We start from the raw sequence: 56,150 nt of genomic DNA, 5'->3' as shown, positions 1-56,150 counted from the left end.
GCAGCTTCAACGTGAGGAACTGCCCGGGGCGGTACGCGAAGCGGTGCACGCTCTCCGGTGGCGGCTGGAGCACCAGGGAGTGCGCGTCGGCCGTCTCGGCGATGACCTCGACGACGCGCAGCCGGTGGGCGCGGGCCCCGGTCGTGGGCTCAGGCATCGACGGCCTCCGGGGTGTCGGCGCCCGGAGTGCCGAGTCCCTGGGTGCCGGCACGCGGGATGCCGAGCCCCTGGGCGCCGGCGCGCGGGTTGTCGGCTCCCTGAATGTCGTACCCCGGGGTGCCGACTCCCTGGACGCCGTGCCCCGGGCCCGGATTGGCGGCTCCCTGGGTGCCGTGTCCCGATGAGTCCTCCGAGGAGCCGGGGTCGAGGGTGCCGAGCGTGAGGGTCCCGTCCGCGACCGCGCGGTCGATGCTCGCGCGCAGGGCCCGGCAGGTGCGCATCCGGGCGGTGGTCACGCCGGGGCGCACCCGGTCGCGGAACTCCGCGCAGGCGACGGCCGCGTCGGCCGTCCACTGCACGGAGGTGTGGGCGACGCTGAACTTCTCGCACAGGACCTGGTTGCCGCAGGCCGCGCACTCCACCGCTCGCACGTCAGGCTCCGGCTTCCGTCTCCGCCGCGCGGCGCGCGAGGTTCTCCTCGACCTCGGCGCGCCATGCCGTGTTGGCGCGCAGGGTGTCGATCTCGAACTCGAAGCGGCGGGTCATCTCGTCCTTGACGTCGGCGACGTCGACGTAGAACTGCTCGTACCAACGGCGCAGTTGGTAGACCGGGCCGTCCTCCTCGGTGAGGAGGGGGTTGTCGATGCGGGTCTTGTTCCGCCAGATCTCCACGTCCTGCTCGAAGCCGACGGTGGCGCCCTCCGCGGTGAGGCGCGCGGCCTCCGCGGCCTGCTCGTCCGTCATCCCTGGCAGCCGCTTCACGATCGCCCCGTACTGGAGCAGGAAGCTGTTCTCGTCGATCGGGTAGTGGCAGTTGATGAGGACGATCTCCATCTCCGCGCCGCCGCCGACGTCGCTGTAGAGCCGGTCGATCATGTAGGAGGGGCCGAAGTAGGAGGCGTCGGAGCGCAGGCGGCCCGAGCTGAGGGTGCCGAGTTCCATGTCCCCGCGGGGGCTGCTCTCCATGTACTGGGTGGCGACGTGGCCGTCGAAGACGTTCTTGAAGTACTCCGGGAACGCGTAGTGGACGTAGTAGAAGTGCGCCATGTCGACGACGTTGTCCACGATCTCGCGGCAGTTGGCGCCCTCGACCCGGAGCGTCTTCCAGGTCCAGTCGCTCCACTGGTCGGCGTCGGGGCCGTGGACGCCCGCGATCTCGGGAACGGTCACCTCGGGGGGCGGCGGGTTGCCCTCCGGGTCGTGCCAGACGAAGAGCTGCCGGTTCCGCTCCAGGGAGATCCAGGCGCGGGTCCTGGCCCGCGGGGGGACCCGGCGGGCGTACGGGATGCCGGCGCAGCGGCCGTCGCCCGACCAGCGCCAGTCGTGGAAGGGGCAGGCGACGGCGTCGCCCTTGACCGTGCCCTGGGCGAGGTTGCCGCCCATGTGGGGGCAGTAGGCGTTCAGGACGTGGAGGGTCCCGTCGTCCTGCCCCTGGAAGACCACCAGCTTGGTGCCGAAGGCCTCGATCTCGTGCGGCTCTCCGTCCTTGAAGCCGTCGGCGAGGCCGAGGCAGTGCCAGCCCCGGGCGAAGCGCGCCGGCGGCCGGCCGGTCTCGATGACCCGGACCTCGTCGTTGAGAGCAGTCATCTCGTCCCTCCTGGATTCTGTCGGTTCAGTGCCGTGCGGCGAGTTCGACGGCGATGTCGATGAGCTGGTCCTCCTGGCCGCCGACCAGGCGGCGTTCGCCCGCGCGCAGGAGGATCTCGGCGCCGGAGACGCCGTAGCGCTCGGCCTGCCGGTAGGCGTGCTTGAGGAAGCTGGAGTAGACGCCGGCGTGGCCCATGAGCAGGGCGAGCCGGTCGAGCCGGCACTCGTCGTCCATGACGGGGCGGACCACGTCCTCGGCCGCGTCGATGATCCTCAGCACGTCGACGCCGGTACGGATGCCCATCTTGGCGCAGACGGCGACGAGCGCCTCGACGGCGGTGTTGCCCGCGCCCGCGCCGAGCCGGCGGGTCGATCCGTCGATCTGCAGGGCCCCGGCCCTGATCGCGGCGATGGAGTTGCCGGTGCCGAGGGCCAGGTTCTCGTGTCCGTGGAAGCCGACCTGCGCGTCGTCGCCGAGCTCGGACACCAGGGCCTCGACGCGGGCGGTGACGTCGTCCATGACCATGGCTCCGGCGGAGTCGACCACGTACACGCACTGGCAGCCCGCGTCGGCCATGACACGGCCCTGCCGCGCCAGCTCCTCGGGTGTCGTGGAGTGGGCCATCATCAGGAATCCGACGGTCTCAAGGCCCCTCTCCCGGGCGAGCCCGAAGTGCTGGTCCGCGATGTCCGCCTCGGTGCAGTGGGTGGCGATGCGGCAGATGCCCGCCCCGTTGTCGTGGGCGGCCCGGATGTCGTCCTTGACGCCGAGCCCGGGCAGCATCAGGAAGGCGATCCTCGCCCGCCGCGCGGTCTCCACCGCGACCTTGATCAGCTCCTGCTCCGGTGTCGCGGAGAAGCCGTAGTTGAACGAGGACCCACCGAGCCCGTCGCCGTGCGACACCTCGATCACCGGGACACCGGCGTCGTCGAGGGCCGCGACGACGGACCGTACGTCGTCCGTGGTGAACCGGTGCCGCTTGGCATGGGACCCGTCACGGAGCGACGAGTCGGTGATCCGGATGTCGAGCGTGTCCGAGTAGGGCATGGCAACGTGCTCCTTACGCGCCCGGGGCGAGGATCGCCTTGGCGAACTCCTCGCCGACCTTGGTGGCGGCGGCGGTCATGATGTCGAGGTTTCCGGCGTAGGGCGGCAGGTAGTCGCCCGCGCCCTCCACCTCCAGGAAGATCGCGACCCGCGCCATCCCGCCGTTCTCGGGGCTCGGGTCGTCGAACTGCGGCTCGGCGCGCAGTCGGTAGCCGGGCACGTACGCGGCGACCTGGTCCGCGACCTCCTTGACGGAGAGGGCGATGGCGGCCCGGTCGGCGTCTTCGGGGATCGCGCAGAACACGGTGTCCCGCATGATGACGGGCGGCTCGGCCGGGTTCAGGATGATGATGGCCTTGCCGCGTGCCGCGCCGCCGATGGTCTCGATGCCGCGCGAGGTGGTGCGGGTGAACTCGTCGATGTTCGCGCGGGTCCCGGGTCCGGCCGACACGGACGCCACCGAGGCGACGATCTCCGCGTACGCCACGGGGACGACCCGCGAGACCGCGTACACCATGGGGATGGTGGCCTGCCCGCCACAGGTGATCATGTTGACGTTGGGTCGGTCGAGGTGCTCGCGGAGATTCGCGGGCGGCACGACGGCGGGGCCCACGGCCGCCGGCGTCAGGTCGACCGCCTTGATGCCGAGTTCCGCGTAGCGCGGGGCGTTGGCCCGGTGGACGTACGCGCTGGTCGCCTCGAAGACGATGTCGGGCTTCTCGTCCTGGGCGAGCAGCCGGTCGACGCCTTCGTGACTGGCCTCCAGGCCCGCCCGGGAGGCGCGGGCGAGCCCTTCGCTCTCGGGGTCGACGCCGATCATCCAGCGGGGCTCGACGTGCTCGGAACGCAGCAGCTTGTACAGCAGGTCGGTGCCGATGTTTCCGGACCCGACGATCGCCGCGGTCGCCTTTGACTTCATGGTCATCATCACCTCAGATGAACGAGAGCGAGACCGGGCCCAGCCCGGTGAACTCGGCGGTGAACGTCCCCCCGGCCGCCACGTCGACGGCCCGCGTGCACGAACCCGGCAGCACCACATGGCCCTTCCTCAAAGCCACGCCGAACCGCGCGACCGTACGGGCCAGCCACGCCACGGAACGCGTCGGGTCACCGAGCACGGCGTCACTCCGGCCCTCCGCGAGAAGCTCCCCGCCACCACCGGTCAGCCGGGCGTCGATCGCCCTCAGGTCGAGCTCCCGCGGGTCCCGGCCCTCGCCGATCACGTATCCGGCGGACGACGCGTTGTCCGCGATCGTGTCGGCGATGCCGATCCGCCAGTCCCGGATCCTGCTGTCGATCAACTCCAGTGCCGGCACCACACGTTCCGTCGCCGCCAGCACGTCCGCCGGCGTACACCCCTCCCCCGGAAGATCCCCACCCAGCACGAACCCGACCTCGACCTCGACGCGCGGCTGACAGAACCGCGCAGCCCTGACCGGCACCTCCTGCCGCAGCTCCATGCCCCCGAGCAGATGCCCGTAGTCCGGCTCCCCCACCCCCATCAACCGCTGCATCACCACCGACGCCAGCCCGACCTTGTGCCCCCGCACCTCCTCCCCCGCCGCCACCCTGCGCCGGACATTCACCAGCTGTATCTCGTACGCGTCCTCCGCATCGATCCCGGGGAACACCTCGCTCAGCGGGGCGATCGGCCGCACGGCGTGCTCTGCGGAGCGCAGAAGCTCGGCCGCCTCTCCTCGTTGACGGTCGGTGAGCATGACGGTGCCTCCTGGGGTTGGGGTTGGGGGTTGGGGGTTGGGGGTTCGGGTTGTTCGGCGAGGCTAGGTGGGGGGCGGGGGTAGCCGGGAGCGCGCGTTCCCGGTGAGCGGGAAAGGGGGCGGTGCGGGGTGGCGAGTGGAGGTCGGGACCGCGGGCTCCGCCTGCCGGCGGGTGGGCCCGGCCCGCACCACCCGCCTCGTACGGGCCGCGCCCGCCACCGTCCCCGCCCACGCCTCGTGGGGGCTGTGCCTGCCGCCGCCCGCGCCCGCGTGTCTGGCGGCCGCCGCCCACCCCCGTGTGGGCAATCGTCCCGCAGGGCGGGACGGGTGGGCATACGGGACGGCGCCCTCGGCAGCGCCTCGCCCCCTTGCACCTACCCGCACCCATACGGCGTCGCACAACGGTGTGCGGGTTCAGGCGCGGAAGCCTAGGCCCGGCAGGGGGCGCCGTCCGTTGTGCCCACCCGTTCCGCCCCAGCGGAACGATTGCCCACAACGGGCGAGGCGCGGGCTCGCAACGCAGGGCGCGGGCGCCCAGGTGGGGTGCGGGCCCGCCAGGCAAGGCGCGCGGGCCGTAGGAGAGGGCGCGGGCCCGCAGGGTGGGGACGGGGGTGGGAGAGGGGTCAGTGGGTGCCGTAGGCGGGGTGGGGGGGTTCGGAGGCGGCGAGGAGTTCGAGGGTGGCTTCGCCGGCTTCGGTGGGGGTCCAGCGGGCGCCTTTGTCGGCGGTGGGGCCGGGGCGCCAGCCGTGCATGACGGTGATGCGGCCGGCTTCGGTCTCGAAGACGCGGCCGGTGACGCCGGCGGAGGCGGTGGAGCCGAGCCAGACGACGAGGGGGGAGACGTTCTCGGGGGCCATGGCGTCGAAGGCGTCGCCGGTGGGGGCGGCCATGGTGTCGGCGAAGGTGCGTTCGGTCATGCGGGTGCGGGCGGCGGGGGCGATGGCGTTGATCTGGACGCCGTAGCGGGCGGTTTCGGCGGCGGCGACGAGGGTGAGGCCGATGATGCCGGCTTTGGCGGCGGAGTAGTTGCCCTGGCCGACGCTGCCGAGGAGGCCGGCGCCGGAGCTGGTGTTGATCACGCGTGCCTCGGGGGTGCGTCCCGCTTTGGTTTCCGCGCGCCAGTGGGCGGTGGCGTGCTTGAGGGGGAGGAAGTGGCCTTTGAGGTGGACGCGCATGACGGCGTCCCAGTCGTCCTCGTCGAGGTTGACGAGCATGCGGTCGCGGAGGAAGCCGGCGTTGTTGACGAGGGTGTCGAGGCGGCCGAAGGTGTCGAGGGCCGTGGCGATGAGGGAGGCGGCGCCGTCGGTGGTGGCGATGTCGGCGCCGTGGGCGACGGCTTCGCCGCCGGAGGCGGTGATCTCGTCGACGACCTGCTGGGCGGGTCCCGTGCCGCTTCCGGTGCCGTCGAGGCCGACGCCGAGGTCGTTGACGACGACCTTGGCGCCCTCGGCGGCGAAGGCGAGGGCGTGTGCGCGGCCGAGTCCGCGGCCGGCTCCGGTGACGATGACGACGCGTCCGGTGCAGAGTCCTGTCATGGTGGGTGCCTTTCGGGCGGGTGGTGGGTTCGGTGGGTGGCGGGTTCAGCGGTTGACCGTTGCGGCGTCCAGGAAGGCGGGGCGTTCGCCGCCTCCGTGGACGAGCAGGCTGGCGCCGGTGATGTAGGCGGCGTGGTCGGAGGCGAGGAAGACGCAGGCGTCGCCGATGTCGGAGGGTTCGGCGAGCCGGTCGAGCGGCACGGTGCGGGCGACGGCGGCGATGCCGTCCTCGTCGCCGTAGTGGAGGTGGGACAGTTCGGTGCGGACCATGCCGAGGACGAGCGTGTTGACGCGTACGCGGGGCGCCCATTCCACGGCCATGGTGCGGGCGAGGTTGTCCAGGCCCGCTTTGGCGGCTCCGTAGGCGGCGCTGCCGGGTGAGGGGCGGGTGCCGCTGACGCTGCCGATCATGATGACGGCTCCTCCCCCGGGTTGATGCCGCATCACCTCGTACGCGGCGAGGGAGGCGGTGAGGGGGGCGACGAGGTTCAGTTCGACGACCCTGGCCTGTTGTGCGGCTCCGCCTTCGGCGAGCATGCGGAAGGGTGTTCCTCCGGCGTTGTTGACCAGGAGGTCCAGTCTTCCGTGGTCGTCGCGGACGCGGTCGAAGAAGTCGGCGACGGCGGCGGGGTCGCGGAGGTCGACGGGGAGGAAGCGGGCGGTGCGACCGGCTGCCTCGATGGGTTGGTCGGGGGGCCTTCGGGCGCAGGTGACGACCTCCGCGCCGGCTTCGAGCAGGGCTGTGGTGATCCCGGCGCCGACGCCCCGTGTGCCGCCGGTGACGACGGCGACGGATCCCGACAGATCGATGGTGACTGCCAATGGACACCTCCCGCAGCGCGCGAACCGCTGCTATCTTCCACCTAACAAACGTTTGGTGGAAAGGTAGCTGATCTGGTCATGGGTGTCTCCACCTCCGCCCCGGACAAGGGCATCGCCGTCGTCACCGTCGACTTCCCACCGGTCAACGCCCTGCCCGTACGGGGCTGGTACGACCTCGCCGCGGCGGTGCGCGCCGCGGGAGCCGATCCCGAGGTGCGCTGCGTCGTGCTCACCGCGGAGGGCCGCGGCTTCAACGCCGGGGTCGACATCAAGGAGATCCAGCGCACGGCCGGGCACGACGCCCTCCTGGGCGCCAACCGCGGCTGCTACGAGGCCTTCGCCGCCGTCTACGACTGCGAGGTGCCGGTGATCGCCGCCGTGCACGGCTTCTGCCTCGGCGGCGGCATCGGCCTGGTCGGCAACGCCGACGTGGTCGTCGCGTCCGACGACGCCACCTTCGGCCTGCCCGAGCTGGACCGCGGCGCGCTCGGCGCGGCCACGCACCTGGCCCGGCTGGTCCCCCAGCAGTTGATGCGGGCCCTGTACTACACCTCGCGCACGGTCACCGCCGAGGAACTGCACCGGCACGGCTCGGTCTGGCGGGTCGTCCCGCGCGAACGGCTGCTCGACGCGGCGCTGGAGCTGGCCCGGGAGATCGCCGCCAAGGACGGACAGCTGATCCGGCTCGCCAAGGCGGCGATCAACGGCATCGATCCGGTGGACGTCCGCCGCAGCTACCGCTTCGAGCAGGGCTTCACCTTCGAGGCCAACCTCAGCGGCGTCGCCGACCGGGTCCGCGACGCGTTCGGCAAGGACGGCGCGGTCGGAAAGGACGGTGCGGTCGGCAAGAGCGGCGAGAGCGGCACGGTCGACGGCAGCGGCGCGGTCGGCCGGAGCGGTTTCACGGCCCGCGAGGGCGTCACCTCCGACACGGACGAGGAGCAGCAGTCATGAGCAGGGACAAGACGATGACCGCCGAGGAGGTCGTGGGCCGGCTCCGGAGCGGGATGACGATCGGCATCGGCGGCTGGGGATCCCGGCGCAAGCCGATGGCACTGGTGCGGGCGCTGCTGCGGTCGGACGTCACCGATCTGACCGTGGTCTCGTACGGCGGCCCGGACGTCGGGCTCCTCGCCGCGGCCGGGAAGATCCGCAAGCTGGTCGCGGCGTTCGCCACGCTCGACTCCGTGCCCCTGGAGCCGCACTTCTGCGCGGCCCGGCAGCGCGGCGACTTCGAGCTGATGGAGCTGGACGAGGCCATGGTCATGTGGGGGCTCACCGCCGCCGTGCACCGGCTGCCCTTCATGCCCATCCGGGCCGGGATCGCCTCGGACGTGATGAGCGTCAACCCGTCGCTGCGGACGGTCACGTCTCCGTACGGGGACCGCGAGGAGCTCGTCGCCGTGCCCGCGCTGCGCCTGGACGCCGCGCTGGTCCACCTCAACCGCGCCGACGCGCACGGCAACGGCCAGTACCTGGGCCCCGACCCGTACTTCGACGACCTGTTCTGCGAGGCCGCCGACACCGCGTACGTCTCCTGCGAGCGGATCGTGGAGACCTCCGAACTGCTGAAGGACGCGGGACCGCAGTCGCTGCTGCTCAAGCGGGCGTTCGTCGACGGGGTCGTCGAGACGCCGAACGGCGCGCACTTCACCTCCTGCGCGCCCGACTACGCCCGCGACGAGGCCTTCCAGCGGGCGTACGCGAAGGCGGCCAAGGACCCGGAGGAGTGGCGGGCCTTCACCGCCCGGTTCCTGTCCGGCGACGAGGACGCCTACCAGGCCGCGGTCGCGGCGTTCCACGAGGAGGAAGCATGAGCGGCACCGGCACCGGCACCGGCACTGGCACTGGCACTGGCACGACGGCGACGCGGGCCGAGTACTGCGTCGTCGCCTGCGCCGAGGCGTGGCGCGCCGCGGGCGAGGTCCTGGCCAGCCCGATGGGCACCGTCCCGATGATCGGCGCCCGCCTCGCGAGGCTCACGTTCTCCCCCGATCTGCTGCTGACCGACGGCGAGGCGCTGCTCTGCGCCGACGTGCCCGCCGTCGGCGGCGCGCCCCGGGTCGTGGAGGGCTGGCTGCCGTACCGCCAGCACCTGGCCCTGGTCACCACCGGGCGCCGGCACGTGATGATGGGCGCGAGCCAGATCGACCGGTACGGCAACCAGAACATCAGCTGCGTGGGCGACTGGGAGCGGCCGACGCGACAGCTCCTCGGCGTGCGGGGAGCGCCGGTCAACACCCTGAACAACCCGACGAGTTACTGGGTCCCCAGGCACTCGGCGCGGGTCTTCGTCGAGCGGGTCGACATGGTGTCCGGCGTCGGTTACGACCGGGCCGCCGCGGCCGGCCCGACCTCGGCCCGCTACCACCGCGTCCCCGAAGTCATCAGCGACCTGGGGGTCTTCGACTTCGAGACCCCGGACCGCACCATGCGGCTGCGCTCGCTGCACCCCGGCGTCACCGTCGAGCAGGTCGCGGAGGCGACCGGATTCGCGCTGACCGTGCCCGCCGAGGTGCCGTACACCCGCGAGCCGACCGTCGAGGAACTGCGCCTGATCCGCGAGGAGATCGACCCGAAGGGGCTGCGCGACCGCGAGGTGCGCGCATGAGCGACGTCACGATCGCCACCCGTCTCACCGAACTCGTCGGGGTGCGGCACCCCGTCGTCCAGACCGGCATGGGGTGGGTGGCGGGCCCCCGCCTGGTCTCGGCGACCGCGAACGCCGGCGCGCTCGGCATCCTGGCGTCGGCGACGATGACCGTCGAACAGCTCCGGTCCGCGGTGCGCGAGGTCAAGTCCCGTACGGACGCGCCGTTCGGTGTGAATCTGCGGGCGGATGCCGGGGACGCGGCCGAACGCGTGCGCATCGTCGTCGACGAGGGCGTGCGGGTCGCCTCCTTCGCGCTCGCGCCGTCCCGCGAGCTGATCGCGCGGCTCAAGGACGCGGGGGTGGTCGTCATCCCCTCGGTCGGAGCCCGACGGCACGCCGAGAAGGTCGCGGCGTGGGGCGCCGACGCGGTGATCGTGCAGGGCGGGGAGGGCGGCGGCCACACCGGCAGCGTCGCCACCACCGTGCTGCTCCCGCAGGTCGTGGACGCCGTGGACATCCCGGTCGTCGCGGCCGGCGGCTTCCACGACGGGCGCGGCCTGGTAGCGGCACTGGCCTACGGCGCGGCCGGGATCGGGATGGGCACGCGTTTCCTGCTCACCTCCGACAGCACCGTCCCCGACGCGGTGAAGGCCCGCTATCTCGCGGCGACGGTGAAGGACGTCACCGTCACCACGAAGGTGGACGGTCTGCCGCACCGGATGCTGCGCACGGAGCTCGTCGACGCCCTGGAGCGATCGGGCCGGGCCTCCTCGCTGCTGCGGGCCGTCCGGCACGCGTCGGCCTTCCGGCGCGAGTCCGGCATGACCTGGGCGGCGATGGTCCGTGACGGGCTGGCGATGAAGCACGGCAAGGACCTCACGTGGAGCCAGGTCATCCTGGCCGCCAACACCCCCATGCTGCTCAAGGCGTCCATGGTGGACGGCCGGACGGACCTCGGCGTGATGGCCTCCGGGCAGGTCGCGGGGGTGATCGAGGACCTGCCGTCGTGCGCCGAACTCGTCGACCGCCTCATGGCCGAGGCGCGGGCCGCACTCGACGCCCTTCCCGCCGGCTGACCCCGCCCCGCTCCATCGACCGCGTCCCACGGTTCCGCCGGGGTGAAGGCACCCCGGCGGGCTTCTGCCATGCTCGCCTTGCCCTGCTCTCCGCCATGAAACGGACCCACGCCATGCCCATCCAGCGGCTGAACCACGCCGTGCTCTTCGTCTCCGACCTGGAGCGCAGCCTCGCCTTCTACCGCGACGTCCTCGGATTCCGTCCGCTGCCGCAGGCGTTCCCGGGGGCGGCCTTCCTCCAGGCGGCGGGGTCGGCCAACGACCACGACCTGGGGCTGTTCCAGTCCCCCGAGCCGGGTTCCGGGCAGCGCGCCGGGCGGGTCGGCCTGTACCACCTGGCGTGGGAGGTGGACACCCTGGCGGAGCTGGGGCGGATGCGGACGCGGCTCGCGGAGGCCGGGGCCCTGACGGGGGCGAGCAACCACGCCTCCACCAAAGCCCTCTACGCCCGCGACCCGGACGGCATCGAGTTCGAGGTCTGCTGGCTGGTGCCCGACGGCGCGGTGGTCGAGGAGCTGACGACGATGACCTCCCCCACGCTCCCCCTGGACATCGAGGCGGAGATCGAGCGGTACGGTGCGGAGACCCCGGGAGGCCCCCGCACCGATCACGCGGTGTGGCGGCGGCTCTTCGGCCCCCGGGGCGCGGACGGCGTCACAGGCGCTCGATGATCGTCACGTTGGCCTGGCCGCCGCCCTCGCACATGGTCTGGAGGCCGTAGCGGCCGCCGGTGCGCTCCAGTTCGTGGAGCAGGGTGGTGGTGAGCTTGGTGCCGGTCGCGCCGAGCGGATGGCCGAGGGCGATGGCGCCGCCGTTGACGTTGACCTTCTCGGGGTCGGCGCCCGTCTCCTTCAGCCAGGCCAGGACGACGGAGGCGAAGGCCTCGTTGATCTCCACGAGGTCGATGTCGTCGAGGGTCATCCCGGCCTTCTTCAGCGCGTACGCCGTCGCCGGGATCGGCGCCGACAGCATGCGGATCGGGTCCTCGCCGCGCACCGAGAGGTGGTGGACCCGGGCCCGCGGCGTCAGACCGTGCTCCCGGACGGCGCGCTCCGAGGCGATCAGCATGGCCGAGGCCCCGTCGGAGACCTGGGAGGAGACCGCGGCGGTCAGCCGGCCGCCCTCGACCAGCGGCTTCAGGCCGGCCATCTTCTCCAGGGTGGTGTCGCGGCGCGGGCCCTCGTCGGTGGTGACGTCCCCGTACGGAACGATCTCCCGGTCGAAGCGGCCCTCGTCGATGGCGCGGGCGGCCCGCCGGTGCGAGCGCAGGGCGAACTCCTCCATGTCGCTCCGGGAGATGCCCCACTTGGCGGCGATGAGTTCGGCGCCGTGGAACTGGTTGACCGGCTGGTCGCCGTAGCGGGCGCGCCAGCCCGCGGAGCCGGCGTACGGGCCTTCGGTCAGTCCGAGCGGGTCGGCGGCCTGTCGGCTGGCGAAGGCGATGGGGATCATCGACATGTTCTGCACGCCGCCCGCCACCACGAGGTCCTGGGTGCCGGAGAGGACGCCCTGTGCGGCGAAGTGCAGGGCCTGCTGGGAGGAGCCGCACTGCCGGTCGACGGTCGTGCCGGGCACCTCCTCGGGCAGTCCGGCGGCGAGCCAGGCGGTGCGGGCTATGTCGCCGGCCTGGGGGCCGACGGTGTCGAGGCAGCCGAAGACGACGTCCTCGACGGCGGCCGGGTCGGCACCCGCGCGCTCCATCAGCTCCTTCAGCACATGGGCGCCGAGGTCGGCCGGGTGGACGGCGGACAGTCCGCCGTTCCGTCGGCCGACCGGGGTGCGTACCGCTTCGACGATGTAGGCCTCGGCCATGGTCACTCCTTGTTCGTACGGCTTTCGTGCGTCCGATGTCCGTCACGGAGGGCGACGCCCTCCAGCACCATCGACAGGTACTGGCGGGCGATCTCCTCCGGGCTGTGCTGTCCGCCCGGCCGGTACCAGGACGCGGCGACCCAGACGGTGTCGCGCACGAAGCGGTAGGTGAGCCGGACGTCGAGGTCGGTGCGGAAGACCCCGGCGGCCACGCCGCGTTCCAGGGTCCTGAGCCAGGCTTCCTCGAACCTCCGCTGCGAGCCGGCGAGATAGCCGAAGCGCGGCTGCTCGCGCAGGTGCCCGGACTCCTTCTGGTAGATGGCGACGGCGGCGCGGTGCCGGTCGATCTCCCGGAACGATTCGGTGACGAGGGCTTCCAGGGTCTCGCGGGGGCCGAGCGCCGCGGCGAGCACGGCGTCGTAGCGGGCCCACAGTTCGTCCAGGAAGGCGCGGAGGATCTCGTCGAGCATCGACTCCTTGGAGTCGAAGTGGTAGTAGAGGCTGCCCGCGAGCAGGCCGGCCGCGTCGGCGACGCGGCGGACGGTGGTGGCGTCGTACCCCTGGGCGGCGAAGACCTCGGCCGCCGTGTCCAGGATCTCGCGGCGCCGTTCCGGCGCCGGTCTCACGGGTGCTGGCTGCTGACGGAGAGGACCTCTCCCGTGAGGTACGAGGAGTACCCGCTGGCCAGGAAGACGATCACGTTGGCCACCTCCCACGGCTCCGCGTAGCGTCCGAAGGCCTCCCGGGAGGTCAGTTCCTCCAGTAGTTCCGGGGTGGTGACCTTCACCAGGTGCGGGTGCATGGCGAGGCTCGGGGAGACGGCGTTGACCCGTACGCCGTACGCGGCTGCTTCGAGGGCGGCGCAGCGGGTGAGGGCCATCACGCCGGCCTTGGCGGCGGCGTAGTGGGCCTGTCCCTTCTGGGCGCGCCAGCCGACCACCGAGGCGTTGTTGACGACGACGCCTCCGGCGCCCGCGGCCCTCATGCGGCGCAGGGCGGCGCGGGTGCAGCGGAAGGTGCCGTTCAGGGTGACGTCGAGAACCTTGTCCCACTGCTCGTCGGCCATGTCGACCAGGTCGGCCGTGCCGCCGAGGCCCGCGTTGTTGACGACGATGTCGAGGCGCCCGTGGCGCTCGGCGACGAGGTCGAACAGCGCGCCGACCTGGGCCTCGTCGGTGACGTCGCAGGGCAGGGCGGCGACCCGGTCGGCGCCGAACTCCCGGGCCAGCTCGGTCTCGGACTCCTTGAGCCGGCGGGCGTGGGCGTCGGAGAGGACGACCCGGGCGCCTTCCTCCAGGAGTCGTCTCGCGGTCGCGCCGCCGATGCCGGCGCCGGCCGCGGCGGTGACGACGGCGCTGCGGCCGGCCAGCAGGCCGTGGCCCGGTACGTAGGGCGGAGGTGTGTGCGGGGTGGTCACGGGCGGACCTCCTTGGGCAGGCCGAGGACGCGCTCGGCGATGATGTTCCGCTGGATCTCGTTGGAACCGGCGTAGATGGTGTCGGAGCGGGAGAAGAGGTAGAGCCGCTGCCAGTCGGTGAGGTCGTAGGGCTCGCCGGCGGCGAGCATGCCGTCGGCGCCGCAGACGTCCATGGCGAGTTCGCCCAGTTCCCGGTGCCAGGTGGCCCAGAAGATCTTCCCGATGGACGCCTCGGGTCCCGGGGCGCCGACCGCGGCTCCGCCGAGCATGCGGAGGGCGTTGAAGCGGATGGTCTCCAGGCCGATCCAGGCGCGGGCGAGGCGGTCGCGGATCAGCGGGTCGGCGGCGGCGCCGTTGCGCTTGGCGAGCTCGATGACGGCCTCCAGTTCGCGGCGGAAGCCGACCTGCTGGCCGAGGGTGGAGACGCCCCTCTCGAAGCCGAGGGTGGCCATGGCCACCCGCCAGCCGTCGCCGGGGGCGCCGACGATGTGGGAGGCGTGGGTGCGGGCCCCGTCGAGGAACACCTCGTTGAACTCCGAGGTGCCGGTCAGCTGGACGATCGGCCTGATCTCCACACCGGCCTGGTCCAGGGGGACGAGGAGGTAGGACAGGCCTCGGTGGCGGGTCGATCCGGGTTCGGTGCGGGCGACGACGAAGCACCAGTCGGCCTCGTGCGCGAGTGAGGTCCACACCTTCTGTCCGGTGACCGTCCACTCCGTGCCGTCGCGCTCGGCGCGGGTCCTGACGTTGGCCAGGTCGGAGCCGGCGTCCGGTTCCGAGTAGCCCTGGCACCACAGTTCCTCGACGGCGACGATCGGCGGGAGGAACCGCTCGCGCTGTGCGGGGGTGCCGAAGGCGATGAGGGTGGGTCCGAGGAGCTGTTCGCCGATGTGGCCGACGCGGGCGGGGGCGTCGGCGAGGGCGTACTCCTCGTGGAAGGCGACCTGCTGTTCGAGGGTCGCGCCGCGTCCGCCGTACTCCTTGGGCCAGCCGACGCAGGTCCACCCTTCGGCGGCCATGTGCCGCTCCCAGGCGAGGCGTTCGGCGTGTGCCTCGTGTTCGCGTCCGGGGCCGCCGCGGCCGCGCAGGGCGGCGAACTCGCCCGTGAGGTGGGACCGCAGCCAGCCGCGGACCTCTCTGCGGAACTCCTCGACGTCGCTCATGGCCGTACGTTAACCTACCAAACACTTGTTAGGGAAGGAGGGCGGATGTCCGCTGCCCGCACCGCGTCCACGGAACCTGTCCGCTACGCACGCCAAGGCCCGGTGGCCGTGGTCACGATGGACCGGCCCGATTACCGCAACGCCCAGAACTCCGCGATGACGTACGCCCTCGACCGCGCCTTCTACCGCGCGGCCGACGACGACGAGGTGAAGGTCGTCGTGCTCGCCGGCGCGGGGAAGCACTTCTCCGCGGGCCACGACATCGGCACCCCCGAGCGCGACGCCCACCTCCCGTTCGACCGCAAGGCCGGACTCTGGTGGGACCACTCGGACAAGCGGGGCGCGGAGAGCCGCTTCGCCCGCGAGTCCGAGGTCTACCTCGGCATGTGCCGGCGCTGGCGCGAACTGCCCAAGCCGATGGTCGCGTCCGTGCAGGGCGCCTGCGTCGCCGGCGGCCTGATGCTCGCGTGGGTGTGCGACCTCATCGTCGCCGCCGAGGACGCGTTCTTCGCCGACCCCGTGGTCCGCATGGGCATCCCCGGCGTCGAGTACTTCGCCCACCCCTGGGTGATGCCACCGCGCGTCGCCAAGGAGTTCCTCTACACCGGCGACCGGATGGACGCCCGGCGCGCCTACGAGGTCGGCATGGTCAACCGGGTCGTCCCCACCGAGGAACTGACCGCGCGGACCATGGAGTTGGCGGGCAGGATCGCCGAGATGCCCCGCATGGGCCTCGCCCTGACCAAGCGCGCCGTCAACCAGGCCGAGGACCTCCAGGGCCTGCACACCGGCATGGACTCGGTCTTCGGACTGCACCACCTCGCACACGCGCACAACGCCGAGACCGCCCCCGACGCGCTGGGCGGCGTGGACCTCCGCGCGATGCTGCGGCATTCCGGGGAGCACCCCCACCCCCGGAAGGCGGGAGCCTGATGGACCTCGACCTCTCCGCGGCGGACGACGCCTTCCGGGCCGAGGCCCGCGCCTGGCTCGCCGCCCACGTGCCCGACGCACCCCTGCCCTCCCTGGAGACGCGGGAGGGGTTCGCCGCCCACCGCGAGTGGGAGCGGACGCTGTTCACGGAACGCTGGTCGGCGGTCTCCTGGCCCGAGGAGTACGGCGGCCGTGGCGCCTCGATCGTCCAGTGGCTGGTCTTCGAGGAGGAGTACTACGCGGCCGGCGCACCCGGCCGGGTCGGCCAGAACGGCATCAACCTCCTGGCCCCCACCCTCTTCGAGCACGGCACCGACGAGCAGCGCGCCCGCGTCCTGCCGCCCATGGCGAGCGGCGAGGTCGTCTGGGCCCAGGCCTGGTCCGAGCCCGAGTCCGGCTCCGACCTCGCCTCGCTGCGCTCCACCGCCGAACGGACCGACGGCGGCTGGCTCCTGAACGGCCAGAAGACCTGGTCGTCCCGGGCGGCCTTCGCCGACCGCGCCTTCGGCCTGTTCCGCAGCGACCCCGACGCCGGACGGCCGCACCAGGGCCTGACGTACCTGATGTTCCCGCTGGACGCCGACGGGGTCACCGTACGCCCCATCGGACGCCTCGACGGCAAGCCCGCGTTCGCCGAGCTCTTCCTCGACGACGTCTTCGTGCCCGACGAGGACGTGATCGGCGCACCGGGGCAGGGCTGGCGGGTCGCGATGAGCACCGCGGGCAACGAGCGGGGACTGACCCTGCGCAGCCCCGGCCGGTTCACGGCCGCCGCCGAGAGGCTGACCGCGCTGTGGCGGGAGAACGCCGACCCCGCCGACACCGCCGTGCGCGACCGGGTCGCCGACGCCGTCATCGGCGCCCGCGCCTACCGGCTGTTCACCTACGCCAACGCCTCGCGGCTCGCCGCCGGAGAGGGCATCGGCGCCGAGTCCAGCCTCAACAAGGTCTTCTGGTCCGAGCTCGACATCGCGCTCCACGAGACCGCCCTCGACCTCCTCGGACCGTACGGAGAACTGTCCGACGAAGCGCCCGACGCGCCCGCGCACGGCGGCTGGGCCGAAGGCCACACCTTCTCGCTCGCCGGACCGATCTACGCCGGCACCAACGAGATCCAGCGCGACATCATCGCCGAGCGGCTGCTCGGCCTCCCGAAGGGACGCCGGTGATGCGGTTCCTCCTCGACGACGAGCGGCGGGAGTTCGCCCGCTCCCTCGACGCCATGCTCACGGCCGCCGACACCCCCGGCGCCGTACGGGCCTGGGCCGCCGGGGACACCGCGCCGGGCCGCGCGCTCTGGACGCGGCTCGCGGACGCGGGCGTCTTCGCCCTCGCCGTACCGGAACGGCACGACGGCCTCGGCCCCCTGCCGGTCGACACGACCGTCGCCTTCACCGAACTGGGCCGGCACGCCGTGCCGGGACCGCTGGTGGAGACGGTCGCCGCGGCGGCGCTCCTCGACCGGCTCGGAGACGCCGGGGCCGCCACGCTGCTGCCGCAGATCGCCGGCGGCAAGGCGGTCGTCTCGCTGTGCGTGCCCGCCCTCGGCGGGCCCTACGCCCTGGACCCGGACGCCGCCGACGCGGTACTCGTCGTCGAGGGCGACGCCGTACGCCTGGCGGAGACCACCGGCCCCGTCCAGCGTTCGGCCGACCCCGCGCGCCGGCTGGCCCGTCCGCTCGGCGGCACCGTCCTCGCGCGCGGCCCGGTGGTGACCGCAGCGACCGCGCACGCCGCCGACGTCGCCGCCCTGGCCACCGCGGCCCAGTCCCTCGGCCTCGGCCGCGCCCTCCTCGACCGGACCGTCGCGTACGTGCGGCAGCGCACCCAGTTCGGGGTCGCCATCGGCTCCTTCCAGGCCGTGAAGCACCGCCTCGCCGACACGCTCATCGCCCTGGAGTTCGCCCAACCCCTGCTGTACTCCGCCGCCCTGGCCCTGGCGCGGGGAGCGGACCGCGCATCCGCCGAGGTCGCCGCGGCGAAGGTCACGGCGGGCGAGGCCTCGTACGCCGCCGCCCGCACCGCCCTCCAGCTGCACGGAGCCGTCGGCTACACGGAGGAGCTGGACCTCGCCCTGTGGATCCGCAAGGCGCGGCCCCTCCGCGACGCCTGGGGCACCCCGGCGGTCTGCCGCGCCCGCGTCGTCGAGGCCTGCGACCGGCCCGGCGTCCCTCCGACGACGACGGGAGCCGAAGCGTGAGGCCGACGGAGGAAGAGGAAGAACTGCGGTCCGCCGTGCGGGCCGTGCTCCACCGCCACCCGGGGGAGGCGGCCTGGCGGCCGTTGACCCGGCAGGTCGGCGTCGCGGGGCTCGCCGTCCCCGAGGAGTACGGGGGCGCCGGGTGCGGGGCCCGGGAGGTCGGTGTCGTGATGGAGGAACTGGGACGCGAGCTGAGCCCCGTGCCGTACCTCGGCTCCGCGGTGCTCGCCGCGCGGACGCTGCTCGCGTCCGGCGACGACCGCGCCTGCGCGCGGCTGCTGCCGTCACTGGCCTCGGGGGCCGTGGTGGGAGCCGTCGCGTGGGCCGAGCACGGCTCCTGGGATCCGTCCGCCCCACGGGCCGAGGCCGCCCCCGGGCCCGGGGGGACGTGGCGGATCACCGGCACCAAGGAGCACGTGCTGGACGGCGCGGCGGCCGGGGTGCTGCTCGTGGCGGCCCGCTCGGACGCGGGCGTCTCGCTCTTCGAGGTGCCCGGCGACGGCGCGGGCGTGCACCGCGAGACGACCGTGACGATGGACTCCACTCGGGCGCAGGCGCGCGTCGTCCTCACCGCGGCGGAGGGCCGGCTCGTCGGAGGCGACGGCGACGGCGCCCGCGTGCTCTCGCACGTACTGGACCTGGCCTGCACGGCGCTCGCCGCCGAACAGGTCGGCGCCGCCGCGCGCTGCCTGGAGCTCACCCTCGCGTACGCGGGCGAGCGGATCCAGTTCGGCCGCCCCATCGGCTCGTTCCAGGCGGTCAAGCACCGCCTCGCGGACGCGTACGTCCAGGTGGAGTCGGCGCGCTCGGCCGCGCTCGGCGCGGCCTTCGCGGCCGCCGCGGGCGCCCCCGAGCTGCCCCGCCTGGCGGCCGCCGCCAAGTCGGCGTGCTCGGAGGCGTTCTCGGCGGTGGCCGCCGAGACGATCCAGCTGCACGGCGGCATCGGCATCACCTGGGAGCACGACGCCCACCGCTACTTCAAGCGCGCGCACGGCTCGGCCCACCTGTTCGGCCCGCCGGCCTGGCACCGCGCCCGGCTGGCGGCCGCCCTGGGGCTGCCCGCGACGTGACGTCGCGGAGTCAGGCCCGTTCGCCGGCGGAGGGGGAACGGGCCGTGACGAGTCCGGTCTCGTACGCGGTCACCACGGCCTGGACACGGTCGCGGAGGCCCAGTTTGGCGAGGATGCGGCCGACGTGGGTCTTCACCGTCGTATCGGACAGGTACAGGCGCTGCGCGAGTTCGGCGTTGCTCAGGCCTTGGGCCAGCAGCCGCAGGACCTCCAGCTCACGGGGGGTCAGGATCGCCAGGTCGCGGTGCAGGTCGGCCGCCTCGCCGACCGGGGCGGTGCGCGCGTGGCGCTCGACGAGGCGGCGGGTGATGGTGGGTGCGAGGAGCGCGTCGCCGGTGCGGACCAGGTGGACCGCGGCCACGAGGTGTTCGGGGGTGACGTCCTTCAGGAGGAAGCCGCTCGCCCCCGCGGACAGGGCCTCGTAGACGAGTTCGTCGAGGTCGAACGTGGTCAGGATGATCACGCGCGGCTGGTCGGCGGCGCCCGTGAGGATGCGCCGGGTGGCCTCCAGGCCGTCCGTCCCCGGCATGCGGATGTCCATCAGGACCACGTCGGGCCGGGTGCGGCGGACGGCGGCGACGGCCTCGGCGCCGTCGGGCACCTCCGCGACCACGTCGACGCCGTGGGCCTCGAGGATCATCCGGAAGCCGGCGCGGACGAGCGCCTGGTCGTCCGCGATGACCACGCGCAGGGGGTCGTTCACCTTGTCTCCCTCACGCCGTCTCCAGGGGTACGCGTGCGGTGACACGGTAGCCGCCGGTGAGGCGGCGACCCGTGTGCAGGGTGCCGCCGTAGACCGCCAGCCGCTCGCGCAGCCCGATCAGTCCGCGCCCGTTTCCCGTGGTGGCGGCGGCGCGTGGGCTGCCGCCGGTGTCGGTGACCTCCACGCACAGGCGGTCGGCGCCGTAGTCGAGGGTCACGGCCGCGCTCGCGCCGCCCGCGTGCTTCACGGTGTTCGTCAGTGCCTCCTGCACGACCCGGTAGAGGGCGAGGCTGATGCCGGACGGCACGTCGCGCGGGGTGCCGGTGGCGTGCAGGGTGACGGGGGTGCCGGCGTGCCGCACCCGGGCGACCAGCGATTCCAGCTGGTCGAGGCCGGGTTGCGGGTCGAGGTTCGCGGTGGCCGGGGCGGCGCCGTCCTCGGCGTCCATGGTGAGCAGCCCCATCGTGTGCCGCAGTTCGGACAGCGCCGTCCGGCCGCTCGCCTCGATGGCGAGGAGGGCTTCGCGGGTCCGGTCGGGGGCGATGTCCAGGACCGTGCGGGCGGCACCGGCCTGGATCACCATCATGCTGACGTTGTGGGTCACCACGTCGTGCAGCTCGCGGGCGATGCGCGCCCGCTCCCGCTCGGCGGCGCGGCGGAGTTCCTCGGCCTGTTCGCGTTCGAGCGCGGCCGCCTGCGCCCGGCTCTCGGCGGTGCGCACCTTCCAGGTGCGCATCCCGTTCGCCGCGAGCACGAGCGGGACGAGGACCATGAGCGGGACGTATTTGGTGGGGACCGAGGACGAGACCGTCAGCAGTTCCAGGTGGGTGATCGAACCGTTCGCGAGGAGCAGCGCCGGGAGACTCGACAGCGTGGCCACCCGGTAGGGGCTGTAGACGGCCGCGGTGTAGGCCGCGACGACGCCGGCGTAGAAGGTGATCCGCTGGGCGTCGTACGGCGTCAGCGCGGTCGCCGCCGTCACGGTCCACAGCACGGCCAAGGGGTACCTGCGGCGCAGCACCAGGGGCGCCGAGGCGAGGACCGTCAGGGCGATCACGGCGGCCGTGGTCGCCGTCTCCGAACCGAGCACGAGCGGGGCGATGCCGTCCCGGGCGCCCCGCATCCGTTCCGGCCCCTGGTCCACGGCGTACGACAGCAGCACGGCGGACAGGACCAGCGCCAGGACCGCGTCGAACGCCAGGCCCGACCGGGTCGGCCGCGGCAGCGGGCCGGTCGGCCGCTTCAGCAGCGCGACCCCGTCGCGCAACCGGCCCGCCGGTGACGTGCTGTTCATCGCGCCATTGTCGCCGACCCCCTACCCGGGCACACCCTCCTCGGGGCGCATCGCGCGTACGCCTCTCGTCTACGTCTCGGGGAGGACCCGGCGCGTTCTCGTCGCCGCGGCGGACGCGAAAGCGCACGGCTCGCGGGCGCGGTCGGTGGGCCGCCCTGCTCGGCTCCCGGCTTCCGCCGCCGAGGCCGGTGGGCCTCGGGTTCGCGGGGATTTCCCGGCCGCCGACGACGAATCGTGTCAGGGGTCTTCCAGAACCATGCGACATGTGAAATTTTACACGTCACATGTCAAGTGCCCGTGACTGTTTGCCCAGCACGTGGCCCCAACGGCCCCGGAGGCCCCCACAGATGCATCCCTTCCGGATATCGAAGACCGGCGCGCGAAGACTTCCCGTACTCGGCGTGGCCGTCTGCATGACGCTCGGTCTGTTCGCACCGCAGAGCCAGGCCGCGCCCGTGGACCCGACCGCCGGGGCCGGTGCGAACGCGGGCGCCGCCGCCTCGGCACCCCGGGCGATCCCCGTGCCCAAGTCGCCCCACGCGATCAACGCCAACCCCCGCTTCCGGCTCTCGTCACAGGACGGGGCCGAGGAGTCCGCACCCGCACCCGCACCCGCCGCCAAGACCGGTAAGTGGTCGGCGTCCGCGGCGGCGGACGCGTGCGGCGACCTGTCCGGCGTCGTCAACGCGACGGGCGCGGCGCTGGTGCAGCAGCTCAAGGCCCTCCCCCGGATCAGCTGTACCTACCCGCTGTTCGACCTCACCGGGGAGAACGCGCGGAAGGCCTTCCGCGAGGCCCAGATGGTGACCGTCGCCGACGCGCTGCGCGACGACTCCGCCAGGTACGCGGGCAACAACAGTGCCTCCACCGGCCAGTTGGTGATGTTCCTGCGCGCCGGCTACTACGTGCAGGAGAACAACGCGGACGCCGTCGGCGGCTACGGCACGGCCCTGAAGGGCGCGGCGCGCGGCGCACTGGACGCCTTCTTCGCCTCGCCGCGCAGCAAGGACGTCACGGACGCCAACGGCGAGATCCTCAACGAGGTCGTCACCCTGATCGACAGCACCCAGGAGGCGGGCCGGTACGCCGGCGTCGTCAAGTGGATGCTCGGCAGCTACGACGGCACGTGGCCCGGCCAGATGAACCTGGCGATGCAGCACGTCGAGTGGGTCGTCTCGAACGGCTTCAAGGCCAGGAACGACGACCGCGGCTGGCGTGCCGCCCTCAAGGCCGACCCCGCCGTCCTCGACACCTGGGCCGGCTTCATCACGCGCAACGGCGCCCAGCTGAACCGCCTCGACGTCGTCAGCAACGTCGGCCGCTACCTCGGCTACGCCCTCGACGTCCCCGAGCTCAAGGACCGCGTCCGCCCGCTCCTCAAGGACCTGATCAACCGGTACCCGAACGTCGGCCCCACCGCGCCGATCACCATGAACCTGGGCTGGTACACGCGCCAGTACGACCGGAACAACTGCGCGGCCTACGCCATCTGCGACCTCGGCGAGCGCGTGCTGCCCCTGGTCCTGCCCACCCAGCACACCTGCAACCCGGAGCTGAAGATCCGCGCGCAGGACGTCTCCCCCGACCAACTGGCGAGCACCTGCACGAGCCTGGTCAACCAGGACGCCTACTTCCACCGGATCATCGGCGACAAGGGCGCGATCCCCGGTGACGTGAACACGAACCTGGAGGTCGTCGTCTTCGACGACTACACCCAGTACGCGCTGTACGCCTGGGCCATCTACAACATCGACGTCGACAACGGCGGCATGTACGAGGAGGGCAACCCGTCCGTTCCCGGCAACCAGGCCCGCTTCATCGCCCACGAGGCCCACTGGCTGCGCCCGGACTTCCAGATCTGGAACCTCAACCACGAGTACACCCACTACCTCGACGGCCGCTACAACATGTACGGCGACTTCGAGGCAGGCATCACCACGCCCACCATCTGGTGGGTCGAGGGCATCGCCGAGAACATCTCGTTCGGCTACCGAGGCGAGCGCAACGCCGACGCCATCGCCGAGGCCGGCAAGCGGACGTACAAGCTCAGCGACCTGTTCGACACCGTCTACGGCCAGGAGGAGGACCCCGAGGTCAACTCGAACCGGGTCTACCGCTGGGGCTGGCTCGCAGTCCGCTACATGCTCCAGAAGCACCCCGCGGACGTCCGGACCGTGCTCGGCGCCTACCGCACGGGTGACTGGACCGGCGCCCGCACCTTCCTGAAGCAGACCGTCGGCACCCGCTACGACGCGGACTTCGCGACCTGGCTCACGACCGACTGCGCGACGAACGACTGCGGTCCGCTGCCCGAGGCCACGGCCGCCCCCGCCCCCCTCTGCACCCTCGGCGACCCGCGCCAGTTCGACCAGAACTGCCGCCGTGACGGCCTCGCCGCCTCCGCCGGCAACTACAGCTACCACTTCGTCTACCTGCCGGCCGGCGTCAAGCAGCTGACCATCACCAGCAGCGGCGGCACCGGCAACGCCGACCTGTACTACGGCGGCGGCAGCTGGGCCACCACCGGCAGCCACCAGGCCAAGTCCACCAACGCCGGCAACGGCGAGACGCTGACCATCGACAACCCGCCCTCCGGCTGGGTCTACTTCAGCCTCGCCGCCGCACAGGACTTCAGCGGGGTGAGCCTCTCCACCCAGTCCAAGTAAGCGCAACCGTTCGCCGGTGCCCATCCGGGCACCGGCGCCCTGCGCACGCTGCGCGACCCGGACGCGCCGGAGGTGGAAGGGGACGACGAGGAAGAAGGCTTCTGACACCTACTCGCTGGTCATCCCGTCGCTTCCGCGGCAACGCCCGGCTGCGGCCGGGTCCGCATACCCCAGCGGGCAAGAGATGGGCCGGTAGCGCCCACTGCCGCGAAGAACACCGCCAGCAGCAGCCAGCCTTTCGTGCCGAGGCCGAGCACCACCGTGGTGAGGATCGCGGGGGCGAGAGCCTGACCCGCGCTGAAGCCGAGACCGAAGACACCTTGGTACTGGCCCTGGGCGTGGTCGGGGGCAAGACCGAAGCCCAGGGCGAAGCCCGCCGATGACTCCCAGACCTCTCCCAGGCTGTGGACGAAGATCGCGGTCAGGACCAGTCCTGCCGCGGCCCAGACCGGGGTGTACGCCGCCAGCGCCATCATCGGGCAGCTGACGAGGAAGAGCAGCCCCGCCGTGCGAAACGCCCGGCCGCCGTCGTGCGGGGTCTCGATACGCGAGCCGATCCTGGTCTGCATCACCACACAGAAGAGGGAGTTGACGGCGAACAGCGCGGCCACCGTCCAGCGCGGCGCTTCGGTGTGCTCGGAGATCCAGATCGGCAGGAGCAGCGAGACCGTCGGGTACTGCAGTCCCATGGCCCCGTAGAGGGCGGTGAACGCCAGGAAGGGACGATCCGTGAGGACGAGCCAGCGCCGCTGTTGCGGCGGTGCTGCCAGTACCGGATAGCGGGGCAGCAGGAGCAGAAGCACCGCGCACAGGGCGAAGCTCGCCGCGTTGCCGAGGATCAGCGCGACATAGGCGCCGCGGGTGTCCGCGGCCAGCGCCAGCCCCGCACCCACCGTTCCCAGGATGACGCCCAAGTTGACGAACGTGCGCAGCTTCGCCCGGAACAGGGCCGGGCGATCACCCCCGACCCGGACCACCAGAGCGCCCGCCGCCGCCCCGCCGGCCGCCGCGGCGATCTGGTCGACCGTCGCGATGACCGTGAGCGCGGTCCAGCTCTCGACGAGGACGAGGGCCGCCATCGACACCGCCTGGACCGCGAGGGCCGACATCATGATCGTGCGCGCGCCGCGCCGGTCGGCGAGATGCCCGCCGGGTATCCCCGCGCACAGGCCGATCACTCCGGCGATGGTGAGCGCGGCGCCGACCTGCACCGCGGGCAGGCCCACGACCAACGTGAAATAGAGCGCCGACGCCGCGTTGAACAGACCATTGCCGACTCGGTTGACGAAACTGGCGGCGATCAGCACGCGCTCCGGCCTGCTGTCCCCCACTAAGCGGCCTATTCGGCCTGCCAGGCTGCCCTTGATCATGGACGGCAGGCTAACAGCGGCCGCTGATCCACCAGCAGTCGCACCAAGATCGCGTGCTTTGGTTGCGCCACGGGGCCGGACGAGGAGCGCTCCAGCGCCCGAAGTTCCGCGTGCTCCTCGACTACGCCCGGCCGGGCGACACCGTGCAAGCGGCCCGCCCCACGGCGGGCGGCCCGGCCGCAGCGCGGCGGCCGGGCGGCACAGGTCACCAGTCGTTGGCGTTGACGTACGATGCCGAGCCTCGCCGGATCGTCCGGCCTGTGGCCGTGCGGGCGCACGGCCACAGGCGTGCTCGCACGATCGCTCGCGTGCACATCCCCCGCAGGTGCCGTACGGGCGCGAGGAGAGGCCGACGGCTCCCGCCGCCGGCCTCTCGGGTCGGCTGTCACCGGTCAGTGCTCGAGGGCGTCGCGCGCCTTCTGCACGGCCTGCTTCGGGTCACCGGCGACCTGCTCGGCGCGGCCCTTCGCCTCCGGGCTTTCGTTGCCGACGGCCTTGCCGGTGGCCTCCTTCGCCTTGCCCTTGGCCGTCTTTCCCATGTTCTCGGCCTTCCTGCCCGTGGCCGTCCCGGTCGCCTCTCAAGGAAGCCGGTGGGTGCCGAGGGTTCGAGGGGCCTGGGCGTCAGGGCCGGGCTGCGCTGGCTTCGACCTCGAACAGCACGTCGGGCGTGGCCAGGCTCGCTACGCCGATGAGCGTGTTGACGGGCGGCTTCGACCCCCAGCCCTCCGCGATGGCGGCGCCGATCGGCGCGAGCTTGGCGACGTCGTGGTTCACCACGTACGTCCGCAGCTGGACGACGTGGCCGAGGTCCAGCCCATGGGCGGCGAGCGCGACGCCGAGGTTGCGGAACGCCTGCTTGACCTGCTCGGCGAAGTCGGGCGAGACGACCGCGCCGTCCGCGTCCGATCCGTACTGTCCCGCGACGAGGACCAGTTGCGTACCCTCGGGCACGGCGGCGGTGTGGCTGTAGCCGAACGGGACCGGGTCGTGCAGGCCGTCCGGGTTGGCAAGGGTGTGTGCCATGGGGTCACTTTCTCCTGGGCGATGTGCCTCTGTGTCGTGCTGAAGCCTCCCAGCGAATACACGACACCCCCTGTCATGTATGTCGGTAGAGTTTCCGGATGCGCGCCGATCGGCTGGTCTCGCTCGTCCTGCTGCTGCGGCAGCACGGTCGGCTCTCGGCGACCGCGCTCGCCCGCGAGTTGGAGGTGTCCACCCGCACCGTGCTGCGCGACATCGAGGCGCTGTCCTCGGCCGGCGTCCCCGTCTACGCCGAGCGCGGCCGGAACGGCGGATTCGCCCTGCTGCCGGGTCTCCAGACCGAGCTCACCTCCCTGAACCACGACGAGGCACTCGCCCTGCTGGTCGCCGGATCCCGGCGCGGCGCGCAGGCGTTCGGGCTCGGACCCGCGCTCGCCTCCGCCATGCGCAAGGTCGTCGACGCGCTGCCGGAGGACCACCGGGCCGTCGCCGCCGGCGCGACCCGCCGCCTCCTCATCGACCCGGAGACCGACCTCCTCGCCCGCCGCCAGGTCACGGAGGACGTACCCGACGCCGTGGTGACCGCGGTCCGCCGCGCCGTCTTCTCCGGACACCGGCTCCGCATCCACTACGCGGCCGTGGACCAGCCCCCGAAGTGGCGCACGGTGGACCCCGTCGGTCTGGTCACCGCACACGGCCAGAGCTACCTGCTCGCCACGAGGTCCGGAGAGGACCGCACGTACCGGCTGTCCCGCGTCCTCGACGCGGAACAACTCCCCGAACCGGCCCGGCGACCCGACCGCGTCGACCTCGACCAGGCCTGGCACGAACGCAGTACGCGCTTCCGGACCGGCGGCGACCGCGTCACCGTGCTCCTCCGCCTGGACCCCGCCCGGCGCCAGGACCTCGTCGCCACCGCGCTGACCGTCCTCACCGAGGAGACCGACCCGGACGGCCTGCTGCGCCTGCAGGTGACCTTCCAGGACCCCCGACACGCCACCTGGGCACTGTGGCGCCTCGACACCGACGCCGAAGCCCTCACCCCGCAGTGGCTGCGCGACTCCCTACGGGACCGCGCCACCGCCCTCGCCACCCACTACGGCGCGCCGCCGCCCGCCTAGTCGTCGCCCACGCCGCCGGTCCCGGGTCACCAGGCCCAGGTCACCGCTCACCGGTCACCGCGAGTGCACCCGCAGCAGCGTGTGGCCCGCCACGTCCTCCGTCACCCCCCACAGCGCGGCATGGGTGGCCAGGCGCTCGGCCAGTGCGTCCCGCAGGGCGTCGGCCCTCCCCCACGTTCCGTACAACTTGCTCTCGGTCAGCACCACGGGCTTCAGCCCCGTGGTGAGAACCGCCTCCCACGTCGCCGCCGCGACCCCGGGAGTGTGCGGGCTCCGGAAGTCGTCCAGCGCGATCACCCCGTCCTCGATCAGCACCTCACGCGCGGCGGCGATGTCCGCGCGCACGTGGTGGTACAGATGCGAGGCGTCGACGTGTACGAAGCGACAACTTCCGGCCCCCACATGCCCGGTGATGCCGGCGGACGACCCCTGCACCACCGTCGGCAACCGCCGGTGGAACCGCAGATAGTTCGCCTCGAACACCTGCCGGGTCAGCGTCGGGTAGTACACCCGCATCTCCGTGGCCGTCGACTCGTCCGGCGCCTCCCCGGCATCGAACAGGTCACACACGGTGAACCTCTCGCCCTCGGCGGCGTGATACCCGATGACGATCGCGCTCTTCCCCTTGTAGACGCCCAGTTCCAGCAGGTCGCCACGCGTCCCGAGCTCGCGCTGACGCTCCAGGAGCCACCCGAAGACGAACCGGTCGGCGTCGAAGAACCACCCCTCGACCTCGTCGAGCCGATCGGGCGTGAGCAGCGGCGGGGCGGTGTCCTGTGCGGTCATGACAGGTCCTCGTGTCTGTGCGTGGGGGGTGTCCGCCCTCCCGGCGGAGCGCGGGTCCGGGGGGTGTGTGCCCTCGGGGCGGCCGAGACTACGGTCCCTCCGTCCGCCTCCCCCGCGCGCCGGTCCCCCGCCACGCACAACGTCCACACGACAGGCTCAATCCCTTCCGGAACGGCCGCGCGGAAGCCCGCGCGCGACGATACTTCCGCGGAGGACGACCGGGGAGCCGCGCGAGCAGCGGCCGGGAGGGGGAGCTGCACAGGTGGGCATAGCCATGGTCGACGCGATCGGACTGGGCAAGAGGAACGGGCGGCGGGCGGCGGAGTTGACCCGGCGCGAGGAACGGCTGGCCCAGGACGTGGCCGTCGAGGCAGCGGCGCAGGAGCGCGCCCGCCGCCGCGCGTACGACAAGGCGCTCGTACCGTTCGGTGACGTGTTCTCCCATCTGAGGAACATCGGTCCGGACGATCTGGAGGCCGTCGCCGAACCCCCGGGGTCGGAACCGGCGGACGCGGAGGTACGCCGCGTCCGCTCGGACGCGGTGCGCGCCGTCGCCACGCTGGCTTTCGGCGTCGGGGCCTCGGTCGGCTTGAAGGCGGGCACGATCGCCGCGGTGGGGGCGTTCGCCACCGCGTCCACGGGTACGGCCATCTCCGGCCTCTCCGGGGCGGCCGCGACGAGTGCCGTCCTCGCGTGGCTGGGCGGTGGCTCACTGGCGGCGGGTGGGGGCGGGATCGCCGCGGGCACCCTGGTGCTCGGCGGCATCACGGCCGCGCCCGTACTCCTCGCGGCGGGCGGCCTCATCAGCTGGAAGGGGCGCAAGGACCTTCGCGAGCGGCGCGCCGCCGCCGCCCTTCTCAAGGAGCACGCCGCTGAGCTCCGGGTCCGCGAGGCAGGCGCCGCGGCCTGGTGCAAGCACAGCCGTCAGGTACGGCAGCTGCTGGACGGTCTCCGCAAGGAGGTGCGGCGCGGGCTGCGCGCGGTGGGGGGCCTGGTGGACGGTCAGGACGACTACTCCGCCTACACGCCAGCGCAGCGGGCCGAAATCGACCTGCTCACCGCTCTGGCCGGTGACCTGGTCGCCGTCCTGCGGACCCCGATGGCCGACGACGACGGTCGGGTGCCGGATCTGTCGCGGCGCGTGGTGAGGGAGGTCCGGAGGCGGCTCGCCGCCATCAGACGCGCGCGGTGAGCGGCCGGCGGGACCGAGGACGTGCGGCGGTGCGCTGCCGGGAGCGGTCGGCGTCGCCGGGTGCGTGCCCGTCGACGGCGGGCCCGCGCTATCGCTTCGGCGGAAGCCGCTCGACCGCGACGAGGGCCGCGTCGTCGCCGAGGTGGCCGCCGGCGAAGGACTGGAGGTCGGCTCGCAGGTGGCCGAGGAGGGTGGGCGGGTCGTCGCCGGCCCAGGTGGGGAGGCGTTCGGTGAGGGGGTAGAAGGCGCGGGTGTGGTCGCGGGCTTCGATGACGCCGTCCGTGTAGAGCAGGAGGACGTCGCCGGTGTCGAAGGGGAAGGTCTCGACGGTCACCTGGGGGGTGAGGACGTCGGACAGGCCGAGCGGGGGGCTCGCGTCGGTGGCGTCGAGGGGGATGACGCGCCCGTTGCGGAGGATCAGGGGTGGCGGGTGTCCGCAGTTCACGAGGCGTACGACGGGCTCGTGGTCGGGGATGTCCAGGACGAGCGCGGTGACGAACGCCTCGTCGGTGTCGTCGGCGGCCGGGTCGTCGGGGCCGGGGGGTTCCTCGGGCTCGGGGGTGGCCTCCTCCATGGAGCCGACGCCTGCCTCCAGGTGCCCGACGAGTTCCGGCAGTTCCTGCTCGCGCCGGGCGGTGACCCGGAAGGCGCCGAGGACGAGTGAGGCCTCGCTGATGGCGTCGAGGCCCTTGCCCCGGGCGTCGCCGATGAGGAGGCGGGTCCCGGTCGCCGTGCGGGCGGCGGCGTACAGGTCGCCGCCCATCTGCGCCTCCTCCTCGGCCGCCAGGTAGACGGAGGCGATGTGCAGGGGTCCGGCGTGGTGGGGAAGGGGGCGGAGGACGACGCTCTGGGCGGCGTGGGCGATGGACCGGAGCCGGGTCACCCGGGTCTCGTCACGCTCGCGGAGGTAGGAGAAGAAGGTGACGATGATCGAGATGAGGACGAGGGCGACGATCTGGTAGGTGTGGTTGAGGTCCGTGAAGCTCGTCCGGGCGATGGCCACGACCGACTGCGCGAGCACCGCGACCGCCCCCACGAAGGCGGTCATGCGCGGTCCCGCGAACGACGCCGTCACCGCCGGCGCGGCGATGAGGAACGGTCCCAGGTGCACCTCGGGGGGAACCAGGACGTCCACCACGGTGACCGCCGCGATCAGCGCGAAGGGGACGGCGAGCAGCATTCGGCCGTGACGCCGGGTGAGGCGTGGGACGAAGGCGCTGCGGCGGGAACCCATGGGAAAGGCATACCTCAGGTCACGCGGCATGTCCTGTTGCCCGGCGCCGTGCCCGACGAACGGTCCGCGTCGTGCGACGTCCCGTGTCCGCCCTCCCGGGGTCCGGCCTGCCCTCCGGGGTCCCCGTGCCCGGCCTCCGTGTCGTCCGGCCTCCTTGCCGTCCGGCCTCCGTGACCGGCCTGCTCGGGCGGCGCCCCGTGTCCGCCCTCCCGGGGTCCGGCCTGCTCGGGCGGTCCACCGTGTCCGGGCCCGCCGGGGGGCGGCCTGTCCGGACACGGGGGGGGCGGCGGCCGTCAGAGGGCGAAGGTCGTCACCACCGCCGCGTGGTCGGACGGCCAGGTGTTGGCCGAGACGTCCGGCCAGGGCGTCGGCGTGCCCGTGACGAGCGTGTGGGAGGTGAGGACGCGGAGGCCGCGGGCGTTGTGCAGGACGTAGTCGATGCGGTCCTGCGGTTCGGGGCGGCCGGCGTGCTCGCCCGGCTCGGGGTGGACGGGGTGGATCGGCGACCAGGTGTGGCCGGGGTCGGTGCGGGGGTCGGGGTGGGCCTCGCGGTAGGAGTCGCGGAGGCCGGCCTCGGCGGCGGCGGCCGTCACCGGCCAGGGGACGTCGGGCCAGTCGAGGTGGGAGGCGGCGTTGAAGTCGCCGACCAGGACGACGGGGCGGCGCTCCCCCGCCTCCTTCGCGATGCGCGCGAGCGCGTCCCGTATCTGCTCCAGGCGCATGTCCTCGTGGGCGACCAGCTCGTCGGCCGGCAGCCCGTCGAAGGCGGCCTCGTAGGGCCCGTACGGGGTGTAGTGGAGGTGCGCGGTCCACACGTCCACCTCCAGGTCGTCGTGGACCCGGAGGCGTACTCCCGCCGCGCCGTAGAAGCCCACGTCGGGGTCGCCGAGGCGGGCGACGACGGGGTGGCGGCTGAGGACGCCGAGGTTCTCGCCCGCGGTGTGGTGGTGCCAGCCGAGCGCGTCGGCGAGCTCACGGGTGGCGGTGCCGCCGGTCTCCTGGAGGCCGACGACGTCGGCGCCGGACGCGCGGATGGCGGCGATCTGCTTGGCCCGGTGGTCGTCGACCATGGCGCCGCCGAGCCACAGGTTCCAGCTCATCACGGTGAGGCGGCCGCCGGTCAGGCCGCGCAGCAGTGCGGGGGTGACGCCGGTGAGGCCCTCGTTCCGGACCGTCCGGCGGGGGCCGGGGGCGATCGGGGCGAGGGAGGGCACGGCGAGCACCGTGCAGCCCGCGGCTTCGGCCGACGCGACGCCGGTGGGGGTGTCCTCGACGGCCACGCAGTGCGCGGGGTCGACGCCGAGGGCACGGCAGGCGGCCAGGTAGGGGTCGGGCTCGGGCTTGGTCCGCTCGGTGTCGTCGGCGGTGACGGACACGGTGAAGGCCGGCGCGCCGAGGGCGGCGAGTGCGGCGAGCACGGTCTCGGCGACGGACCGCGGCGAGGCGGTGACCAGCGCGGTGGGCACCTCGTCGCGGGCGAGCGCGGCGAGCAGGTCGAGGGCCCCGGGCCGGGGCTCGACGCCGGCCGCGACCCGGGCCGCGAACTCGCGGTGCAGTTCGTCCGCCAGCCGCTCGGCGGCCGGGGCACTGGGGGCGGCGGCCAGCCAGGCGGCGGTGTGCTCGACGGGGCGGCCGAGGACGTCGGGGCGGTCGGCCTCGGTCAGGGCGCGCCCCGCGACCTGTTCCACCGCCTGCCACCACAGGCCCTCGGTGTCGACGAGCGTGCCGTCCATGTCGAACAGGACGGCGTGAAGTGCGGGCACGTTGGTCTCTTTCTCTGTTCCGCCGGCGCGCGGTGCGCCGGCTGTCAGGTCACGCGGGACCGGTGGGTCGCGGCCCCTGCGTCAGCCTGCCCTGCGGGGCGCGACGAGCACAGGGTGTTCGCGCAGGGCGAGCCGCACGGGCCGGCCGGCGGTGAGCGCGGCGGCCTCGTGGGTGGGCAGGTCGGCCTTCACCTCGGTGCCGTCGGCGGATCCGCCCTCGATCCGTACGGTGAGCCGGGTCGTCGCCCCGAGGAAGGCGGTGGCGGTGATCCGGCCGGTGCCCGCGTCCGCCGGCGCGTCCGCGTCCCCGGCGGGGTCGCCGTCGGTGACCCGTACGTCCTCGGGCCGGACGAGCACGTCCACGGCGCCGCTCGCGGGCGCCTCGCCGTCCACCGGGAGTCGCCGGCCGAGTACGTCGACGGTGCTGCCGTCGAGGTCCCCGGGGATCCGGCTCATGGTGCCGACGAACTCCGCGACGAACGCGGTCGCGGGGCGCCCGTACAGCTCGGCGGGCGGCGCGCACTGCTCCAGGCGGCCGGCGCGCAGCACGGCGACCCGGTCGGCCATGGACAGCGCCTCTTCCTGATCGTGCGTCACGAAGAGGGTGGTGATGCCGAGTTCGCGCTGGATGCGGCGGATCTCCTCGCGCAGGCTGAGCCGTACCTTGGCGTCGAGCGCGGAGAGCGGCTCGTCGAGGAGCAGGACGCGCGGGCGCAGGGCGAGGGCGCGGGCGAGCGCGACGCGCTGCTGCTGGCCGCCGGACAGCTGGTGGGGGTAGCGGCCGCCCTTGTCCCCGAGGCCGACGAGGTCGAGCAGTTCCGCGGCCTGCTTCCGGCGCGCGGCCTTGGCGACCTTGCGCATCCGCGGGCCGAAGGAGACGTTGTCGAGGCAGTCGAGGTGGGGGAAGAGGCTGTACGACTGGAAGACCATGCCCGCGTCGCGGCGGTGGGCGGGCACCCGGGTGATGTCCTCGCCGTCGACGAGGACCGCGCCGGAGTCGGGCTGCTCGAAACCGGCGAGCATGCGCAGGGCGGTGGTCTTGCCGCAGCCGGACGGGCCGAGCAGGGCGAGGAGTTCGCCGGGTGCGGCGGTGAGGTCGAGGCCGTCGAGGGCTGTGGTGGCGCCGAACCTGCGGCTCAGGCCCCGGAATTCGACGGTCGCGGCGCCGGTGTCCGTACGCGGTGCGAGGGGGGTGGTCACGCTCATGGTCATCCCTTGGGGGTCAGGACTGGAGGTCATGCCTCGGAGGTACGGGTACGGCGGCGCCCGCCCGCGCCGGCGAGGGCGAGCAGCAGCAGCCAGGTGACGAGCAGGCTGAGCACGGACACGGCGACGGACATCTGGGCCTGGGAGCCGGAGATGTTGACGATCCAGACGGCGAACGGCCGGAAGCCGAGCAGCTGGGCGACCGTGTACTCGCCGAGGACCAGGGCCAGGGTGAGGAAGGAGGCGTTCATCAGCGCGCCGCGCAGGTTGGGCAGGACGGCGCCGACGAGGGCCTGGACGCGGCCGGCTCCGCAGCTGCGGGCGGCCTCGACGAGGGTGCGGACGTCGATCGCGGCGAGCCCGGCGTCGAGGGCCCGGTGGACGAAGGGCAGGGCCATCACCACGTACGCGAGGACGAGCACGACCGGGAAGTCGGGGTTCTGCAGGGCCACGAAGGTCTGGAACAGCGGGGTCCGCGAGAGGTGCTCGGGGCCCCACTCGAGGACGGTGCCGAGCCCGGCGACGAAGGCGATGGGCGGGACGACGAGCGGCAGCGAGCACACCGCCTCGACGACCGGCCGCAGCCGGGGCGCGCCGAGCCGCAGGGCGACCATGGCGGGCACCATGAGGAGCAGCACGACGACGATGGTGACGGCGGCGAGTCCGAGGGACAGCAGCAGGCTGGTGGCGAAGCCGTCGGTGGTGAGGATCTTCGTGTACGCGTCGAAGGTGAGGCCCTGGCCGGGTACGTCGACGGTGAAGACGACGGAGGCGGCCAGCGGCACCAGGAAGTACAGGCCGGCGAGGCCGAGGGCGGCCCAGCGCCACGGGGAGGGTGATCGGTTCAGGCGAGCCATCGCGTGCTCCGGCGTTGCAGGGGCAGATAGACGGCCATGACGAGCCCGGCGATGACGATCATGTCGAGGCTGAGGGCGAGCGCCACGTTCTCCTGGCCGACGAGGACGTTACCGGAGAGGGCGTCGGAGATCTGCAGGGTGACGAGGGGGACGGCGCTGCCGACCATCGCGGCGGCGGTGGCGTAGGCGGCGAAGGCGCTGCCGAACAGCAGCACGAGGCCGCCGAGCAGGCTGGGCAGCAGCACGGGCAGGGCGACGTGCCGCCAGTACTGGAGGGCGGTGGCGCCGTTGTTGCGGGCTGCCTCGCGCCATTGGGTGCGCAGTCCGTCGAGGGCGGGGGTGATGGTCAGGACCATCAACGGGATCAGGAAGTAGAGGTAGACGATGACGAGGCCCCAGAAGCTGTAGAGGCTCCAGCCGTGGTCGGCGAGGCCGAGCCGGGTGGTGAGGACTCCGGAGTTGCCGAGGGTGGCGACGAACGCGAAGGCGAGCGGCACGCCGCCGAAGTTGGCGAGGACGCCGGAGGCGGTGAGCACGGCCTCGCGCAGGGCGCGGGAGCGGGAGGTGACGACGGCCTGGGCGAGCGGGAGTCCAAGCAGCACGGCGAGGCCGGCGGCGGTGGCGGAGAGCTTGACGCTGCCGACGAGGGCCGTGAGGTAGGCGCCGTGGACGGAGGCGGTGAGGTTGGCGGTGCCGTACGTGGTCGCGCCGGTGGCCGGGTCGTCCACGGTGAGGGCGCCGCCGACGATGGCGAGGGCGGGGATGCCGAAGGCGATGGCGGTGAAGGCGAGCAGCGGGACGGCGGCGAGCCAGGCGGGGGCGCGGCGGGGCCCCCGCCGCCGGGCCTTCTCGGGCCCGGCGGCGGCGGTCGCCGTGAGGGTGTCACTCGTCGTGGTGTCCCTCGGCGGGGTGTCGGTGGTCATCCGGAGACGGCCTTGCCCCAGCCCTGGGCGAGCGTCGTCTTGGCCTTGGCCTGCTGGGCCTCGGCGGGGAAGGCGGGGACGCCGGTGACGGCGGGCAGCCTGCCGGCGGCGTCCTTGTCGAGGGTGCCGGCCTTGTCGAGGGCGGGCATCAGGACGGGGCGGGCGAAGCCCTTGAGCCACAGGTTCTGGCCCTCGGCGCTGTACAGGTACTCCTGCCAGAGGCGCGCGGCGGCCGGGTGCGGGGCGTCCTTGTTGACGGCCTGCGAGTAGTACTGGGCGTAGCGGCCGTCGGCGGGGACGGCGACCTTCCAGTCGAGGCCCTTGGACCTGAACTCCTCGGCGTAGCCGGCGTTGAGGTAGTCCCAGTCGATGGAGATGGGCGTCTCGCCCTTCTCGACGGTGGCGGGGGTGGACTCGACGGGCGTGTAGTTGCCGTTCTTCTTCAGTGCGGCGAAGAAGTCGAGTCCGGGCTGGATGTCGTCGAAGGAGCCGCCGTTGGCGAGGGCGGCCGCGTAGACGCCGCCGAAGGCGGAGCCGGACTTGGTGGGGTTGCCGTTGAGGGCGACCTGGCCCTTGTACTCGGGCTTGAGGAGGTCCTTGAAGGTGGTGGGGCAGTTCTTGACGCGCTTGGCGTCGCAGCCGATGGAGACGTAGCCGCCGTAGTCGTTGTACCAGCGGGCCTTCGGGTCCTTCTGGCCGTCGGGGATGTCGTTCCAGGCGGTCACCTCGTACGGGGCGAAGAGGCCTTGCCGGGCGCCGCTGAGGGCGAAGCTGCTGCCGAGGTCGAGGACGTCGGGGGCGCGGTCCTGGCCCTTGCGGGAGGTGACGGCGTTGAGTTCGTCCTGGCTGGAGGCGTCGGGGTTCTCGACCTCGACCTTGATGCCGTACTTCTTCTGGAAACCGTCGATGAGGGCGCCGTAGTTGGCCCAGTCGCGCGGCAGCGCGATGGCGTGCAGCGTGCCTTCCTTCTTGGCCGCGGCGGCGAGGGCCTCCAGGCCGCCGAAGTCGGCGGCGGAGGTGGCGGTGGCGGCGTTCTTGCCGTCGGTGCCGGTGGCCTCGGGGGCCGCTCCGCAGGCGGTGAGGGCGAGCGCGGCGACGACGGCGAGGGAGCCGCCGAGGACGGTGTTTCTCGGGAGGGTCGCGGGGACGGGCACGGCTTCTCCAGGGGATCGGGGGGCGACAACTTGTCTGAACAAGTTGGCCTCAGTACGCCGGGCGTTGATGACCTGAAGGTGAACGACGTCCGAACGGATCACCGCCATTCCCTGCACAATCACGCTTGTTTTCGGCCACTTGAGCACTGGTCTAGGGTGGATGCACTGCACACAGCAGTCGAAGGAACCGCAGCAGTCCAGGGGGAACGATGACCGCGCGCCACGAGCAGATCGCCGCGGAGCTCCGGCGGGCGATCCACCGCGAGGACTATCCGGTCGGCGCCCACCTGCCGGCCGAGACCGAGCTCGCCGCCCGGTACGGCGTCTCGCGCGGCACCGTCCGCCAGGCCGTCGCCGCGCTCACCGCGGAGGGCCTCATCGGCTCCCGCCAGGGCGCCCGCCGCGTCGTCCTCGCCCCGCGCCGCAGCCAGAGCTTCGCCGAGCTGCGCAGCTTCGCCCAGTGGGCGCAGGCCAACGGCCGCACCGCCACCGGCCGGGTGGTCGCCCAGGAGTACCGTCCGGCCACCGCCGAGGACGCCACCCGGCTGCACCTGCCCCTGGGCACGCGGGTGCTCAACGTGCTGCGCGTGCGCGGCCTGGACGGCGAGCCGGTGCTCGTCGAACGCACCGTCTACGCCAACTGGATCTCCCCCGCCGTCGAGGCCATCGACCCCGGGTGCGCCTCCGTCACCCAGCGCCTCTACGACGACACCGGTCTGGTCTTCGCCCACGGCGAGCACGTCATCGACGCCGTCGCGGCCGGCGCCAGGGACGCCGGCCTCCTCGCCGTCCGCCGCACCAGCCCCCTGCTCCGGGTCCGCCGCGTCACGACCACCCACGACGGCCGCCCGGTCGAGTGGTCCGACGACCGCTACCGCCCGGACGCGGTCAGCTTCTCCGTCGCCAACGCGATCGGCCACAACCCGCTGGTGCGCACCACGGCGGGATAGCCCCCGCGGCCGTCGCGGCCGTCGCGGGGGCCGTGCGGCCTACTGGAAGCTGAGCCGGTGCGGGTGGGCCGGGTCGGCCGGGCAGGTGTGGACGCGCATGAGGCCGCGGCCGAGGTAGACGCCGACCGGGTCGATCACCCGGGGGTCGTCCACCGCGTCGCGGTCCTCGACGGGGAGCCAGCTCCGCGAGGCTCCGTCGCACTCCACGGTGGCGACGGTGAGCAGCGGGGGCATCGGCGTGCCGCAGGCGGGGCAGTCCACGGGGCGGGGGTCCGTCAGGTGCCAGGACGCGAAGCCGCCGACCTTCCAGCCCGGGGCGAGGGAGAGGTCGCTCATGTAGTCGATCTCCTCGGGCTCCTCGGCGCGGGCGGCGGCCATGGCGGCCTCGTACTCCTCGTACGTGGCGTAACTCGCGGGCGAGGACGAGTCGTACGCGTCCTCGTCGTCCTCGTCGAGGAGGCCTTCCTCCCACGCGTCGATCTCCTCCTGGAGCTCCTCGCCGAGGAGGCCGAGGTACTCGTGCTCGACGACCTGCTCCGGGTGGACGACGCAGGAGGTGGGGACGCACTCCTCGCGCCCCGCGACCGGCGGTTCGGGCTGCGGGGCGAGGACCGCGCCGACGTCGGCCGAGCGGCGCCAGCGCAGTTCCACGGCGATGGTCCGCTCCGGGCCGTGGACCTCGAAGGGGCACCAGAACACCTGGAGGAGGTCGTGCCCCTCGGGGCCGACGAGGTCCGGCACGTCCCGGGTGCGGAGCTGGGCGACGGCGAGGAGCGGCAGCGGGTCCTCGTCGCGGAGGGCGGGGACGTGCGTCCCCGCGGTCATCCCGTCGAGGAGCCGCCGCTCCTCGTCGGTGAACTCCCGCCCGCGGGCCTCGTCCTGGATGCGCCGCCGGAGCCGTACGTCGGACAGCAGGTGTCCGGTGCCCTTCGGGTGCACGGCGGTGCACACCGGCCACGGCTCGTCGGCGGGCCACAGGAGCGGCCCCGCCACCGAGCTCTCCTCCGGCTTCGCCGTGCCCTGCCGGGGGTGCAGTCGCGTCGCCGTCCGGCGGTACCGGGCGAGGGCGGGGAACACCGCTTCGATGTCGACGGGGCGCGGGGGCGTGGTGCGGGTCATGCGCGGATCCTCCAGGGGCGGTTCGGTTTGCGATGCTATAGGCCCGGTACCGCGGTCCGGACGCCCGCGGCCGGATTCTCCAGGCTGTGGGTGAAGGTGAAGCCCTTGTTGCCGAACGCCGTGAACTCCAGCCTGATCGGGATCGGGTTGGAGCCCTCGTAGATCGGCTTGATGTGGTACTGCACGACCTCCTTGTTCTTCGTCACCTGGTCGAAGATGACCTGCTCCACCTGGTCGCGCTGGTCGGGCGAGTTGGTCGGGGTCTGGGTCTGGGTGACGAGGTTGTGCCAGGCCAGGCGTCCCTTGCCCGCGCCGCCGAGCCGGTCGGCGAGGAGGTGGCCGCGGGCCTCGTTGAAGGCGGTGCCGTCGCCGCGCCAGCCCGGCGGCTTGAGCTTGCCCGCCTCCGTGCCCTTCTTCGCGTCGACGATCTCGGGCCGCAGGCAGGCGTAGACGCCGGTGGGCCTGCCCAGGTGGTCGAGCCGGCCGTACCGGATCGAGCCGTCCCAGTCGTAGGCGTCCATCTGGCACCGCTTGGGCGCCAGGCCGAGGGGGTCGGTCCACACCCACGGATTGACCACGTACGTCGAGGGGTTGGGCGCCGGGGCGAGGCCCAGCGGGTCCGGGCTGGTGAAGCGCGCGGTGTCGGGGTCGTAGTGCCGGAAGTAGCTGGAGTGGAGGCCGGTCTCGGGGTCGGCGTACTGCCCGGGGAAGCGCAGCGGGGTGTAGGCGGTGGCCGCCGTGTTCCATCCCGTGGCGCCCCAGGTGGTCGACCGGCTGCGCCAGGCCGTCTCCCCCTCGGTGGAGACCAGTTCGGTGGGCGTGCCGACCAGGTCGGTGACGACGGCGAAGAAGCGCGCGTCGACCTCGTCGTCGTCCAGCGGCCTGCGTTCGTACTGGACGAGCGGCCGGTGTCCCTCGTACTCCCAGGTGAGGATGGTGCCGGCGGTCTCGTCGCACTGCTCGACGAGGAGGGGTCCGTCCCAGGTGAAGCGGATCGTCTCGACGACCGTGGTGCCGTCGGCGGCCATCCGGTGCTTGGCGCTGCGGCGGCCCAGCGGGTCGTACGCGTAGGTCCACCGGGTGCCGTCGGGGGTGGTGCACGCGACGAGGCGGTCCTCCGCGTCGTAGGCGTAGCGCCACACGTCGGGCTTGCGGGACAGGCGGGTGCGGCGGCGCAGGACGACCCGGCCGGCGGCGTCGTGCTCGTAGTGGACGCCGCCCGCGGCGACGAGGTGGGCGCCCTCGTAGCGGCGCGGGCCGCGGGCCTCGGTGTGTCCGGCGGCCTCGGGCCAGTCGGCCGAGGTCTGGTTGCCCGCGGCGTCGTACGCGTACCGCTCGACCCAGTCGGGTGCCTCGACGGACAGCGGCCGGCCCACGGGGTCGAGGGTGACCCGCTTGTCCCGGCGGGCGCGGCCTCCGGTGGTCTCGCCCAGGGTGACGGGGTAGCCGTCGGCGCGGTAGGCGTAGTCGCGGGCGCGCACGGGGTCGGGTGAGCCGGGCGCGGACAGCGTCTGGCCGACCGGCCGGCCGACGCGGTCCCAGTCGGTGGTGAGGGTGGTGGCCGTCCCCGGGGCGCCCCAGCTGCGGGTGAGTTCGCGGCCGAGGGGGTCGTGGGTGAAGGTGAGCGCGTGGCCGCCGGTGGTGAGGGCGACCCGGTCTCCGGCCGCGTCGAACAGCGACTGGCTGACGGCGCCGGTGGGGGTGATGCGGGTGACGCGGCGGCCCGCCGTGTCGTAGGCGTGGCGGAGGGTGCGCCCGTCCACGGTCTCGGCGAGGGGCCGGCCGAGCGCGTCGCGTTCCACGGTGAGCGTGGAGGTGGCGGTGCGGGCCTCGACGAGCGCGCCGGAGCGGTCGTACGCGTAGTGGGTCACGGCGCCGTCGGCGTTCCGCGCCACCAGGCGGTCCATGGCGTCCCAGGTGTAGCCGACGGTCCGGCCGAGGGGTGTGGTGCGGGTGGTCAGGCGGTTCGCGGCGTCGTAGCCGTAGGAGAGTTCCCGGCCGTCGAAGTCGGTCTCGGCCTCCAGCCGTCCGGCCGCGTCGTAGCGGTAGCTCCATGCGTGGCCGAGCGGGTCGGTGACCCCGAGCAGCCGGAGTTCGGTGTCGTAGCGCAGTTCGTGGCGGGCGCCGTCGGGCGCGAGGCGGGCGAGGGGCTTGTCGAAGGGGCCGTACTCGGTGGTCCAGACGCCGCCGGCGGCGTCGGTGTACGCCAGGCAGTTGCCCTCCGGGTCCCAGGTCCAGGACTCCCGGGTCCCGTCGGCGGCGGTCCGGTGCCGCAGCCGGTCGTCGTGGTCCCAGGAGAACTCCTCGCGTCCGCCGGAAGGGTCGGTGATGACGAGGGGCCGGCCGCGGTGGTCGCGCTCCACGGTGGCCACCCCGCCGTCGGTTCCGGTGATCTCCAGCGGGAGTCCGGCCCGGTCGGAGCGGATGCGGAGGGTGGCGCCGAGCGGGTCGCGGACGGAGGCGACGGCGCCCGTGGCGTCGTGGGTGAAGCGGGTGACCGCGCCGTCGGGGCCTTCGGTGGACGTGCAGTTGCCGAGCTCGTCGAAGGTCTGCCGCCACGGCGTGCCGTCGGCGGCGACCACCTCCAGGGGCAGGTTGCGCTCGTCGTAGCGGGCGGTCGCCGTGCTCCCGTCGGGCAGCCGGACCCCGACGAGGTTCCCCGCCTCGTCCCAGGTGAGTTCGGTGGTGTGGCCGAGCGGGTCGGTGCGGCTGAGCGGGCGGTCGTACGGGTCCCAGGTGAGGTGGGTGGTGTGGCCGAGGGGGTCGGTCTCGGCGACGACCTGGAGCCGGTCGTCGAGGACCAGGGTCGTGGTGGCGCCCGTGGAGTCGGTGTACCGCGTGACGCGGTGCCCGGTGTCCGGGTGGACGTCGTAGGAGAACCGCGAGGAGAGGATGCCGTCGGGGCCGACGGTGCCGGAGACCCGGCCCTCGCCGTCGTACACGTACCGGAACGTGGTGGCGTTGCGGTCGGTCCACGACGTGATCCGGCTGTCGCCGTCGTACGTGAAGGTCATGGCCGGGCCGTCGGGGCCCTCGGGGCCGGTCAGCCGGGTGAGGTCGCCCGACGGGGAGTAGGCGTAGCCCACGACCGCGGCCGGCTCGCCGGCTCCGTGGACGGCGAGGCCGGTGACGCGCGAGGCGTCGGCGGATATCCGGAGGACGTAGCCGCCCGAGTGCGTGACGGCGGTCGGCGCGCCGTCGGAGCGGCGCGAGAACTCGATCCGGTTGCCGTTGCGGTCCTCGATCGCGGACAGCCAGTAGGCGGTGGAGCTCCGGTAGGGGCTGCCGGTGTAGACGCGGACCTGTCCGCTGTGCGGATCGTGGACCTCGTACGAGGTCTCGTCGCCGGACACGCCGCCGTGACGCAGGGGCAGCCGGTCGCCCTCCACGGGCATGACCCGGTCGTCGTCCGGGCGGGGCAGCCGGGGGAAGATCAGCACCGCGCCGTCCTCGCGGGCCCAGATCGCGCTGCCGCCCGAGGCGTCGACCTCGATGCGCTCGTCGAGGGTCGCGGCCCAACTGCGGCCGAACCAGCGGCCGTAGCGGTAGCTGGAGACGTGGGTGCGGCGCAGGACGAGCGGCAGGACACCGGGCAGGGCGAGGTCCGTCTGGGGCAGCAGCATCTTGCCCGTGGCGACGTCGACGGGGTCGTTCTTGCAGACCGTCTTGTCGAGGGAGACGCCGTGGGCGCGCGGGTCGTCCTTGGCGTCCGTGACGGAGTTGGGCCTCGTCCGCACGTCGTCGCCGCGGTCCTTGCGCGGCGACCCGTTCCCCTTGCCGTCGTCGTCGTGGTCGCCCTTGCGCTGGCGGGCGAACCGGTCGCGGAGGTCGTCGTCGGTGTTCTTGTGGTCGACGGAGATCTGCTTGACGACCTTGGGGAGCGTCTGGCCGACGTGGTCGCCCATGCTCTTCGCGGCCTTGGTGAGGGCTTCGAGCGCCTTGTCGGCGATCGGGTCGATCGCGTCGGCGATCGAGTCGCGTCCCCGGGTGCGGCCGTGCGCGGTCCTCGCCTTCCCGAGCTTGCCCGCCGTCTTGCCGTGGATGCTCACGCTGACGGAGTTGAGCTGGGTGGAGGCGTGGGTGTGCTCGGCGTGCTCGATGTGGAGGTTCTTCAGCCCGCTGCCCGGCCCCTTCGCCCCGCTGCCCGCCGAGGCCAGGTGCATGGCCTCCTTGCCGGACTGCACCCCGTCCTTGAAGCCGTCCTTGCCCGCGTCCTTGGTCTGGTCGAGGTCCACCCCGTCCTGGAGGCCGATCGCCACCGCGCCGAGCTGCACGACCAGGTCGGCCGCCATGCCTTCGAGGGCCGCCACGGCCGGCTCGGTCATCGCCGCCACGACGTAACCGACGGCCTCCTCCACGCACTCCTTGATCAGCCGCTTGATCACCTCCTGCGTGGCCCGCATCGCGCCCGCGCCGATCAGCGCCGACAGACCCCCGGTGACCGGGATGAGCGAGATCGCGATGCCCGCCTCGGTGGCGAGGTAGCCGAGCTGCACCAGGGCCGCGAGCTTCATGCCCTCGATCACGCCGGCCGCCGTGTCCAGGGCGCCCGCGATCGTGCGGGCCGCACCGGAGATGTCCTTGATGTGCTTGGACTTGACCTTCGCCCAGTGCTCGTTGAGCGCGTCCATCGACTCGCCCTGGCCGGAGGACAGCAGCCGCTCGAAGTGGTTGTTCGCGAGCTGACCGTCGTCCTCCAGGTCGTCCGCGAACTCCCGGAGCGCGTCCGCCATTTCGCGATACGCGTCCTCGTCGACATTCGGCCAGGCGACACCGATCAGATCGAGAAGAGTGTCCGCCCAGTCCGGAACCGTGACCGCCACGTTGTGTTCCCCCGTCCGTGGTGACGTTTCCCGCCGGCCGCTTCGGCCGACCCCGACAGTCCTACCACGTGCCTCTGACGGGAGATCATCTCGGCCTCCGAACCTCCACGCACCCTCCCCGAACGACCGGCCGGGTCCGACGGCGGTCCCCCGACCGGTATCGTCCGCGCCGGGTTCAGGAGGCCGGGCGCACGCTCCAGACGGTGCCCCGCGCCTCGTACTCCAGCATCTCCTCCAGGTGCGTCGCCGCGTCCGCGCCGAGTTCGCGGCGGACGAGCCACAGGGCGAGTTCGAGGCCGGAGGTGACGCCGCCGGCGGTGACGAGGTCGCCGTCGTCGACGACGCGGGCGCTCTTGACCAGGCCGCCCCGCGCCTGGAGGTCCGCCTTCGCCTTGTGGTGGGTGGTGCAGGGCCGTCCGTCGGTGAGCCCGGCCGCCGAGAGGAGCATCACGCCGGTGCACAGGGCGGCGACCGTGAGGCCCGGGCGGGGCGCGGCCGCCAGCGCGCGGGGCAGGGTTTCCCGGTCGATCTCGGCCCACACGCCGGGGCTGTCGCGGCGGGCGTAGCCGCCGCCGGGGACGACCAGCAGGTCCGCCTCCTCGGGGGCCCAGGGGCGGATGCCCCTGACGGCCGTGCCGTACGCGCCGGTGACGCCGCGCGCACCGGTGGCGGAGACGTAACGGACCTCCACCGGGCGCGGGGTGAAGAACCCGGCGGCCGAGAAGACCTCGTACGGGGCCGCGAAGTCGAGCTCCTCGACGCCGTCGAACATCACGATGTGGACGCGCAGGGGCTTTCCGGGATCCGGGGCGGCTCCGGGCACGGGCGCTGCGGCCGCTGCGGCCGGTGCGCCCGTGGTGCCGAGGACGCCCGTGGTGCCGAGGACGCCCGTGGCGCCCAAGGCGCCCGTGGTGCCGAGGACGGTGGTGGCGCGGAGTAACTGCCTTCGGTTCATGTGGTGCTCCTGTTTCCGGAGGGATGCCGTGTGGTCGTACGTGCCTGGAGTGACGTCGTGTCAGGGGTCGGGCGGCGGCGTCCCCCGGTTCCCGCCGGCGGGTGGGAACCCGGCGCCCGGTCCGTACGACTCCTCCACCGCACGGGCACAGCGGCGGGGAGAGGCGCGGAATGGGCGGACTGGACATACGGATGCGGGGCGTCGCCTGTCGGCACGGCCGCAACGAGGCGGTCGCCGAGGTCGACCTGGAGATCGCCGCCGGTGAGCGCGTGGCGCTGACCGGGACGAACGGGTCGGGGAAGACGACGCTGCTGCGCGCGGTCCTCGGGCTGCACCGGCAGGTCGACGGCACCATCGAGGTCGGTGGCCGGTCGGCGCGCACGACGGCCGAGTGGGCCTGGCGGCGGCGGTCCTGTGCCTGGATCCCTCAGAAGCCGGCCGCCGGGCGGTTCCCGCTGCGCGGGGACGAGCTCCTGGCCAGCAGCGGGGCCCCGGCCGACGCCGCCGCGGCCGCCGACCGGCTGGGGGTCGGCGCCCTGGCCGGACGGCCCGTCGGCACGCTGTCCGGCGGGCAGTTGCAGCGCATGTACCTGGCCCGGGCCATGGGGTCCGTCGCGGCCGGGGCGCGGGTGCTGCTCGCGGACGAGCCGACCGCCGCGCTCGACTTCGCCGGGCAGGAGGAGGCGGCGGACGTGCTGGCCGCCCTGCCGGTGACGCTCGTCGTCGTCACGCACGACCGGTCCCTCGCCCAACGCTGCGACCGGGTCCTGGAGATGGCCGCGGGGCGGCTCAGGGAGATCGGGTGAGCGCGCTCGCCGCGGCCGACCTCGGGGCGATGCTGGAGCTCGTGCCGGTGCGGCGGGCGGGGATCGCCCTGCTCCTCGCGGCCGCCGGGCTGCCCGTGATCGGCGTGATCATCGTCGGGCTCGACATCATGCCGGTGCGGTTCGCGATGATGCACGTGGCGCTGCTCGGCATCGCGATCGGCCTGCTGACGGGTCTCGACCCGATGCTGTGCGCGCTGGCGGCGTGCGCGCTGTCCGGCGCGGGGGTCGCCCCGCTGGCCCGCACTCCCGACGGACTGTCCGGCGCGATGGGCCTGTTGATGAGCCTGGCCATCGCGGCCGCGCTGCTCGTCCTCGCCGTCTCGGGCGTCAACGCGTCGGGGGCGTTCGCCCTGCTGTGGGGCTCGATCCTGTCGGTCGGCACCGCCGACCTCGTCGTCCTCGGCGTCCTCGCCGTCGTCGTCCCGTCCCTGTTCTGGTGGAAGCGGCGGGACGTGGCCCTCCTGCTGTACGACCGCGAGCTCGCCGAGTGCTCGGGCGTGCCGGTCCGCCTGCTCACCACCGCGCTCCTCGTCCTCGTCGCGGTGGCCGTCGCGGGGGCGATCAAGCTCACCGGCGCCCTGCTCGTCGACGCGCTCACCCTGCTCCCGGCGCTCGCCGCGCGCCGCCTCGGCCGCTCCCTCCGGGGGATCACCCTGTGGGCCGTCGGCATCGGCGTCGCCGTCAACCTCGTGGGCTTCCTGCTGGCCCTCTGGCTGGACTGGCCCCCGGGCCCGGTCCTCGTCCTCACGGCGGGGGCCGTCGTCCTCGCCGCGCACCTCGTTCCCGAACGGAGAAACCGCTCATGGCGCGCACCCGCGTCCGTACCGCCCGTCTCGCTTCCCTCCTCGCACTGACCACGGCGCTTCCGCTCCTCGCCGGATGCGGGACCGAGGACGCCCCGGCGGCGGAGGCCCGGAAGGGCGCCGGCCGCAAGCCGGTGGTGGTCGTCACGACCACCTGGGAAGGGGCCTTCGCCAAGGCCGCCGGGGCCGAGGACGTCACGGTCATCGTGCCGCAGTCGGTCCACCACGCCCCCGACTACGACCCGAAGCCCTCCGACCTGGCCGCCGTGGCGAACGCCGACTTCGTGCTCTACGCGCCCTTCGAGCCGTACGCGGCGAAGATCAAGGAGGCGGCCGGTTCGAAGGCGAAGCTGGTCGAGGTGAACCTCGACAACGACCCTGCGAAGGCCGGAGCCGAAATCACGCGCCTGGGCGGCCTGTTCGGCACGAAGGAAGCCGCCGCCCAGTTCAAGACGCGGCTCGATGGTGACGTCGCCGAGCTGAACAGGGAGCTCACGTCGGCATGGCCGGGCGGGAAGAGCCCGGTCGTCGTCAGCCAGGCCTTCACCGGGTGGGCGGCCGGCCTCGCGGGGGCGACGACCGTGGGGACGTACGGCCCCGAGCCGGTCACCCCGGCGCAGCTGGCCGAACTGTCCGCGCGGAAACCGGCCTTCGTCCTCGACAACGCGCACATGTCGACGGGCACGGTGCTGCCCGACACGGGCGCGAAGCAGGTGCAGATCGTCAACTACCCGGGCGAGGACCTGGACCTGCTGGGTGTGTACCGGAAGGCCGCCGCCGAGTTGAGGAAGGCCATGGGCACCTCCTGACCCGCACGAGCGGGGGGAGGGGCGCGCCGCCGGCGTACCCCTCCCCCCGCCGTGTCATCCCCGGACCGGTGCGGCGGCCGACACCTCGCCCGCGGCCCGGTGCCGGAGGGCCGCCCGGTCCGGCTTGCCGGCGGCGGTGAGCGGGAGCGCGTCCAGGACGACGACGTGCTCCGGGTGCTTGTACGGGTCCACACCGCGCGCGGTCAGGTACGTGCCGAGCTCGTACGGGGTCGGGCGCGCTCCGTCCCTGGCCACCAGGCAGGCCGCGAGCCGCTCCCCCATCAGCGCGTCGGGGACGCCCACGCAGACGACGTCGCGGACGGCGGGGTGCGCGGCGAGTTCGCGTTCCACCTCGGCCGGACTGATGTTGGCGCCGCCGCGGATGACGACGTCCTTGAGACGTCCGACGACGTGCAGGACGCCGTCGCCGTCGAGGTAGCCGAGGTCTCCGGTGCGGACCCAGCCGTCGGGGGTGCGGTAGCGGGCGTCGAGCTCCGGGGAGGCGACGTAGCACAGCGGGGTCATGGGTCCGCGCGAGACGATCTCGCCCGTCTGTCCGTCGGGCAGCGGTTCGTGGGTCTCGGCGTGGGCGACCCGGATCTCCGCGACGCGCGGGTCGGGCCGTCCCGCGACGACGCCGGAGCGGTCGGTGGGCGGGACCTTGTGCTCCAGGCCGGTGTGGCAGTTGACGCCGTCGGCCGATCCGTACAGGTTCACGACGTGGCAGCCGAAGGAGGCGGCCGCGGCGGAGGCCGTTGCCTCGTCGAGCGGGGCGCCGCCGAGGACGAGCGCGGTCGGCGCGGGCACGCTCTCCCCCGTCCGCTCCAGGTGCTCCAGCATCATCCGGATCATCGTCGGGACGCCGAGGACGTGGGTGGGCGCGTGCGCGCGCATCGCCTCCAGGGCGGCGTCGGGGGTGAAGTGGTCGAGCAGGACGAGGGATCCGCCGTGCCGGGCGAGGGCGACGGCCGTGCCGTTCGACCCGAAGGCCGACGCGAGCGGCACGAGGAAGAGGCACCGGGGCGGGGTGCCGTCGGGCATGAGGGAGGCGAGGAAGTTGCCCCGTCCGCCGGCGAGGGCGTTGTGGGAGTAGGCGATCATCTTCGGTTCGGCCTCGGAGCCGGACGAGACGAGGATGCGCGCGGCGCTGTCCGGATCGGGACGGGCCGGGACGAAGCCGGTGGGGTCGGTGCGCAGCAGCGTTCTGAGCGGAATCGTTCCTGCGGGTGGGGTGCCCGGTCCGGCGGAGATCACGTGCCGGAGCGCGGGCAGCGCCGGAGCGCGCGTCACCAGGTCCGCGGCGGGCGTCCGGCCCCGATGCTCCGTGGCGGCGACGACGGCGACGGCCTCCGCCCGCCGCAGCAGGCACTCCGCCTCCACCACCCCGCGCCCGACGGGGAACGGGAGCACGACCGCGCCGACGGCGGCGACGGCCAGGTCGGCGACGACGGCGTCGCGACGGTCGGGCAGCTGTACGGCGACGACGTCCCCGGACCGGACGCCGAGCCCCCGCAGCCCCTCGGCGAGACATCGGACCTTCCGGTCCAGCGCCGTGTAGCAGAGCGTGCCCTTGGCGTCGTGGATCGCCGTCCGGTGCAGGTCGGCGATCTGCCGGGCCCGGAACAGGCTGTAGAGATCGAGGTCCGGGCAGGTGCCGTCGACCGCCCACGAGCGGCGCAGTCCGGCGGGCAGCAGATCGGTGAGGGTGACGGTCACGCGAGGCTCCAGGGGTCGGGAACGGCGAGGGCACCGTGCGCGTCCCGGCCGATCGGGCCGGACAGGCGCGGGTCGCGCAGGAGGTCGGTCAGGTCGGTGGTGACGGCGGTCGCAACCACACCCCGGGAGCGCAGCCGGTGCAGGCCCTCCTCGGTGCACATGCCGCCGAGGTCGTACGCGGCGGCGGCCGCCGCACTGTCGTCGCTCGGCGCGATCCACCCGTCGGACGTCCGCACGGGGTGCCGGAATCCAGCCGGGGTACGCGCGTCGAGGCCCCGGCCGGCCCGCGTCAGCGCGGGGGCGAGCAGGGTGTCGGCCGCGCCGAGCAGCGAGGAGTCGACCCGGACACCGTGCCCGGTGCGCTCGCGGAGCAGCAGCCCGGCGAGCACGGCCTCGGCACCGTGCAGTCCGCCGAGCACGTCGAGCAGCGTCATCAGGGACGGCGCGGCCGGCTCGCCCTCGGGCCGCACGGCCTCCCCGACACCCGTACGGGCCTGCACCATGAAGTCCGTCCCCATGGGCGCGTCCGCGATCCGGTCCGCCCACCCACCGGTGTACGCGTACACGAGCGCGGGGTTCACGGCCGCCAGGTCGTCGGCGTCCAGGCCGAGCTCGGCCGCCTTGCCCGGGGCCCAGTTGTGCAGGAACACGTCCGCCTCCGCGGCGAGTTCCCGGAGCCGCCGCCGGTCGCCGGACGACTTGATGTCGATCTCGACCGCCTCCTTGCCCCGGTTGAGGGCGAGCCAGCGCGCCGAGACGCCCGAGCAGGCGGGTGGCATCCCGCGCAGCGGATCGCCGCCCGGCGGCTCGATCCTGACGACACGCGCACCCAGTAGCCCCAACAGGTGTGCGGCCAGAGGTGCTTGGATGCGACGCCCGGCCTCCAGGACCGTCATCCCCTCCAGCGGCCGGTCGCGGGAGGTCGGCGGCACGGCCACGACGGCACCGGGAAACCCGGGAAGCAGGGTCCGCAGCGACCAGGGGTCGGCTCCGTCGTCCTCCTGCGCACGCTCGGCGAGCGTCCACAGCGGACACACTTCGACCCCGGCCCCCGCGGCCGCCCGCCGTATGCGCTCCATGCCGTGGGTGCGCGTCACCTCGTGCAGGACCGGCGGCAAGGGCGCACAGGCCGTGGCGTAGCGGAACTGGAACGGCGGCCAGCCCGCCCGCATCGCGTCCGCCGGTGCGCCCAGGGTGCGCCAGAAGCCTGCCCAGGAGCCGGGATCGAGCGTCTCCAGCTCGAAGACGACGCCGTCGGCCGAGGTGAACGGCGGCCCGCCGGCGGCAAGTGCGACCGCCTCGGGTTCGTCGGCGCCGGACGCCGCGAGGTACTGGGAGATGGTGAGCAGGCCGGCCCGGTCGCCCCTGGTGGTCACACGGCGGGGCCCGTCACCGCCGCGCGCCTGGGCGACCAGGGCCGCGAGGAGCCCCTGGACGGTGAGCACTCCGGTGGCGGTGGCCAGGTAGTCGACGCCCAGGCCGCGCGGGGCACCGTGGCGGCGGCCGTGCACGGCCATCACGCCGGTCGCCGCCTGGGCGGTGGCCTCGTCCTCGATGCCGGAGCCGAGGGCACCCCAGGCGGTCTCGGCGGTGACCGGTGAGAACCCGCCGCCCCCGAGGACGATCTCCCCCGAGCCCGGGGCCGGGGCCGGGGCCGGGGCCGAGGCCGAGGCCGAGGCCGACGCCGACGCCCAGCCCGAGGGCACCCTCGTGCCCGAGCCCGAGCCCGAGCCCGGGGCCGAGCCCAAGTCGATGTCCAGGTACGGGTCCCGGACTCGTCCGCCCAGGCGTCTCAGATGGTCGGCGACGACCCTGGTGAGCGCCGGAGGGCCGCCGATGTCGACGCGCAGGGCGTCGAGCGGACTCCGGGGGCCGAACGGGCGGCGGTCCGCGCTGTGCGTGGTCGCTGGTGACGCCATGCCTCTCCTCTCCTCGCGCGGCGATGGCCGGCGCACGGGGCTGTCACGTTCACGGGAACCGACGGGCGGGTACGCCCGACCACTTCCACGGGCAGGCAGTCGGACGCGTGTTCTGTCGAGTTCCCAAGACGGAGGAAACAGTGACGGACCATGACGTAACGACTTTCGGCGGCGAGCCCGGTGCAGACCTCCCCGCGCTGCGGAAGCGGGTCTCCGCCTTCGTCCGCGACCGGGTGTTCCCGTACGAGACCCAGCTGGACGAGGGCGGACCGGCCGCCCGGAAGCTGCGCGACGACCTCCGGGCGGCGGCACGCGAGGCCGGCCTCTGGGCTCTGCCGCTCCCGTCCGAACTGGGCGGCGGGGGGCTGTCGTTGACCGCCTACGCTTCGATCGCCGAGGCCGAGGGCGCCAGCGACCACGGCCCCGCCGCCCTGGGCTCGGCGTCACTCCTCGACGTCACCATGCTGTCCCGGCACGCCTCCACCGCCGTGCGCTCCGCGTACGTCCGCCGCCTGGTCTCGGGCGAGCTCCGCACGTGCTACGCGATGACGGAACCGGACACCCCCGGCACCGAACCGCTGCTCACCGCCACCCGGGCGGAACCCCGCACCGGCGGCGGCTGGACCGTCACGGGGCGCAAGTGGTTCGTGTCGAACGCCGGGGACGCCGACCTGGTGACCGTACTCGCCCGCACGAGCGGCACGACCGGGGACCGGGAAGGCCTGTCCCTGCTCCTCGTCCCCACCGACTCCCCCGGCTTCCGGGTCGTCCGCGAACTGCCCGTCCTGGGCGCCACCGGCCAGTACGAGATCGAGTTCGACCACGTCGACATCGACGAGGACCACCTCGTCGGCCAAGCCGGCCAGGCCCTCACGATCGCGGCAGAACGCCTCCAACTCGGCCGGACACTAAGGGCGTTGCGCTGGGTCGGTCAGGCCCAGCGCGCCTTCGACCTCCTGTGCGACCGTGCCGTGGCGCGGCAGGGGGCCCACGGCCCGCTCGCGGACCGCCAGCTCGTCCGACAGCACGTCTTCGAAGCACTGCTGTCCCTCCGCGGCACCCGCCCCCTCGTGTACGAGGCGATGGCGCTGGTCGCGGAGGGCCGCGACGCCCACGTCGAGGCGGGTCTCGCCAAGACCGCCGCGGCCCGCGCCCTCCACGACGTCGCCGACCGCGCCGTCCAGGTCTTCGGCGCCGCCGGACTCGGCCCCGACACCCCGCTGCCCGCCCTCCTCCGCACCGGGCGGACGGCCCGCATCCTCGACGGACCCGACGAACACCACGTCTCCTCCGTGGCCGCACGTGTGCTGCGCGGCCGTCGACCGGACCCCTCCGTCACGTCCGCGTGAGGTCGACGCGCCCGAGCAGCCCGGACAGACCGAGGGCCAGGAAGAAGTCGCCCCACACCAGTTCGTGGCCGATCGCCGTACCCGTCCCCTTGTCGTAGCAGCCGTCCAGGAGCATCCCTGCGGGCCGCCCTCCCCCGCCCGGCCGGGTGAGGTGGACCTCCACGAGCCGGCGCAGCACCGCCTCCGCGCGGTCGGCACACGCCTCCGCCCACCCCGCCCCCGGAACGCGCGCGAGCTTCAGCAGGGCGACGGCGGCGACGGCCGCGGCGGAGGTGTCCACGGGGCCTTCGGGCTCACCGGCTTCGGCAGGCGGAACGAGGGGACCGTCGAGGAACTCGCCCTGGAGGAGGAGTCGTTCGGCGGACTCGGCCAGCCGGCCCGTAAGCCATGGTGCCTCGTGGGCGGCGTGGAGCGGGGCGGCTTGGGGCGGGGCTGCGCTGGGCGGGGCGGCGCTGGACGGGGCTGCACTGCGCGGGCCCGTGCTGGGAGGGCCTGCACTGGGCGGATCTGCGCTGAGCGGGGCGCCTCCGTGCGGGGCGCCTTGCGGGGCATCCTGCGGGTCGCCTTCGAGCCGTCCGTTCGGGAGCACGTCGCCGGGGCGCCGGCCGCCCACGTGGAGCAAGCCGTCCGCGACGGCCAGGAGCAGCCACGACTCGCCGCGGGCCCAACCCGGCGCGGGGTCCGCCTCCGGCACCCAGCCGGACACGGGGTCCGCCTCCGGCACGGAGTCGGCATCCGGGGCGCGGCCCCGACGCGGCTCGGCCCAGCGCCACGCCGGGTGGGGGCGCCCGCCGCCGTCACCGTCGAGGCACAGGTCGAGGTGACGGTGGAGGTGAGCGGCAGCGGCTGCCCGCCCCTGCGGTCCGGCAGCGGTGAGGAGGGGTACGAGCCCGGGGACGCCGTCCGCGCGGGCGCGCAGCCGCGGGCCACCCAGGGCCGCGCCCCACGGGACGACACCGAGTACCGGGTCCCACCCGGCGAGGACGGCCTTCGCCGCGCGCTCGCGCAACGCGGCGGCGACCACGTCGTCGTCGGCTGCCAGGGCAGTGCCGTACCAGAGGATGAGGCCGCGGGTCGCGGTGTCCGCGTCGACCCAGGGCGCAAGGCGGGCCGTGGCGGCGGCAGCCGCCGAGCGGTCCGGTTCCCCGCCCGTGTGCCGGGCGCGGAGCCAGAGCAGTCCGGCCCAGAAGCCGCCGGTCCACGACCCTCGCCCGGTGCTCGTCCAGACGCCGCTGTCGGGGTCCGCGTACAGCGGGAAACGGTCGCCGACCTGCCCGTACGTCTCCTCCACGCGCCGGAGCAGGAGACCGAGCGCGTCCTCGGCCCAACTCCTCTCGCCGGTCACGCGGCAGCGCCCGGGCCCGAACGGCGGTCCCTGACCGCCCAGAGCAGGGCGACGGCCCCCGCGACGGCGAACTCGCCGGCGACCAGGACCCACCCGTCGCCGTAGCGGCCGCGTTCGGCGAGCAGCCCGAAGAGCGGCGGCCCCAGGGCGAATCCGGCGAAGAACCCGGCCGCGACGAGGGCCGAGTCCCGTCCGGCCCGCCCGGGGGCCGACCGCTGCATCACGAGGACCATCGAGACCGCGTTGCCGGACACGGCGAAGACACCCACCGCCACGGCGCCCGCCCACACCAGCGGCTCGACCCGGACGGCCGCGAACAGGAGCCCTGCCGCGCCGACGGCCCCGCCGGCGAGGATCGCGGGCAGCCAGGGGGCGCGGCCCGGCGTGGCGGCGCGGGACCAGCCGACGCGCCCGGCGATCCCCGCGACGCCGAGGACCGCGACGAGCGCACCCGCCACCGTCGGTCCCATGCCGAGCCGTTGGGCGCCGAACAGCGCCAGATACGTGTTGACGGACGCGATGCCCGCGCCGAGGAAGAGCGAGAAGCCCGCGAGCCACGGCACGGGGCTGTCGGGCGGGGCCGGTGCGCGGAGCGCGGCACCCGTCCGCGACGGCGGGTCGGCCGGCAGCGCCCGCAGGGCCCACAGGGCCGCGGCGAGCGCGGCCACGGCCGCCACCCACACGGCACCCCGCCAGCCGAGCAGACCCGCGGCCGCCGCGAGCGGCAACCCGGCCGCGAAGGCCCCGAGTTGGACGCCGGACTGCTTGGCACCCGTGGCCGCGCCCCGGCGCGGTGCCGGGACGGCCGCCAGGATCGCCTTGTTCGTGGCCGGGTTCGCGAGCGCCTGCGGGAGCCCGCCGAGCGCGACCGCCCCGAGGAGCGCGGCCGGCCCGGGCGCCGCGCCGATCAGCCCGAGCGCCGCCCCGGACACGGCGAGCAGCGCGACGAGCGCACGTCGGGGGCCGACGCGGTCCACGATGCGTCCACCGGCCGGCGAGAGCACGGCGGCGGTGCCGAAGCCGACCGTGGTGGTCAGCCCGAGCAACGTCTCGGAGACCCCGAGTCCTTCCACGAGACGGGGTCCGAGCGCCCCGATCAGGAAGAGCTGCATCATCGAGAAGGCCATGGCCGTCGTCAGCAGCGCGGTCAGCCCCGGCGGCGCGCCACGCCCGACTCCGGCCGTCGTCGCACCCGTCGGTGCCGCCGTGCCCGCGGACTTCACGTGGCTTCCCCCTCCCGCACGGCGGTCGGACCTCCGCCGCCTTCGCCCTCGATGAGTCGTGGCGGGAGCGCCGGGAGTTCCCGAGGCACTCTTGTGGCTCGCGCCACACTCGCGTACTCATGACCCGACGAGGTCGAGGGGGGCGGCCGTGACCGCCGTACCCGCCCGCATGCCTCCGGAGAGGGTGCAAGGATGGGCACGCCATGACGCCAGGCCGATGTTCGCGAGGAGCCCGGGCCGCGATGTTCGCGGCCGTCTGCGTGCTGCTCGCGGCCACCGGCCACGTCGCCATGTCGGGACAGGACCTGCCCGCCGCCGCCCTCGCAGCCGCGTCGGCCGGGACGCTCGCCGTCGCCTGGATCCTGGCCGCGCGCGAGCGCGGTCTCTTGGCGGTGACGGCGGCGACCGTGGCCGTCCAGAGCGTGCTGCACACGGCGTTCTCCTGGTCCCAGCGGCACGAGGCCCTGGCGTCGGGTCAGCCGGGGACGGCCCGTACGGTGACGGACCGGATGTCGATGTCCCATGCGGCCATGGGGCACGCGGCCATGGGGCACGCGGCCATGGGGCACGCGGCGACGGACCAGGCCGCCATGGGCCACGCGGCCACGGCTCACGCGACGATGAGCCATGCGGCCATGGGCCACATGACGATGGCCCACGAAGCCCTGGGGCACGTGCCCGCGAGCACCCCGTCCGCCGCCCACGACGTGACGAACATGTCCTCCTTGTCGTCCTCCCTCGGCATGCTCTCCGCCCACCTCCTCGCCGCACTCCTGAGCGGCCTCTGGATGGCGTACGGCGAACGAGCCGTCTTCCGTCTCGTACGCGCACTGCCGCTGTGGCGCTTCCGGCCCCCGTGGCACCTGTGGCTCCTGCTCGCCGCCGTCGTGCCGGCGGCTCCGCGACGCCCTCGCGTCCGGCCCGCACGCGCCGCCGACGACGAACGCGCTCCCCGCGGGCTCCTCCTCGCCCGCTCCGTCGTCTCCCGGGGTCCCCCGAGGGAGCCCGCTGTCATCTGACAGCCGGCTCCCCGAGCCCGACGGCACCCGACCCTCACCGCCGTCGCTCGGGCATCGGCCATGCCGCCACGGCAGGCCGCGACCCCTCACCGGCGCCGCCGCGCACCCGCGCCCGCCGCCGGATTCCCCTTGCCTCGTAAGGACTTGTGGCGATGACTGCTGCCCACGACACCCTCCACCAGGGACCGAAGAACCCCGCCCGCTCCCCCCACGCACCCGACGCCGCCTCCGACGCGGCGACGACGCTCCTCGCCCTGGCCGCACGTGACGGCGACCCCGCGAAGGCCGACCTCTTCGTCCGCGCCCTCCAGCGTGACGTCTGGCGCTACGTCGCCTATCTGAGCGCCGACCGCCAGGCCGCCGACGACCTCACCCAGGAGGTGTTCCTCCGCGCCATCGCCGCGCTGCCCCGCTTCCAGGGACGCTCGTCCGCCCGCACCTGGCTCCTCTCCATAGCCCGCCGCACCGTCGTCGACAGCCTCCGCCACGCCGCCGCCCGCCCCAGGCTCTCCGACCGCCACGACTGGCAGGCCGAGGCCGAACACACCCAGCCCCTCGGCCTCCCCGGCTTCGAGGACGGCGTCGCCCTCGCCGAACTCGTCTCCTCCATCCCACCCGAACGCCGCGACGCCTTCGTCCTCACCCAACTCCTCGGCCTCCCCTACGCCGAAGCCGCCCGAGCCATCGGCTGCCCCATCGGCACCGTCCGCTCCCGCGTCGCCCGCGCCCGCACCTCCCTCGCCTCCCTGCTCCGAGGCGACGACCAACCCGACCCCACCGAGCTCGAACCGCCGGTCTCCCGGCAAGGCACCTCCCCCGCACCGCGGCGGTCCACGAAGGCCCTGGCCCTGGCCTGACCTCCGGACCGGTCGACCGAGGGGTGGGATCGGGTCCCGGAACCACCGGGACC

Annotated in this window: 50 protein-coding genes (1 of these 50 running past the window's edge); 19 read left to right on the top strand and 31 right to left on the bottom strand. The window is 73.7% G+C overall.

All coding sequences use genetic code 11. The features are described 5' to 3' along the window. The 8 genes from ACFCY7_RS17385 to ACFCY7_RS17350 form a co-directional block, all read right to left on the bottom strand. On the bottom strand, positions 1–157 hold the 5' portion of the coding sequence (locus ACFCY7_RS17385; RefSeq protein ID WP_376485806.1) for a 2Fe-2S iron-sulfur cluster-binding protein. The gene continues 914 nt to the left of window position 1, outside the view; the window shows 157 of its 1,071 coding nt (coding positions 1–157); it begins with the start codon at positions 155–157; the stop codon falls past the left edge of the window. Next, positions 150–590, bottom strand: a complete 441-nt coding sequence (locus ACFCY7_RS17380) for a hypothetical protein (protein WP_376485804.1) — start codon at positions 588–590, stop codon at positions 150–152. Before ACFCY7_RS17380 ends, ACFCY7_RS17385 begins: the two co-directional genes overlap by 8 nt. Before the next feature lies 1 nt (position 591). Then, positions 592–1,746 (bottom strand): Rieske 2Fe-2S domain-containing protein, encoded by a 1,155-nt coding sequence (locus ACFCY7_RS17375; protein ID WP_376485802.1) that lies wholly within the window; start codon positions 1,744–1,746, stop codon positions 592–594. Positions 1,747–1,771: 25 nt separating this feature from the next. Continuing rightward, positions 1,772–2,794 (bottom strand): 4-hydroxy-2-oxovalerate aldolase, encoded by a 1,023-nt coding sequence (dmpG, locus tag ACFCY7_RS17370; protein ID WP_376485799.1) that lies wholly within the window; start codon positions 2,792–2,794, stop codon positions 1,772–1,774. A gap of 13 nt (positions 2,795–2,807) precedes the next feature. Beyond that, complete coding sequence (locus ACFCY7_RS17365; RefSeq protein WP_376485796.1) at positions 2,808–3,719, bottom strand: acetaldehyde dehydrogenase (acetylating); 912 nt, start codon at positions 3,717–3,719, stop codon at positions 2,808–2,810. Positions 3,720–3,726: 7 nt separating this feature from the next. Beyond that, on the bottom strand, positions 3,727–4,512 hold the full coding sequence (locus ACFCY7_RS17360; RefSeq protein WP_376485793.1) for a 2-keto-4-pentenoate hydratase: 786 nt from the start codon (positions 4,510–4,512) through the stop codon (positions 3,727–3,729). Positions 4,513–5,135: 623 nt separating this feature from the next. Further along, the gene (locus ACFCY7_RS17355) at positions 5,136–6,047 is read right to left on the bottom strand and encodes an SDR family oxidoreductase (protein WP_376485790.1); all 912 of its coding nucleotides are present in this window, start codon (positions 6,045–6,047) and stop codon (positions 5,136–5,138) included. Between the two features lie 45 nt (positions 6,048–6,092). Next, a complete protein-coding gene (locus tag ACFCY7_RS17350) occupies positions 6,093–6,869 on the bottom strand; it encodes an SDR family oxidoreductase (protein WP_376485788.1) in 777 nt (258 codons plus the stop codon). A 78-nt stretch (positions 6,870–6,947) separates the two neighbouring features. On the opposite strand from ACFCY7_RS17350, the gene ACFCY7_RS17345 reads away from it, so the two are divergent. The 5 genes from ACFCY7_RS17345 to ACFCY7_RS17325 all read left to right on the top strand — a co-directional run bounded on the left by ACFCY7_RS17345 (position 6,948) and on the right by ACFCY7_RS17325 (position 11,209). After that, positions 6,948–7,823: an enoyl-CoA hydratase family protein gene (locus tag ACFCY7_RS17345; RefSeq protein ID WP_376485786.1), complete on the top strand. Its 876-nt coding sequence runs from the start codon at positions 6,948–6,950 to the stop codon at positions 7,821–7,823. Next, positions 7,820–8,686 (top strand): CoA transferase subunit A, encoded by an 867-nt coding sequence (locus ACFCY7_RS17340; RefSeq protein ID WP_376485784.1) that lies wholly within the window; start codon positions 7,820–7,822, stop codon positions 8,684–8,686. The genes ACFCY7_RS17345 and ACFCY7_RS17340 overlap by 4 nt, the downstream gene beginning before the upstream one ends. After that, entirely contained in the window at positions 8,683–9,480 is a 798-nt protein-coding gene (locus ACFCY7_RS17335; protein ID WP_376485782.1) for a CoA-transferase subunit beta, read from the top strand. The genes ACFCY7_RS17340 and ACFCY7_RS17335 overlap by 4 nt, the downstream gene beginning before the upstream one ends. After that, positions 9,477–10,538 carry an NAD(P)H-dependent flavin oxidoreductase gene (locus tag ACFCY7_RS17330; protein ID WP_376485779.1) on the top strand — a complete coding sequence of 354 codons (1,062 nt, stop codon included), beginning with the start codon at positions 9,477–9,479 and terminating at the stop codon, positions 10,536–10,538. The genes ACFCY7_RS17335 and ACFCY7_RS17330 overlap by 4 nt, the downstream gene beginning before the upstream one ends. A 95-nt stretch (positions 10,539–10,633) precedes the next feature. Next, the gene (locus tag ACFCY7_RS17325; protein ID WP_376485776.1) at positions 10,634–11,209 is read left to right on the top strand and encodes a VOC family protein; all 576 of its coding nucleotides are present in this window, start codon (positions 10,634–10,636) and stop codon (positions 11,207–11,209) included. On the opposite strand, the gene ACFCY7_RS17320 is transcribed toward ACFCY7_RS17325, so the two are convergent. The 4 genes from ACFCY7_RS17320 to ACFCY7_RS17305 are packed head-to-tail and all read right to left on the bottom strand — an operon-like array spanning position 11,193 to position 14,930. Continuing rightward, on the bottom strand, positions 11,193–12,350 hold the full coding sequence (locus ACFCY7_RS17320) for an acetyl-CoA C-acetyltransferase (protein WP_376485773.1): 1,158 nt from the start codon (positions 12,348–12,350) through the stop codon (positions 11,193–11,195). The genes ACFCY7_RS17325 and ACFCY7_RS17320 overlap by 17 nt on opposite strands. Before the next feature lie 2 nt (positions 12,351–12,352). Further along, positions 12,353–12,976, bottom strand: a complete 624-nt coding sequence (locus ACFCY7_RS17315) for a TetR/AcrR family transcriptional regulator (protein WP_376485771.1) — start codon at positions 12,974–12,976, stop codon at positions 12,353–12,355. Further along, a complete protein-coding gene (locus ACFCY7_RS17310; RefSeq protein WP_376485769.1) occupies positions 12,973–13,767 on the bottom strand; it encodes an SDR family oxidoreductase in 795 nt (264 codons plus the stop codon). The genes ACFCY7_RS17315 and ACFCY7_RS17310 overlap by 4 nt, the downstream gene beginning before the upstream one ends. Continuing rightward, a complete protein-coding gene (locus ACFCY7_RS17305) occupies positions 13,764–14,930 on the bottom strand; it encodes an acyl-CoA dehydrogenase family protein (protein ID WP_376485767.1) in 1,167 nt (388 codons plus the stop codon). Before ACFCY7_RS17305 ends, ACFCY7_RS17310 begins: the two co-directional genes overlap by 4 nt. 45 nt (positions 14,931–14,975) lie before the next feature. Here ACFCY7_RS17305 and ACFCY7_RS17300 point away from each other — a divergent pair, with 45 nt between their 5' ends. The 4 genes from ACFCY7_RS17300 to ACFCY7_RS17285 are packed head-to-tail and all read left to right on the top strand — an operon-like array spanning position 14,976 to position 19,133. Continuing rightward, positions 14,976–15,863, top strand: coding sequence for an enoyl-CoA hydratase (locus ACFCY7_RS17300; RefSeq protein WP_376485764.1), 888 nt, complete (start codon positions 14,976–14,978; stop codon positions 15,861–15,863). Continuing rightward, entirely contained in the window at positions 15,863–17,032 is a 1,170-nt protein-coding gene (locus tag ACFCY7_RS17295) for an acyl-CoA dehydrogenase family protein (RefSeq protein WP_376485761.1), read from the top strand. The genes ACFCY7_RS17300 and ACFCY7_RS17295 overlap by 1 nt, the downstream gene beginning before the upstream one ends. Then, entirely contained in the window at positions 17,032–18,063 is a 1,032-nt protein-coding gene (locus tag ACFCY7_RS17290) for an acyl-CoA dehydrogenase family protein (RefSeq protein WP_376485812.1), read from the top strand. The genes ACFCY7_RS17295 and ACFCY7_RS17290 overlap by 1 nt, the downstream gene beginning before the upstream one ends. Continuing rightward, the gene (locus ACFCY7_RS17285; RefSeq protein ID WP_376485758.1) at positions 18,060–19,133 is read left to right on the top strand and encodes an acyl-CoA dehydrogenase family protein; all 1,074 of its coding nucleotides are present in this window, start codon (positions 18,060–18,062) and stop codon (positions 19,131–19,133) included. Before ACFCY7_RS17290 ends, ACFCY7_RS17285 begins: the two co-directional genes overlap by 4 nt. A 10-nt stretch (positions 19,134–19,143) precedes the next feature. Here the strand turns inward: ACFCY7_RS17285 and ACFCY7_RS17280 are convergent, their stop codons facing one another. Together ACFCY7_RS17280 and ACFCY7_RS17275 are read right to left on the bottom strand one after the other, a co-directional pair. Next, complete coding sequence (locus ACFCY7_RS17280) at positions 19,144–19,836, bottom strand: response regulator (protein WP_376485756.1); 693 nt, start codon at positions 19,834–19,836, stop codon at positions 19,144–19,146. A gap of 10 nt (positions 19,837–19,846) precedes the next feature. Then, positions 19,847–21,130, bottom strand: a complete 1,284-nt coding sequence (locus ACFCY7_RS17275) for a sensor histidine kinase (protein WP_376485754.1) — start codon at positions 21,128–21,130, stop codon at positions 19,847–19,849. A gap of 401 nt (positions 21,131–21,531) precedes the next feature. Between ACFCY7_RS17275 and ACFCY7_RS17270 the strand changes: the two genes are divergently transcribed. Then, positions 21,532–23,796: a collagenase gene (locus ACFCY7_RS17270; RefSeq protein WP_376485750.1), complete on the top strand. Its 2,265-nt coding sequence runs from the start codon at positions 21,532–21,534 to the stop codon at positions 23,794–23,796. 119 nt (positions 23,797–23,915) lie between these two features. On the opposite strand, the gene ACFCY7_RS17265 is transcribed toward ACFCY7_RS17270, so the two are convergent. The 3 genes from ACFCY7_RS17265 to ACFCY7_RS17255 all read right to left on the bottom strand — a co-directional run bounded on the left by ACFCY7_RS17265 (position 23,916) and on the right by ACFCY7_RS17255 (position 26,189). Beyond that, positions 23,916–25,166 (bottom strand): MFS transporter, encoded by a 1,251-nt coding sequence (locus ACFCY7_RS17265; protein ID WP_376485747.1) that lies wholly within the window; start codon positions 25,164–25,166, stop codon positions 23,916–23,918. Positions 25,167–25,558: 392 nt separating this feature from the next. Beyond that, a complete protein-coding gene (locus tag ACFCY7_RS17260; RefSeq protein WP_376485744.1) occupies positions 25,559–25,705 on the bottom strand; it encodes a CsbD family protein in 147 nt (48 codons plus the stop codon). A gap of 82 nt (positions 25,706–25,787) precedes the next feature. Next, positions 25,788–26,189 carry a RidA family protein gene (locus ACFCY7_RS17255; RefSeq protein WP_376485742.1) on the bottom strand — a complete coding sequence of 134 codons (402 nt, stop codon included), beginning with the start codon at positions 26,187–26,189 and terminating at the stop codon, positions 25,788–25,790. 98 nt (positions 26,190–26,287) lie between these two features. On the opposite strand from ACFCY7_RS17255, the gene ACFCY7_RS17250 reads away from it, so the two are divergent. Then, entirely contained in the window at positions 26,288–27,268 is a 981-nt protein-coding gene (locus ACFCY7_RS17250; protein ID WP_376485741.1) for a helix-turn-helix transcriptional regulator, read from the top strand. 54 nt (positions 27,269–27,322) lie between these two features. Here the strand turns inward: ACFCY7_RS17250 and ACFCY7_RS17245 are convergent, their stop codons facing one another. After that, the gene (locus tag ACFCY7_RS17245; protein ID WP_376485739.1) at positions 27,323–28,054 is read right to left on the bottom strand and encodes a class I SAM-dependent methyltransferase; all 732 of its coding nucleotides are present in this window, start codon (positions 28,052–28,054) and stop codon (positions 27,323–27,325) included. 274 nt (positions 28,055–28,328) lie between these two features. On the opposite strand from ACFCY7_RS17245, the gene ACFCY7_RS17240 reads away from it, so the two are divergent. Next, positions 28,329–29,246, top strand: coding sequence for a hypothetical protein (locus ACFCY7_RS17240; protein WP_376485738.1), 918 nt, complete (start codon positions 28,329–28,331; stop codon positions 29,244–29,246). 88 nt (positions 29,247–29,334) lie between these two features. On the opposite strand, the gene ACFCY7_RS17235 is transcribed toward ACFCY7_RS17240, so the two are convergent. The 6 genes from ACFCY7_RS17235 to ACFCY7_RS17210 form a co-directional block, all read right to left on the bottom strand. Next, on the bottom strand, positions 29,335–30,480 hold the full coding sequence (locus tag ACFCY7_RS17235) for a PP2C family protein-serine/threonine phosphatase (protein ID WP_376485736.1): 1,146 nt from the start codon (positions 30,478–30,480) through the stop codon (positions 29,335–29,337). A 293-nt stretch (positions 30,481–30,773) separates the two neighbouring features. Next, complete coding sequence (locus ACFCY7_RS17230; RefSeq protein ID WP_376485733.1) at positions 30,774–32,243, bottom strand: HAD-IA family hydrolase; 1,470 nt, start codon at positions 32,241–32,243, stop codon at positions 30,774–30,776. Between the two features lie 81 nt (positions 32,244–32,324). Then, on the bottom strand, positions 32,325–33,449 hold the full coding sequence (locus ACFCY7_RS17225) for an ABC transporter ATP-binding protein (RefSeq protein ID WP_376485730.1): 1,125 nt from the start codon (positions 33,447–33,449) through the stop codon (positions 32,325–32,327). Positions 33,450–33,478: 29 nt separating this feature from the next. Then, on the bottom strand, positions 33,479–34,306 hold the full coding sequence (locus ACFCY7_RS17220; RefSeq protein WP_376485728.1) for an ABC transporter permease: 828 nt from the start codon (positions 34,304–34,306) through the stop codon (positions 33,479–33,481). Continuing rightward, on the bottom strand, positions 34,294–35,229 hold the full coding sequence (locus tag ACFCY7_RS17215; protein ID WP_376485725.1) for an ABC transporter permease: 936 nt from the start codon (positions 35,227–35,229) through the stop codon (positions 34,294–34,296). Before ACFCY7_RS17215 ends, ACFCY7_RS17220 begins: the two co-directional genes overlap by 13 nt. Continuing rightward, a complete protein-coding gene (locus ACFCY7_RS17210) occupies positions 35,226–36,383 on the bottom strand; it encodes an ABC transporter substrate-binding protein (RefSeq protein ID WP_376485723.1) in 1,158 nt (385 codons plus the stop codon). Before ACFCY7_RS17210 ends, ACFCY7_RS17215 begins: the two co-directional genes overlap by 4 nt. Positions 36,384–36,592: 209 nt before the next feature. Here ACFCY7_RS17210 and ACFCY7_RS17205 point away from each other — a divergent pair, with 209 nt between their 5' ends. Then, on the top strand, positions 36,593–37,333 hold the full coding sequence (locus tag ACFCY7_RS17205; RefSeq protein ID WP_376485720.1) for a GntR family transcriptional regulator: 741 nt from the start codon (positions 36,593–36,595) through the stop codon (positions 37,331–37,333). Positions 37,334–37,372: 39 nt separating this feature from the next. Here the strand turns inward: ACFCY7_RS17205 and ACFCY7_RS17200 are convergent, their stop codons facing one another. The 3 genes from ACFCY7_RS17200 to ACFCY7_RS17190 form a co-directional block, all read right to left on the bottom strand. Then, entirely contained in the window at positions 37,373–38,452 is a 1,080-nt protein-coding gene (locus tag ACFCY7_RS17200; RefSeq protein ID WP_376485719.1) for a hypothetical protein, read from the bottom strand. A gap of 35 nt (positions 38,453–38,487) precedes the next feature. Then, positions 38,488–43,275: a DUF6531 domain-containing protein gene (locus ACFCY7_RS17195; protein WP_376485717.1), complete on the bottom strand. Its 4,788-nt coding sequence runs from the start codon at positions 43,273–43,275 to the stop codon at positions 38,488–38,490. Positions 43,276–43,450: 175 nt separating this feature from the next. After that, positions 43,451–44,230, bottom strand: coding sequence for a DJ-1/PfpI family protein (locus ACFCY7_RS17190; protein ID WP_376485715.1), 780 nt, complete (start codon positions 44,228–44,230; stop codon positions 43,451–43,453). Positions 44,231–44,400: 170 nt separating this feature from the next. On the opposite strand from ACFCY7_RS17190, the gene ACFCY7_RS17185 reads away from it, so the two are divergent. The 3 genes from ACFCY7_RS17185 to ACFCY7_RS17175 are packed head-to-tail and all read left to right on the top strand — an operon-like array spanning position 44,401 to position 46,669. After that, complete coding sequence (locus ACFCY7_RS17185) at positions 44,401–45,036, top strand: metal ABC transporter ATP-binding protein (RefSeq protein WP_376485714.1); 636 nt, start codon at positions 44,401–44,403, stop codon at positions 45,034–45,036. Continuing rightward, positions 45,033–45,911, top strand: coding sequence for a metal ABC transporter permease (locus ACFCY7_RS17180; protein ID WP_376485712.1), 879 nt, complete (start codon positions 45,033–45,035; stop codon positions 45,909–45,911). The genes ACFCY7_RS17185 and ACFCY7_RS17180 overlap by 4 nt, the downstream gene beginning before the upstream one ends. Further along, positions 45,860–46,669, top strand: coding sequence for a metal ABC transporter solute-binding protein, Zn/Mn family (locus ACFCY7_RS17175; RefSeq protein ID WP_376485709.1), 810 nt, complete (start codon positions 45,860–45,862; stop codon positions 46,667–46,669). The genes ACFCY7_RS17180 and ACFCY7_RS17175 overlap by 52 nt, the downstream gene beginning before the upstream one ends. A 54-nt stretch (positions 46,670–46,723) precedes the next feature. Here ACFCY7_RS17175 and ACFCY7_RS17170 read toward each other — a convergent pair whose 3' ends face one another. Further along, a complete protein-coding gene (locus ACFCY7_RS17170) occupies positions 46,724–48,385 on the bottom strand; it encodes a class I adenylate-forming enzyme family protein (RefSeq protein WP_376485707.1) in 1,662 nt (553 codons plus the stop codon). Continuing rightward, the gene (locus ACFCY7_RS17165; protein WP_376485704.1) at positions 48,382–50,304 is read right to left on the bottom strand and encodes a CoA transferase; all 1,923 of its coding nucleotides are present in this window, start codon (positions 50,302–50,304) and stop codon (positions 48,382–48,384) included. Before ACFCY7_RS17165 ends, ACFCY7_RS17170 begins: the two co-directional genes overlap by 4 nt. Before the next feature lie 140 nt (positions 50,305–50,444). On the opposite strand from ACFCY7_RS17165, the gene ACFCY7_RS17160 reads away from it, so the two are divergent. Beyond that, positions 50,445–51,653: an acyl-CoA dehydrogenase family protein gene (locus ACFCY7_RS17160; RefSeq protein WP_376485702.1), complete on the top strand. Its 1,209-nt coding sequence runs from the start codon at positions 50,445–50,447 to the stop codon at positions 51,651–51,653. On the opposite strand, the gene ACFCY7_RS17155 is transcribed toward ACFCY7_RS17160, so the two are convergent. Both ACFCY7_RS17155 and ACFCY7_RS17150 read right to left on the bottom strand, forming a co-directional pair. After that, on the bottom strand, positions 51,640–52,998 hold the full coding sequence (locus tag ACFCY7_RS17155; RefSeq protein ID WP_376485699.1) for a sugar ABC transporter permease: 1,359 nt from the start codon (positions 52,996–52,998) through the stop codon (positions 51,640–51,642). The two genes, ACFCY7_RS17160 and ACFCY7_RS17155, sit on opposite strands and share 14 nt — an antisense overlap. After that, positions 52,995–54,221, bottom strand: coding sequence for an MFS transporter (locus ACFCY7_RS17150; RefSeq protein ID WP_376485697.1), 1,227 nt, complete (start codon positions 54,219–54,221; stop codon positions 52,995–52,997). The genes ACFCY7_RS17155 and ACFCY7_RS17150 overlap by 4 nt, the downstream gene beginning before the upstream one ends. Before the next feature lie 242 nt (positions 54,222–54,463). On the opposite strand from ACFCY7_RS17150, the gene ACFCY7_RS17145 reads away from it, so the two are divergent. Both ACFCY7_RS17145 and ACFCY7_RS17140 read left to right on the top strand, forming a co-directional pair. Beyond that, on the top strand, positions 54,464–55,240 hold the full coding sequence (locus ACFCY7_RS17145; protein WP_376485694.1) for a hypothetical protein: 777 nt from the start codon (positions 54,464–54,466) through the stop codon (positions 55,238–55,240). 152 nt (positions 55,241–55,392) lie between these two features. Then, entirely contained in the window at positions 55,393–56,097 is a 705-nt protein-coding gene (locus ACFCY7_RS17140; RefSeq protein ID WP_376485692.1) for a sigma-70 family RNA polymerase sigma factor, read from the top strand. Positions 56,098–56,150 lie beyond the last annotated feature (53 nt).

Source organism: Streptomyces sp. NPDC056361, assembly GCF_042262805.1.
GTDB lineage: Bacteria > Actinomycetota > Actinomycetes > Streptomycetales > Streptomycetaceae > Streptomyces.
This window is presented reverse-complemented; position numbering and strand designations above follow the sequence as displayed.

Bases quoted from the DNA above. Each gene is read 5' to 3' on its own strand.
- ACFCY7_RS17375 (WP_376485802.1), bottom strand. From the start codon at position 1,746: ATGACTGCTCTCAACGACGAGGTCCGGGTCATCGAGACCGGCCGGCCG.
- dmpG (WP_376485799.1), bottom strand. From the start codon at position 2,794: ATGCCCTACTCGGACACGCTCGACATCCGGATCACCGACTCGTCGCTC.
- ACFCY7_RS17365 (WP_376485796.1), bottom strand. From the start codon at position 3,719: ATGACCATGAAGTCAAAGGCGACCGCGGCGATCGTCGGGTCCGGAAAC.
- ACFCY7_RS17360 (WP_376485793.1), bottom strand. From the start codon at position 4,512: ATGCTCACCGACCGTCAACGAGGAGAGGCGGCCGAGCTTCTGCGCTCC.
- ACFCY7_RS17355 (WP_376485790.1), bottom strand. From the start codon at position 6,047: ATGACAGGACTCTGCACCGGACGCGTCGTCATCGTCACCGGAGCCGGC.
- ACFCY7_RS17345 (WP_376485786.1), top strand. From the start codon at position 6,948: ATGGGTGTCTCCACCTCCGCCCCGGACAAGGGCATCGCCGTCGTCACC.
- ACFCY7_RS17340 (WP_376485784.1), top strand. From the start codon at position 7,820: ATGAGCAGGGACAAGACGATGACCGCCGAGGAGGTCGTGGGCCGGCTC.
- ACFCY7_RS17335 (WP_376485782.1), top strand. From the start codon at position 8,683: ATGAGCGGCACCGGCACCGGCACCGGCACTGGCACTGGCACTGGCACG.
- ACFCY7_RS17330 (WP_376485779.1), top strand. From the start codon at position 9,477: ATGAGCGACGTCACGATCGCCACCCGTCTCACCGAACTCGTCGGGGTG.
- ACFCY7_RS17325 (WP_376485776.1), top strand. From the start codon at position 10,634: ATGAAACGGACCCACGCCATGCCCATCCAGCGGCTGAACCACGCCGTG.
- ACFCY7_RS17320 (WP_376485773.1), bottom strand. From the start codon at position 12,350: ATGGCCGAGGCCTACATCGTCGAAGCGGTACGCACCCCGGTCGGCCGA.
- ACFCY7_RS17305 (WP_376485767.1), bottom strand. From the start codon at position 14,930: ATGAGCGACGTCGAGGAGTTCCGCAGAGAGGTCCGCGGCTGGCTGCGG.
- ACFCY7_RS17300 (WP_376485764.1), top strand. From the start codon at position 14,976: ATGTCCGCTGCCCGCACCGCGTCCACGGAACCTGTCCGCTACGCACGC.
- ACFCY7_RS17295 (WP_376485761.1), top strand. From the start codon at position 15,863: ATGGACCTCGACCTCTCCGCGGCGGACGACGCCTTCCGGGCCGAGGCC.
- ACFCY7_RS17290 (WP_376485812.1), top strand. From the start codon at position 17,032: ATGCGGTTCCTCCTCGACGACGAGCGGCGGGAGTTCGCCCGCTCCCTC.
- ACFCY7_RS17275 (WP_376485754.1), bottom strand. From the start codon at position 21,130: ATGAACAGCACGTCACCGGCGGGCCGGTTGCGCGACGGGGTCGCGCTG.
- ACFCY7_RS17265 (WP_376485747.1), bottom strand. From the start codon at position 25,166: ATGATCAAGGGCAGCCTGGCAGGCCGAATAGGCCGCTTAGTGGGGGAC.
- ACFCY7_RS17260 (WP_376485744.1), bottom strand. From the start codon at position 25,705: ATGGGAAAGACGGCCAAGGGCAAGGCGAAGGAGGCCACCGGCAAGGCC.
- ACFCY7_RS17255 (WP_376485742.1), bottom strand. From the start codon at position 26,189: ATGGCACACACCCTTGCCAACCCGGACGGCCTGCACGACCCGGTCCCG.
- ACFCY7_RS17250 (WP_376485741.1), top strand. From the start codon at position 26,288: ATGCGCGCCGATCGGCTGGTCTCGCTCGTCCTGCTGCTGCGGCAGCAC.
- ACFCY7_RS17245 (WP_376485739.1), bottom strand. From the start codon at position 28,054: ATGACCGCACAGGACACCGCCCCGCCGCTGCTCACGCCCGATCGGCTC.
- ACFCY7_RS17240 (WP_376485738.1), top strand. From the start codon at position 28,329: ATGGTCGACGCGATCGGACTGGGCAAGAGGAACGGGCGGCGGGCGGCG.
- ACFCY7_RS17235 (WP_376485736.1), bottom strand. From the start codon at position 30,480: ATGGGTTCCCGCCGCAGCGCCTTCGTCCCACGCCTCACCCGGCGTCAC.
- ACFCY7_RS17225 (WP_376485730.1), bottom strand. From the start codon at position 33,449: ATGAGCGTGACCACCCCCCTCGCACCGCGTACGGACACCGGCGCCGCG.
- ACFCY7_RS17220 (WP_376485728.1), bottom strand. From the start codon at position 34,306: ATGGCTCGCCTGAACCGATCACCCTCCCCGTGGCGCTGGGCCGCCCTC.
- ACFCY7_RS17215 (WP_376485725.1), bottom strand. From the start codon at position 35,229: ATGACCACCGACACCCCGCCGAGGGACACCACGACGAGTGACACCCTC.
- ACFCY7_RS17205 (WP_376485720.1), top strand. From the start codon at position 36,593: ATGACCGCGCGCCACGAGCAGATCGCCGCGGAGCTCCGGCGGGCGATC.
- ACFCY7_RS17200 (WP_376485719.1), bottom strand. From the start codon at position 38,452: ATGACCCGCACCACGCCCCCGCGCCCCGTCGACATCGAAGCGGTGTTC.
- ACFCY7_RS17190 (WP_376485715.1), bottom strand. From the start codon at position 44,230: ATGAACCGAAGGCAGTTACTCCGCGCCACCACCGTCCTCGGCACCACG.
- ACFCY7_RS17185 (WP_376485714.1), top strand. From the start codon at position 44,401: ATGGGCGGACTGGACATACGGATGCGGGGCGTCGCCTGTCGGCACGGC.
- ACFCY7_RS17175 (WP_376485709.1), top strand. From the start codon at position 45,860: ATGGCGCGCACCCGCGTCCGTACCGCCCGTCTCGCTTCCCTCCTCGCA.
- ACFCY7_RS17165 (WP_376485704.1), bottom strand. From the start codon at position 50,304: ATGGCGTCACCAGCGACCACGCACAGCGCGGACCGCCGCCCGTTCGGC.
- ACFCY7_RS17145 (WP_376485694.1), top strand. From the start codon at position 54,464: ATGTTCGCGGCCGTCTGCGTGCTGCTCGCGGCCACCGGCCACGTCGCC.
- ACFCY7_RS17140 (WP_376485692.1), top strand. From the start codon at position 55,393: ATGACTGCTGCCCACGACACCCTCCACCAGGGACCGAAGAACCCCGCC.